Origin of the sequence: Herbaspirillum sp. C9C3, from assembly GCF_013359625.1 — a bacterium.
Lineage (GTDB): Bacteria > Pseudomonadota > Gammaproteobacteria > Burkholderiales > Burkholderiaceae_D > Herbaspirillum.
The window spans coordinates 1-53,640 of the sequence record NZ_JABFMQ010000026.1 but is presented as its reverse complement, the minus strand read 5'-3'; the positions used below and the strand labels follow the sequence as shown (position 1 = coordinate 53,640).

Genomic DNA, 53,640 nt, shown 5'->3' with positions numbered 1-53,640 from the left:
GCCCTGCCCCGCCCCGGCCGCAGCTACCATCCAGCCTATCCGCCATCCGATGTTCAGTTTCTTCAAGAGAAAACCCAAACCGGAAGCGCAACCCGCGCTGCCGCCCGAGGCCCAGGCCGAGCCCGCACCCGCGCCGCAACCGGTCGTGCCCCCTCCCGTCACGGCTGCCCCTGTCATCCCCCCTGTCGTTACGGCCCCTGTCGTGGCGCCCGAACCCGCGCCGCAAGCGCTGGCCGCGCCAGAGCCTGTTGTGCAAGAGCAGGCCGAGGAAGTCGAGATCGTGGCCGCTCCGGAGCCTGCCCCTGAGGCCAAGCGCTCCTGGCTGTCGCGCCTCAAGGCGGGGCTATCCAAGACGTCGAGCAATCTGACCACGCTGTTCGTGGGTGCGCGCATTGATGAAGATTTGTACGAAGAGCTGGAATCGGCCCTGCTGATGTCGGACGCCGGGGTCGAGGCCACCCGCTGGCTGCTGGACGAACTGAAGAAAAAGGTCAAAAACGAGCGCCTGACCGAAGCCGCCCAGGTGCGTACCGCCTTGCGCGCCCTGCTCATCGACCTGCTGCAACCCCTGCAGCGGCCGCTGGTGCTGGGTCGCGAGAAGCCGCTGGTGATGATGATTGCCGGTGTCAACGGCGCCGGCAAGACCACCACCATCGGCAAGCTGGCGCTGCACCTGCAGGCGCATGGTCAGTCGGTATTGCTGGCCGCCGGCGACACCTTCCGCGCCGCCGCCCGCGAGCAGCTGGCGGTCTGGGGCGAGCGCAACAACGTCCAGGTGATCGCCCAGGAATCCGGCGATCCGGCCGCCGTGGCCTATGACTCGGTGCACTCGGCACAAGCGCGCGGCACCCATGTGGTGATGGTCGACACCGCTGGTCGCCTGCCCACGCAACTGCACCTGATGGATGAACTCAAGAAGATCAAACGGGTCATTGCCAAGGCGATGAGCTCGGCGCCGCACGAAGTGCTGCTGGTCATCGACGGCAATACCGGCCAGAACGCCCTGGCCCAGGTCAAGGCCTTCGATGATGCGCTGGGGCTGACCGGCCTGGTGGTGACCAAGCTGGATGGCACGGCCAAGGGCGGCATCCTGGCCGCCATCGCCAAGACCCGCCCGGTGCCGCTGTATTTCATCGGCGTGGGCGAGCAGATCGAAGATCTGCAGGCCTTCAACGCCACCGAATTCGTCGATGCCCTCCTGAGTTGAACCGATGATTGAATTTACCCGGGTTTCCAAGCAATACGCGCGCGAGGTCTATGCCCTGCGCGACATTACGTTGTCGGTGAAGAAGGGCGAATTGATCTTCCTGGCCGGCCCTTCCGGCGCCGGCAAATCCACCCTGCTGAAGATGATCGCGGCCATCGAGCGGCCCACCTCGGGCAAGCTCACCGTCAGCGGGACCGACATCGTGGGGCTCAAGCCTTCCGGGCTGCCCTATCTGCGACGCAACCTGGGCCTGATCTTCCAGCAACAGAAACTGTTGCTGGACCGCAATCTGCTGGCCAACGTGATGCTGCCGCTGATCGTGACCGGTTCTTCCCGCCCGGACGCCGAAAAGCGCGCCCGCGCCGCGCTGGACAAGGTCGATCTGCTGGAGAAGGCCCGCTGCGAACCGCTGGAGCTCTCCGGGGGCGAGCAGCAGCGGGTGGCCATTGCGCGCGCCATCGTCAACCGACCGCAGATCATCCTGGCCGACGAACCCACCGCCAACCTGGATCGCGCCAATGCCAACAAGGTGCTGGCGGCCTTGAAATCCTTCCACGGAGTGGGCGTGACCTGCCTGATTTCGACCCACGACGAGACTTTTCTCACCGGTGCCGACCGCATCGTCTATCTGGACCGTGGCCGCATCGTCGATGGCTGGCACAACGGCGTCGCCAATCCCGTGGAGGTATCGTCATGAACTGGCTCGGACAGCATCTTGCCGCCATCGCCGATGCGCTGCGCCACCTGCTGCGCTCGCCCGGCAATTTCGTGCTCAACGTGCTGGTGGTGTCGATTGCGCTGGCGCTGCCCTTTGCGGGCCTGTCGGCCCTGGAAAACGTGCGGCCGATCTCGGACCAGATGTCGGTGGAGCCGGAGATCAGCCTCTTCATGAAGCCCGATGCCAGCCGCGAGGCTGCCCTGGCGGTGGGCAAGACCATCAGTCAGGTGTTGAAGGACAGCAATACCAACGGCAAGGTCGAGTTCATCCCGCGCGAGAAGGCGTTCGATGCCTTGAAGAGCAAGACCGGGCTGGCCGACGTGCTCAACACGCTGGGCAGCAATCCGCTGCCGGACGGCTATGTGGTGCGCCTGCCGGGCTTCGAGAACGCCATGAATGCCACCCGCGTGGATGACATTGCCCAGCAGCTGAAGAAGCAGCCGGGCGTGGATACCGTGCAGATCGATTCCGAATGGGTCAAGCGGCTGGCGGCGCTGCTGCGCATCCTGCGGCTGGTACTGCTGTTCCTGGGGATGACGCTGGGTGCGGTGGTGGTGGCGGTGGTGTTCAACACCATCCGTCTGCAGGTGATGACGCAGCGCGACGAAATCGAGGTCTCGCGCTTGTTCGGGGCGACCAATTCCTTCATCTATCGTCCGTTCTACTACACCGGCGCCTTGCTGGGTCTGTGTGCGGGTCTGGTGGCGCTGGGGCTGGTGGTGGCGGCGCAGCAGCCGCTCAATGCAGCCATTCTGGACTTTGCCCACCTCTATGCCTCGGAATTCCAGCTGGCCCTGCCCAGCCCCATGGCCATCGGCCTGCTGCTGGCCGCCAGCGGCTTGCTGGGCTTGTTCGGGGCGATGCTGTCGGTACGCAGGCAGTTGGCCAGGAAGGCTTGAGGTGCAAGGGCTCTCGTTGCACCGATCAGAAGAAATAACGCGTGATGTCACGTCGGACGCGAGACAGGGTACGCTTGCCCTTGGTCATGCGATGCTTGCCATGGCCGGGCGGTGTTGCACTGTCCAGCACTAGCCGATAGGTGCCGGCACCGCCGGCGCAACGACGATAGATCGCCAGTGCCTGCCGGTCGAGCAAGGCCTGCAATGACCACCAGTGGTCGCTCTTGCGCAAGTGCAGAGAGATCACCGGGTCGATCCAGCCGGCAAACCAGAACAGGTTATCGACGAGTAGACGCAGGCTGTTGACGGTTTGCCTGGGCCGACGCGGGATAAGACCCAGGACGCCAAAACGGTCGAATTCAGGAATCGTCCAGATGGCGTCGTGGTGCCCGATGCGGTTGCGTACGTCGCGTATCCGCTTGAGCAGAGCGACCACCCGCTTCCTGAACGCAGCACTGTCATAGGGGAAAGCCTGCGTATCTGGCGCATGCGGAAAGACTGCCGCCAGGATCGCCGCCTGCAACCCTGCTGGCTGCGCGTGATGCGCGAGCGCGCCGATGAGCACCTCCCAGAATCCAAAGGGCAATGTCGCCACCACGTCATCCGGGGTGACGACATGGGCAGATGGTTTCCTGCCTTTGACTTTGTCGATCGCACAGACCACATCATCACGGGATCTCGAACTCAGTTTGTGCACCGGCGGCAGCATCGGAGGAGCGGCGGGATTGACGGCGTGCGCCGGATTCGGTCTGGGCATCATCCAGCCAAAGGAATCGCGCGCGCCGTAATGACGCGACAACGCACCGTGCACGGCATTGCGCAGCGATACCTCGACATCGGCCAGCAGCGGCAACATGCCAGCGGCAACCGCCTGGGTCCAGGCATAACATCCGAGCGTATCGCCGTGCGAAGTCGTGAGGAAGAAGCGCTGGAGAGTGGACAAGCGAGCTGCAGTGAGGTGTTTCAGCATGCCGTGAGCCGGTTGAAAGTGAAGTGCGTCGGGTGCTATACTCGCCGCCATAGAGACAGGGGTTTTCCAGGCAATTGGTCGTGCCCCTGTAAATTGAGGACAAAGCCCGCTGTTGCGGGCTTTGGACTTTCTGGCGAGAAATTCTATCGGGCCAGCCCATCGCCAACAATAAACTTGCCCTCCCCGCGTCTTCTAAACAGCAGCAAGCTCGTCAGATGACGAGCTGCCATCGGGCCAATGCCCGTTCCTGTCGTCCTGGCAGGTCTGCCGCGTCCGTTTGTCTTCATCTTGCGCGCTGCAAAAAAGTGTTACAAGTTTCTGGCCTCCTTTTGACCCCGATCGCAACTTTTGTCGCCCAAAGGCGACTAATATAAAGGGAATGGAATGCAATGATTGGCTGAAAAGCAATAGGATTGCACTATTGACCCATCACCATCATGCTATTAGCACTCCGGGGTGACGAGTGCTAGAATACCTTATCGAATTGCTCCAGTTTTCGTGGAGCACTGCATCAAACAGTACCGGCCCGCGTGGCCGCACCAGGGAAGTCGGGAACATCGCCCCTGGTCACCGAAGCCTCTGCTTCCTACCGTTTCAACCGTTTCCGCAAAGGAACCAAGGAGAATCCATGAAATCTGCGTCTGCACAAACTGCACTCATGCCTGCCGAGTCCAATGCACTCGCGCTGGGTTTTTCCGGCAGCCTGGGCAACATCGACGCGTACATCTCGGCAGTGAACCGCCTGCCCATGCTGACCCACGAGGAAGAGGTCAAGCTGGCGCGTGACCTGCGTGAAAAGAACGACCTGGGCGCGGCCCAGAAAATGGTGTTGTCACACCTGCGTCTGGTGGTGTCGATCGCCCGAGGCTATCTGGGCTACGGCCTGCCGCATGCCGACCTGATCCAGGAAGGCAACATCGGCCTGATGAAGGCCGTCAAGCGCTTCGACCCGGCCCAGAACGTGCGCCTGGTGTCCTATGCCATGCACTGGATCAAGGCCGAGATCCACGAGTACATCCTGAAGAACTGGCGTCTGGTGAAGGTCGCCACCACCAAGGCCCAGCGCAAGCTGTTCTTCAACCTGCGCAGCCACAAGGAAGGTCTGGACGCGATGACCCCGGCCCAGGTGGAGGCCCTGGCCAAGACCCTGGACGTCAAGCGCGAGGAAGTCATCGAGATGGAAACCCGTCTCTCCGGTCGCGATATCGCCTTGGAGTCGCCCACCGATGACGACGATGACAAGTTCGCGCCCATCGCCTACCTGTCCTCCGACAATTCGGAACCGACCCGCGTGATCGAGGCCAAGCAGTACGACCGCCTGCAGTCCGAAGGCCTGGAAGCCGCCCTGTCCAAGCTGGATGACCGCTCGCGCCGTATCGTCGAAGCCCGCTGGCTGGCCAATGACGATGGCTCGGGTGCGACCCTGCATGAGCTGGCCGACGAGTTCGGCGTCTCGGCCGAACGTATCCGCCAGATCGAGGCAGTGGCGCTGAAGAAGATGAAGACCGCGCTGCAGGCTTACTCCTGATCGATTCTTCGATTCTTCAGACCGGTTCAGCAGCACCAACAAGAAAGGCGCCCTCGGTTAGTCTCCCCAATTTTTCATACATAGCTGGGGAAGTTTAGCTACCCCAAAGTGAATCGCCCCGGCTGCACTAGACACTTTCCAGCCTGTGGAAATACTGCTGTTCGAACTGTCCCGGAGAAACGTTGCCGCTATAGGAATGGCGACGTTTCGGGTTGTAGAGCATCTCGATGTAATCGTACACATCCGACCGTGCTTCGTTACGGTCAGCATAGAGCCGGCTTGCCATAGCGCCCCGCACGACGGCGATAGCCAGTCTGGGACTTGAGACCTTCTGTGCGCATCAGGCGATAGACCCGATGCTTGCCACAACGCTCAGCCAAGTCGCGCAGGTCGGCCGTAATCTTGCGATAGCCATAGACCTCGCCAGATTCCAGCCACGATTGCTTGATGAGTCCTAGGAGCCGCCGGTTCTCCTTGGTCCTCTCGGATTCCGGTCGTGCCTTCCAAGCGTAGTAGCCGCTGGGATGGACGCGCATACGCGGCACATCGTGCGAACGGCATGCTGGGGTTCGTGAGCCACAATGAACGCGTACTTTACCGAGACTCGTTGGCAAAGAACGCGGCGGCCTTTTTTAGGATGTCGCGCTCCTCGGTGACGCGCTTGAGTTCAGCCTTGAGGCGACGCAGCTCTTCTTGCTGGCTCGCCTGTGCCCGACGCTCCTCAGGCGGCAATGCGTACTTCTTCATCCATTCTCATCTTGATCTACATAGATACTTGATTTCGCGTAACAGGCCCAAAACCTAAGTCGGTTAAATACAGCGGAAACCTTGCATCAAGTTCAGCATGGCATCTGTTGACCAAAAACTCTATGTCATCAATTTTTTTCTGAACCGCCGATGGTTTAATTGCCTGAATGGCGACTTTAGGTCGATCACAACAATGGATACAATCATGCCGCCTCTGAAAAATTGTCCCAAACTTGTTTTCAAAGTGTTCAAGGGCTCTTTCTTTCGCTGCATCTTGGCCTGCAACAGGAAGTGCATTAATTTCCGCAGCGGTTTTTCCAAACTGACGGCGCTTTGCCTGGGGATTTGACATCCAACCACAAACCCTATCGCGACTGAGTAGACCGTTTTTCTTAGGGAAAAATTGGTTAAATAGACCTCGAATCTGGTCAAACGAGAGAACGTTCTCTTTTTCCACGAGTTCACGTGCAGCCATGCGCCACTTCCACCCAGGCATTGTTGTCGCTCTAAGCATCGCCGTGACGGGAATTTTCAAATTATTTAGGCGGTTGGGTAACTGTACTGTGGGCTCAAGCTCTTTTGCTCGAAGTGTGCGAGAGAGTAAATCTGCATAAGAATCTGCGAAATACGCGTCGCAAGCCCCAACAGCAAACATTAACGCAGATCTCAACATATCTTCTGTACACGCTGGTACGAGAGCAGAGTTGTTCATCAGAGCACGAGCCCGCGCAAGATCCGTATTGAAATGGGATAATGCCGTTTGAAGAGTTGGCATAGAATCCTTATTAGTTATGTTATTTAGGGAACTTAATAGCTTCGCTTTAACCAGGGAAGATCCGTTATTGGCCAATCTAGGCCCAAGGCAACAGGATACCAGCTTGCCGAAATGAAAATATCACACATTCCCGCAATTCGACGAGGAGGGCAGATCTGCGCATCATTTGCTACTTGACGTTGTCCGGATAGGAGGATCTCTGTCCGGCTTGTCATGCCAACAGGTGTCCAACTTCAAGTGCCACTAGGTGTCCGGCTTGATGAGAATACTCAGTGCGCTAGAGCAGTTGATGGGTGGCGGCGCCCTATGTGAATGCGTGGCGGCTTTGATGCGAATACTCTGAACTGAAAGAAAGTGGCGCTCAACGAAGATCGCTTTGCCTAAAAGACGGGCACCGGTTTAGTATCGGTGCCCATCCAAATCTATGTATTACGATGTATTGTTAGATCGCACCAATAGTCTTGAAAAAATCCATATCTGCCAGATACTTACAACATAATGCACGGTATCTATGTAGATTTTTGGTATAAGTCCCGAGGGCGCCTTTCTTTTCATCCAAACGATTTATATCGTTTATCTCTTTTTTATCCCTTTTCCCGCAGCATCACGAGAGCAGCAGCTTGATGTCATGCGCCAGCGTCTGCGGACCCTGGCCGTGCTTGACGAACAGCCGGATATGGCCCTGCGGATCGAAGACGTAGCTGCCGGCGGTGTGGTCCATGGTATAGCTGCCCGGCTGCTTGCCCGGCACCTTCTGGTAGAACACCTTGAATTCCTTGGCCACCTTCTCGGTCTGTTGCAGGTCACCACGCAGTCCGAGGAAGCGCTTGTCGAAGGCAGGCACATATTGCGCCAGTACTTCCTGGGTATCGCGCTCGGGGTCAACGGTGACGAACAGGACCTGCACGCGGTCCGCATCCGGACCCAGCTCCTTCATCACGTTGGACATCTCCACCATGGTGGTCGGACAGACGTCCGGACATTGGGTATAGCCGAAGAACATCACCACCACCTTGCCCTTGAAATCGGCCAGGGTGCGCGGCTTGCCGGTGTGATCGGTGAGCGCGAAATCGCGCGCATAGTCCAGCCCGGTGACATCGGTATTGTTGAACTTCAGTTCAGGTTTGGAGGGCCCGCAAGCCGCCAGCAGCGTCGCGCAAGCGGCCAGCAGCAGCGCCGAGAAGAATCTTTTCATGAGGTCAGAAACTACGGAACAGGAAGTAATGATCCACCAGCAACACCGCAAACAGGATGGACAGATAGATGATGGAATAGGCAAAGGCCTTGCGCGCGATCAGGTCGGTGTAGTGACGGTAGATCTGCCACGAGTACCAGAAGAAGATCGCCCCCAGCACAATGGCCGAGCCCAGGTAGATCAGCCCGCTCATGCCGATGGCAAAGGGCAGCATGCTCACCGCCAGCAGTGCGATGGTGTACATGAGGATATGCAGCTTGGTCACCTCCATGCCATGCGTGATGGGCAGCATCGGCAGGCCGGACTTGGCGTAGTCGTCGCGGCGGTACATGGCCAGCGCCCAGAAATGCGGCGGGGTCCAGATGAAGATGATCATCACCAGCACCCAGGCCTGCATCGGCACGTCATTGGCCATGGCCGCCCAGCCCAGCGCGGGCGGCATGGCACCGGCCAGGCCGCCGATGACGATGTTCTGCGAGGTCGCCGGTTTCAAGATGATGGTGTAGATGATGGCGTAGCCGACGAAGGTGGCGAAGGTCAGCCACATGGTCAGCGGATTGACCAGGTTGTACAGCACCCACATGCCCAGGCCGCCCAGCACGCCTGAGAACACCAGGGTCTGGCCCACCGTGATCTCGCCGCGCGCCATCGGACGGCGGGCGGTGCGGGCCATGCGCGAATCGATCTCGCGCTCGACCAGGCAGTTGATGGCGAAGGCCGCACCGGCCAGGAGCCAGATCCCCAAGGTGCCGAAGACGACCTTGCGCCAGTCCGGCAGATCGGGCGTGGAGAGGAACATGCCGATCACGGCACAGAACACCGCCAGCTGCGTCACACGCGGCTTGGTCAGTGCCCAGTACTGGGCGATGCGGTTGGGTTGGGCGGTCAATGTGGTCATGGCGTGACGGGCCGGGCGGATGCTGGTGGAGCAGCGGCGGCCAGGCCGGAGGGTGCGTAACGGACCTTGTAGTTTAACATGACCATCAGGATGACCAGCAGCGCCGCGCCGCCGTTATGCAGCACGGCAATGGCCAGCGGCCAGTTCAGATAGATGGTCGCCAGTCCAGTACAGAGCTGCAAACCCAGCACCGTCAGCATCCAGCGGCCGGTCTTGCGCAAGCCCTCCTCGCGCAGCGCCCGGTGTGCCAGCCATACAACATACAAGATGACGACAAAGGCAAAACTGCGATGCACCCAATGGATGGCGGTCAGCGCTTCGACCGGCAGGTAATCGCCGGAGGCCGTCATGCCAAGGTGGCGCCAGAGCGTGAAGCCATGTTCGAAATCCATGTCCGGCACCAGCTTGCCATTGCACAGCGGGAAGTCGGAGCAGGCCAGCGCCGCGTAATTGGTGCTGACCCAGCCGCCCAGCGCGATCTGCAAGCCCAGCAGCGCGGCCCCCACGGTGGCCGGCACGATCAGTGCGCGTCCGCCCGCCGAGACCGCTGCATGCGGCTCCTGCCGCGCTGCCAGCCAGGTCAGCATGGCCAGCAGAGTCAGTCCGAGCAGCAGATGCGTGGTGACGATGATCGGCTGCAGCTTCATGGTCACGGTCCAGGCACCGAAGGCCCCCTGCAGGCAGACGAAGCCCAGCAGCGCCGTCGGGAACCACGGACGGAACTGCAGTTCGGTCTTGCCCGAGCGCATCCAGCGCCGCCACGCCACCACCATCAGCACGATGATGAGGAAACCCACGGCCATGGCGAAATAGCGATGGATCATCTCGATCCAGGCCTTGGCCCAGGTCACCGGACCAAAGGGCATGGCCTCTTCTGCGGCATTGATGTGTTCATGCGCCAGGAGCGGATTGGCGTGGCTGTAGCAGCCCGGCCAGTCAGGGCAGCCCAGGCCCGAATCGGTCAGGCGCGTGAAGGCGCCGAACATGATCAGGTCGAAGGTAAAGAACAGCGTCACCCACACCAGCTTGCGGTATTTGTTGACCACACCCTGGGCGCGCCACACCAGCGCCAGCGGAATCAGGGCCACCACGAGCCCGGTCAGGCCCAGTTGTATCAGCGTCGTTGCATTCATCTTGAGTCAAACTTGCGTCACGAAACACTCGCCTCCACGCGGCATCAGCCGATGGAGGAAGCGCGCAACAACTTGGAAATGTCCTTCTTCATCTTGCCGGGGTCGGGGTCCTTGGGGAAGCGCATCATCAGGTTGCCCAGCGGGTCGATCAGATAGATGTGGTCGCGCGCCGAGGTCCCGGCATCGACCGGCAACCAGGACTGCAATTTGCCGGCGTCAACCCGAAGGATATCGGTTCCGTCGAATTCGCGCAGGAGCAGGGTCGCAATCGGTACGCGGTCGGTCACCAGCCACACCCGTTCGATGCGGTCCATTTCCTTGCCTTGCATGAGCCGCAGCTGGCGCATGGTCAGCAGTTTGTTCTGGCAGGGCTCGCCGCAGTCGCCGCCATCGACCTGCAGCATCACCCACTTGCCCTTGTAATCCAGCAGCCGGGCCGGGCCGCCATCGATGGCGCTGCTGCCGAGATCGGGGATGGGATACTGGCGTGGATCGATCAGCGCGCCATAGTTGTTGCGGCTCTGCGGCTTGATCACGTAATAGGTCAGATAGGAAGCGATCAGCGGTGCGGCGCACACGGCCAGCACCGCCAGCATCTTCCAGCGGCCGCTGCGGCGACGACGCGCCTCGTCCTGGGCGGTGGCTGGAGGCGATTGCGAAATATCAGGCTTTGTCATGACGACCACGTTTGAATCCTGTCACGATGAAAAAAAGAAGGGCCATCCCCGCCAGCGCATACCACTGCACGGCATAGCCACGATGACGCTCGATGCCCAGCGAAGGGGCCGGCCAGTCGCGTACCAGGGTGTCGCCTGCCGCCCCGCCCTGCTCGATCACCAGCGGTGCCAGCGGCAGGCCGCTGGCCTTGGCCAGGGCCGGCAGATCCAGATTTTGCAGGATGGCTTGAGGACGCGGTGCATCGGCTGTTCCCAGTTGCAGGACATGCCCGGCATCCCGGCGCAGGATGCCGTCCACCTCGATCACGCCCGACGGCGGCGGCACCTGCGGCACACGGGTGCGCTCGGCCGCATCACGCGGCGCCCAGCCACGCACCACGACCACGGCTTGCGCACCGTGCTCGGGCTGGAACAGCGTGAGCACATGGAAGCCCACGGCGCCGTTGTAGGGGCGGTTCTCCAGGTAGAGCGTCCACTGCGGGAGGAAGCGACCGCGCAGGCGGATGTGGCGGAACTCCGCATCGCCTGCATCGGCAGGCAGCGCCACCAGGGGCGCCTGGCTGCCACGCGCCTGCATGCGCTGCTGCAGCGCCAGTTTTTCTTCGGCACGATGGGTCTGCCACTGGCCCAGTGCAAACCCGGCGGCAGCCACGATCAGCGTGGCGCAAAACGGAATGAGGCGAAAAACGAATCGGGTCGGCATCGATGAAGTTTGGCCTTACAATGAAGCGCACACGGGACAAGAAAAATCACATACACACCAGCGTCGCAGCATACCGCATGCACGCCTTCGGAGACAGGATTGCATCCTCATGAAAATCGTCGTCGCCATCGCCTTCATCCTGATCCTGGCCAGCCTGGCCTCGGCACTGATCTTTCTCATGCGCGACAAGGGCCGCAGCAACCGCACCGTCCAGGCGCTCACCTTGCGGGTCGGCTTCTCGGTGGCGCTGTTCCTCTTCATCCTGCTGAGCTACAAGCTGGGCTGGATACAGCCGACCGGCATCCGCTGAGCTCCTCCCCACGCATCGTACGCATCGCATAAAAAAGCCGCACCGAGGTGCGGCTTTGTCATTGCAGAAGGCGTGCCCGCCTTACAACCAGTACACCACCACATACAGCCCCAGCCACACCACGTCCACGAAGTGCCAGTACCAGGCCGCACCTTCGAAGGCGAAGTGATGGGTGGGCGTGAAGTGCCCGCGCAGCACGCGATAGAGCACCACCGACAGCATGATCGCACCCATGGTCACGTGGAAACCGTGGAAGCCGGTCAGCATGAAGAAGGTCGATCCATAGATGCCCGAGCTGAGCTTGAGATTCAGCTCGCTGTAGGCGTGGATGTATTCATAGGCCTGGAAGCCCATGAACACCGCGCCCAGCAGGATGGTCAGGAACAGCCACACCGCCGTCCGGGTACGATGTCCGGCGCGCATGGCGTGGTGCGAGATGGTCAGCGTCACACCCGAGCTCAGCAGCAGCAGGGTGTTGATGGTCGGGATGGGGAACGGCCCCATGGTGGTGAAATTCTCCACCGTACCGGCCGGGCCGACATTGCCCCACTGGCCGGTGAAGTCGGGCCAGATCATCTTGTGGTCGAGATCGGCCAGCCACGGCATGGTGATGCTGCGCGCATAGAACAGGGCACCGAAGAAGGCGGCGAAGAACATCACCTCCGAGAAGATGAACCAGCTCATGCTCCAGCGATAGGACAGGTCGATGCGCTCGCTGTAGAGCCCGGACTCGGACTCGCCGATGGCATCGCCAAACCAGTAGTACAGCACCACCAGCACCATCAGGATGCCGAGGATGTTGACGTACGGTGCCCATGCCAGACCATTGACCCAACCCGAGGCCCCGATCATGGTGATGAGCATGGAAATGCCGGCCATCATCGGCCAGCGCGACGGGCCTGGAACGAAGTAATGGGGCGCCTTGGCTTGTTGAGAACTCATGTTCTTCTCCCGGTACGAAATCCGATTGTTCTGGCCTGGAGCAAGAGCAGCAAACACGAGCATTAAGCTGTATTAAATACTCTTGCGATCCAGGGTTCACTTTTCCTTAATGCTCTTTTTCGGTCACGCTCACCCACCTGCGGCGCCGCGCACCACCAGCTTGACGATGCTCACCAGCACGGCGACGAAGATCGCCGCACCGAGAATGCCGGCGATGATGACGTGGACCGGATTCAGGCGTGCCGCATCCGACTCGTAATCCTTGCGCTTGCGCACGCCGAAGAAGGACCAGAACACCGCCTTCATCGTCGCGCCGAACGACGCCTTGCGCTGCGCAGCCTGTTTCAGCTCATCGTTCACACCAGCTCCTCCGGGCCTCTCAACCCGCCGTCTTGTTCTTGCCGTTGATCTCGAAGAAGGTATAGGACAGCGTGATCGTGGTCACCTCCTTGGGCAGCTTGGGATCGATGTAGAACACCACCGGCATCTGCTTGGCCTGATTCGGCCCCAGCGTCTGCTGCGTAAAGCAGAAGCACTCCACCTTCTTGAAGAAAGCCGCCGACTGCAGCGGCGCATAGCTGGGGATGGCCTGGGCATCCACATTGCGCGGCTGGGTGTTGACCACTTCATAGGTGACCTGGGTCATCTCGCCCGGATGCACCTGCAGGCTGGACACGGTCGGACGAAAACGCCACGGACCCTGGGCATTGCCGTCGAACTCCACGGTGATGGTGCGCGACTTGTCGATCTGCGTATTGGCCGGCGCTTCCACGCTTGCATCCTTGGGCGTGAGGAAGTTCACGCCCGTGACCTCGCAAATCTTGCGATAGACCGGAATGAGCGCGTAGCCGAAGCCGAACATCAGCACCGCCACCACCAGGAGCTTCTTGAGCATCACACGGTTCAGGCCGGGTGCTGCGCCCTCCTCCGCCGGATCGTCGTCTCTGCTCATCGGGCGAACCAGATGCGGTTGACGAAGATGCCGACGAAGAAGGCCAGCGCCACCAGCCCCAGCAGCAGGGCGGTGCGCAGGTTGTTGGGTTTCTTGCGTTCGGTCATGAGGCTTGCCTTTGCATTAGCTGCGATGACTTGTGTTATCCACTGGCGCTCACTTCACCACCGGCGGTTCCTCGAAGGTGTGGAAGGGCGCCGGGCTGGGCACGGTCCATTCCAGACCTTCCGCGCCTTCCCAGGGCTTGGCCTCGGCCTTCTTGCCCCCCTTGATCGAGGGGATCACCACGAAGAACAGGAAGTACACCTGCGACAGCCCGAAACCGAAGGCACCGATGGAGGCGATCATGTTGAAGTCGGTGAACTGCGCCGGATAATCGGCATAACGACGCGGCATGCCTGCCAGCCCCAGGAAGTGCATGGGGAAGAAGGTGATGTTGAAGGTGATCAGCGAGGCCCAGAAATGGAACTTGCCGCGCCATTCGTTGTACATGAAGCCGGTCCACTTGGGGCCCCAGTAGTAGTAACCGGCGAAGAGCGCGAACAGCGAACCGGCCACCAGCACATAGTGGAAGTGCGCCACCACGTAGTAGGTATCCTGCATCTGGATGTCGATGGGGGTGACCGCCAGGATCAGCCCGGTGAAGCCACCCATGGTGAAGACGAAGATGAAGCCCACCGAGAACAGCATCGGCGTCTCGAAGGTCATGGAGCCGCGCCACATGGTGGCGATCCAGTTGAAGATCTTCACGCCGGTGGGCACGGCGATCAACATGGTGGCGTACATGAAGAACAGCTGCGCGGTCACCGGCATGCCGGTGGTAAACATGTGGTGGGCCCAGACGATGAAGGACAGGATTGCAATCGATGCCGTCGCATACACCATCGAGGCATAGCCGAACAGCGGCTTGCGGGCGAAGGCCGGGATGATCTGCGAGACGATGCCGAAGGCCGGCAGGATCATGATGTAGACCTCGGGGTGACCGAAGAACCAGAAGATGTGCTGGTACATCACCGGGTCACCGCCACCGGCGGCATTGAAGAAGGAGGTACCGAAATGACGGTCGGTGAGCGTCATGGTGATGGCGCCGGCCAGCACCGGCATGACCGCGATGAGCAGATAGGCGGTGATGAGCCAGGTCCAGCAGAACATGGGCATCTTCATCAGCGTCATGCCGGGCGCGCGCATGTTGAGGATGGTGACGATGATGTTGATCGAGCCCATGATGGAGGAGGCGCCCATGATGTGCATGGCGAAGATGGCCATGTCCATACCGGGTCCCATCTGGGTCGACAGCGGGGCATACAGCGTCCAGCCGGCTGCGGTGGCACCGCCCGGCACCAGGAAGGAACCGGCCAGCAGCAGCGCGGCCGGCGGCAGCAGCCAGAACGAGAAGTTGTTCATGCGCGCAAAGGCCATGTCGGAGGCGCCGATCTGCAGCGGAATCATCCAGTTGGCAAAGCCCACGAAGGCCGGCATGATCGCGCCGAACACCATCACCAGGCCGTGCATGGTGGTGAGCTGGTTGAAGAACTCCGGCCGGAAGAACTGCAGGCCCGGATGGAACAGCTCGGCCCGGATCAACAACGCCAGCACCCCGCCCGAGAGCAGCATGGTGAACGAGAACCACAGGTAGAGCGTGCCGATGTCCTTGTGGTTGGTGGCGAAGAGCCAGCGGCGCCAGCCGTGCGGGTGGTCGTGTGCGTGCTCATCGTGAGCGTGCCCATGCCCGTGATCGTGGGAATGATCGGGGGCGTGATCGACGGTGGTAGTCATGTCCGGTTCTCCAAACGATTACTTGCGGGCGGCCAGGACTTCAGCCGGCTGCACGATGTTTTCCTGGGCCTTGTTGGACCAGTTGTTGCGCGTGTAGGTGATCACGGCGGCGATTTCGGTGTCGTTCAACACACCCTTCCAGGCCGGCATGGCGTTCTTGCCGTTGAGCACGAGGTGGATCTGGTCCGCCTTGGGACCGTTGACCACGGCACTGCCATCGAGCGCCGGGAAGGCACCCGGCACGCCCTTGCCGTTGGCCTGGTGGCAGGCCACGCAGTTGGCGGCATAGACCTTCTCGCCGCGCTGCTTCAATTCGTCCACCGTCCAGACCTTGTTGGGATCATCGGCCTTGGCGGCCATTTCCTTCTTCTTGCCGTCCACCCATTTCTTGTAGTCGTCTTCGCTGACCACGTTGACCACGATGGGCATGAAGGCGTGATCCTTGCCGCACAGCTCCACGCACTGGCCGCGATAGGTGCCGATCTTCTCGGCGCGGAACCAGGTGTCGCGCACGAAGCCGGGAATCGCATCCTGCTTCACGCCGAAGGCGGGGACGGTCCAGGAGTGGATCACGTCATTGGCGGTAGTGACGATGCGCACCTTCTTGTTGACCGGCACCACGACCGGGTTGTCGACTTCGATGAGGTAATTGTCGTTTTTCTTCAGACTGGGATCGGTGACCTGCTCGCGCGGCGTGGCCAGGTTGGAGAGGAAGGAGATTCCTTCACCTTCGCCTTTGAGGTAGTCATATCCCCATTTCCACTGCATGCCGGTGACCTTGATGGTGAGGTCGGCATTGGAGGTATCCTTCATCGCCACCACCGTCTTGGTGGCCGGCAGGGCCATGCCGATGACGATCAGGAAGGGCACCACGGTCCAGGCGATTTCCACGGTCGTGCTTTCGTGGAAGCTGGCGGCCTTGTGGCCGACCGACTTGCGGTGCTTGATGATGGAATAAAACATCACGCCGAACACGGCCACGAAGATGACCAGGCAGATGATGAGCATCAGGATGTGCAGGTCATAGATCTGCTCGGCGATCTTGGTCACCGGCGGCTGGAAATTCATCTGCAGCACGGCCGGTCCGCCCGGACTATCCACCACTGCCCAGGCCGGCAAGCCGGCCGCCAGCAGCGAGGCACCGAGGGTCAAGGATTGAAGGCGCTTCGCAAGTTTCATGGATTTCCTCAAAAGCCCAAAATTATAAGAATGAGAGTGCTGCCATCCCGCCACCCCTGGCGGCCAGCTCACGTTGCAGCTCCTGCGCGAAGGCGCGCCGTTGCCACAAGCTCATGAACCGGCCTACTTCCACACGCTGCCCCCGGCTTTCCAGCGCCACCAGCGATTGGCGACCGACCGGAAACGCGATGCGCATGCCCTGCAGCTGCAAGCTGCTGCGGTGCGAGCGACTGCCCTGGATCACGTCAACCTCCAGGCCATGATCGGCCAGCACCACTACTTCGCGATCTGTGGCGTGGCGGGCGTAGACCAGCAAGGCCGCGCCCACCGCCACCAGTTCAATGAATGAAAAAATCAGGATGATCCATGCACCGCGCAGCGTGAAGCCCAGCGCGACCGTCAGTGAAACCGTACAAAGGATTGCGAAGACCCACGCCAGTTGGCGTGGCGCAATCGAACAATTGCGCTTCAATATCCATTCCCGCGTCTCCATGGCACCTCGCCAGCATGATTGTCGGTCGAGCGTGTCTCTGTCTCTGCTTCTAGTTCTATTTCTCACCGCAGGGAACACGCACTGGATGCGGACTGGTCCGGTCTTGCCGGGTCGTCTTGCGATGAACGCTATCCGTGGCTATCCGTTCTGCGGTCTTTATTTATTCTTGCTATTCGTTCGTACTGGAATTTCTTTGTGTGAATTTTTTTACCCATTTGAGTATAAGGGCTAACGTCGCCATGGATCAAGCACGCACCGCCGCATTGACAACGGTGGTGCTCCCGGCCTCTCCGGGACGCCCTGACACTGCCCGGACAACGGCCAGGGACGTGGCTTTTCGGCGAAATGAAGGATTCTTCCGGGAGCGGCAGGGCGTAACGATACAGCAACTATCCGGCAGGCCGGATAGGGCTGGACGACTAAGCCTTATATGAAGAAACGACTATCGCGACGGGCGTTCGAAGCGAATGATGCTCTCGCCGGCCGCGGTGGTCTTGGGCACGGGGCGGAAGGCGTGGCCGTAGACGATCTCGAAGCTCAGCGGGATCTTGCCGTCGGGCTTGCGCATGGCCTCGAAGGCCGCCAGCAGGCACTGGTACTGGCTGCGGCTCATCATGCTGCGGCGCCGCGATTCGAGTGGATTGCCGCCCCAGGCGCGCACGTCTTCCAGCAGGCGCTGGGGGGTCTGGTAGGTCACGGTGATGGTTTCCATGTCCATCACCGGTGTGGAAAAACCGGCATTGACCAGCATGTCGCCGAAGTCGTGCATGTCGACGAAGGGCAAGGTGTGCGGTGCAAGATCGATTTGTTCGAAAGCGCTGCGCACTTCGCGCAGGGTATCGGGGCCGAAGCAGGAAAACATCAGCAGGCCCTCCACCCGCAACACGCGACGCCATTCGGCAAACACGCGGTCGGGCTGGGGATGCCAGTGCAGGGCCAGGTTGGACCAGACCAGGTCCAGCGCATTGGCCGCCAACGGCAGGCGGGCGAAGTCGGCGCAGACCAGTTCCGGCCCGCCGGCATTCGGACCGGAGCCTAGCCACTTGTTGATGGAACCGAACAGGCGGTTCATGGCCGTCTGCGCACCGCGCTGGTGGTCGGCGGCCTTGGCCAGCATGCCATAGGCGCCGTCCAGGCCGATCACCTGCGCCTCGGGGTAGCGCTTCTGCAACACCGGCAGGTCGGCCCCTTCGCCGCATCCGGCGTCCAGCACTTCGCGCGGGGCGATTTTCACCAGGGCCAGGCGCTCCTGCATGCGGGCCGAGACTTCGCGGCGCAGGAAATCGGATTCGGCCACTCGCCGGGGTTCGCCGAAACGGCGGCGTACCAGGGGCAGATCGATGGGAGCGCTCAGCTTGGCGCTGGCAGAAGGCGGCGGCAGGGACATGGGCAATGGAACACAGGAAGATGGACTGCGCAGCAGCGTGGCAAGCTCGGGCGGCCAGCAGAGGGCCGCCGATCCACGGGGCTGATGCGATAATGCGCGTAGTTTAGTCGAAATCCATTTTCCCCGGGCGCCACTCACATGGATCTCAAATCCTCCAAACCCGCTGCTGCATCGCCCCAGGCCAAGCCTGGCACCGCCTATCGCGCCGTCGGCGGCAAGCCGGCACGACAGGGCAAGCCCGCCGGCCCCGGCTGGCTGCAGCGTTTGCTGGCGCAGGTGCCGCAATTGTTGCCGTCCTCCTGCGCGCTGTGTGGTGCTGCCGGGCGCGAGACCCTGTGCGCGCCCTGCCACAAGCGCTTCTACACCCGCCAGCACCGCCGCTGCATCCAGTGCGCGCTGCCCATGCCGGTGACCGGCAAGGAGTTGCGTTGCGGCGCCTGTCTCAAGGATCGCCCGGCTTTCGATGCCACCATCGTGGCCACCGATTATTTCGCCCCGTCCGACCAGCTGGCGCTGGCCCTGAAGTTCGGCGGCGACCTGCGGCTGGCCCCGCTGCTGGCGCGCCTGATCTTCGATGCCACCCGTCGCAATCCGGTACCCGGCAGTGATGTGCAACTGCCCATGCCGACCCTGCTGGCCCCGGTGCCGCTGGGCCTGGCGCGGCTGCAGGAGCGCGGCTTCAACCAGGCACTGGAGATCGCCCGTCCGCTGGGCAAGCTCATGGACATCCCGGTACATCCACGCCTGCTGGAGCGCAAGAAGGAAACCGAAGCGCAATCGGCCCTGCCGGTGGGCGCCCGGGTGCGCAACGTGCGCTCGGCCTTCGCCCTGCCCTTCGCCGCCATGGACCAGGTGCGCGGACTGCATGTGGGCATCGTCGACGATGTCATGACCACCGGGGCCACCTTGAATGAAGTAGCGATCGTGCTCAAGCGGCACGGCGCCCGGCGCGTGACCAACCTGGTCTTTGCGCGCACCCTGCCGGTCTGAAGCCGGCCATCCATTTTTCAGCAGGAGAAGTTTTTTGTTCCACGTCGTCCTGGTCGAGCCGGAGATCCCTCCCAATACCGGCAACATCATCCGCCTGTGCGCCAATACCGGTGCGCAACTGCATCTGGTGGAGCCGCTCGGCTTCCCGCTCGATGACGCCAAGATGCGGCGTGCCGGGCTGGATTATCACGAGTACGCCAACATGCAGGTGCACAAGGATTGGGACAGCTTCCTGGCCCATCGCCGCGCGGATCCGCAATTTGACGAGGCACGCATGTTCGCCATGACCACGCATGGCTCCACGCCCTTTGCGGGCCTGGCTTTCCGTCCGGGCGACAGCTTCGTGTTCGGCTCCGAAACCCGCGGCCTGGCACCGGAGCGCCGCGAATCCTTCCCCACCGCACAGCGCATCCGCCTGCCGATGCGGCCGGGCAATCGCAGCATCAATCTCTCCAATACGGTGGCGGTGGTGGTGTATGAAGCGTGGCGGCAGAATGGCTATGACGGCGGCAGCTGAAAGCCGGTCACCGGCATGAAAAAACGGCTCCCGAGGGAGCCGTTTTCGTTGGCAGGCGGTCAGCCCAGCAGCAGTGCGTCGTCCGCCAGTTTCTCGCCACGCGTCTGCTCGAACATCTTCAGCAGATCCGGGACATCCAGACCGGCGCGTTCCGGCCCGGACACATCCAGCACCACGCGCCCCTGGTGCAGCATCACGGTGCGGTCACCGTAGTCCAGCGCCTGGCGCATGCTGTGGGTCACCATCATGGTGGTCAGCTTGCTTTCGGACACGATCTTGGCTGTCAGTTCCAGCACGAAGGCCGCCGTCTTGGGGTCCAGTGCCGCCGTATGCTCATCCAGCAGCAGGATGCGCGACGGTTGCAGCGAGGCCATCAACAGGCTCACCGCCTGACGCTGCCCCCCCGAGAGCAGGCCGATGCGGTCGGTGAGGCGGTTTTCCAGCCCCAGGTTCAGGATCGCCAGCTTCTCGCGGAACAACTCGCGCATCTTGCCGCGAATGGCGAAGTTGAAGCCGCGACGACGCCCACGCGCCATCGCCAGGGCCATGTTCTCCTCGATGGTCAGGGCCTCGCAGGTACCGGCCATCGGGTCCTGGAACACGCGCGCCACCAGGCCGGCGCGATCCCACGCCTGCTTGCGGGAGACGTCGGTGCCGTCGATTTCGATCTTGCCGGTATCGACCAGCAGGTCACCGGAGATGGCATTGAGGAAGGTGGACTTGCCGGCGCCGTTGGAACCGATCACGGCCACGAACTGGCCCGTCGGAATTTCCAGCGAGAGGCCGCGCAGGGCCGGGTTCTCGATGGGGGTGCCGGGATTGAAGGTGATCTTGAGATCGGTGGCTTTCAACATCTCAGGTTCTCTTTCTCAGCAGTTTCAATTTGCGCTTGCCCATGGGCAGCACCAGCGCCAGCATCACCAGCACGGCGGTGACCAGGTTCAGGTCCTGCGCCTGCAGGCCGATGAAATCGCTGTTGAGTGCCAGCGCAATGAAGAAGCGATACAGGATCGCGCCCAGGATCACTGCCAGCGTGGTCCACACCAGGCGACGCGCCGGCAGGATGTTCTCGCCGATGATGACGGCGGCCAGGCCGATGACGATGGTGCCGATACCCATGGAGATATCGGAGCCGCCCTGAGTCTGCGCAAAGAGCGCCCCGGCCAGCGCCACCAGCGAGTTGGCCAGGGCCATGCCGGCCAGCGTGGCGCGGCCGGTCGCGATGCCCTGGGCGCGTGCCATGCGGGCATTGGCGCCGGTGGCGCGCATGGCCAGGCCGATCTCGGAAGAGAAGAACCAGTCCAGCAGCAGCTTGGCGGCAGTCACCACCACCAGCAGGATCAGCGGACGCCCCACGTAGTCGGGGATCCAGTCCGGTTGCAGGATGGTGAAGATGGTCGGTTCGGAAATGAGCGGCACGTTGGGCTTGCCCATCACGCGCAGGTTGATCGAGTACAGCGCGATCATCATCAGGATACTGGCCAGCAGGTCCATGATCTTCAGGCGCACATTGAGCCAGGCGGTGATGAAACCAGCCAGTGCCCCGGCCAGCAGGGCCACGAAGGTGGCGAGGAAGGGATTGTAGCCCGCTGCGATCATGGTGGCGGCAACCGCGCCGCCCAGCGGGAAGCTGCCATCGACGGTAAGGTCAGGGAACACCAGGATGCGGAAGGAAATCAGCACGCCGAGGGCCACCAGACTGAAGATCAGACCGATCTCCAGCGCGCCCAGGAGGGTATACAGCGACATAAAAGGACTTTCTTAAAAAAACACATTCGGCACGGCGCGGTACGCCCTGCCGAATGTCTTCTGCATGGCGCCGGCGCAGCACGGGTGGTGCGGCGCCGGCGGTGCATGGCCGGCGGATCAGGCTGCGGTCATGCTTAGTTGAGCACCTTGGTGGCCGACTTCAGGAACTCCGGCGACAGGGTCACGCCCTGCTTCTGGGCAGCGGAGGTGTTGACGTACAGCTCCAGGTTCTTGACCGGCGACGAGGCAATATCACCGGCCTTCTCCCCCTTGAGGATACGGGCCACGACCTTGCCGGTCTGGCGGCCCATGTCGTAGAAGTTCACGCCCAGGGCTGCGATCGCACCGCGCTTGACGCTGCCGGTGTCCGACGCGATCAGCGGGATCTTGGCATCGTTGCAGACCTTGGCCAGCGATTCGAAGACCGAGACCACGTTGTTGTCGGTGGTGGTGTACATCACGTCGATCTTGCCGATGAGGCTCTTGGCGGCCGGGGCGACGTCCACCGAACGCGGGGCGGCGGCTTCCACCAGGGTCAGACCGGCCTTCTGCAGCTCGCCCTTGAGGTTGTTCAAGGCCGACACGGAATTGGCTTCGCCCGGATTGTAGACCACGCCCACGCGCTTGGCCTCGGGTACCACGCGCTTGATGATCTCGACCTGCTTGACCGGGTCCAGCATGTGCGACAGGCCGGTCACGTTGGTGCCGGAGGGCTTCCAGTCCTTGACCAGCTGGGCGGCCATCGGGTCGGCGATGGCCGAGTAGACGATGGGGATGGTCTTGGTGGCGGCCACCATCGGCTGTGCCGAGGGGGTGCCGATGGCCACGATCACGTCCGGATTGTCGCCCACGAACTTCCTGGCGATCTGGCCGGCGGTGCCGGCATTGGCCTGGGCGCTCTGGAACTCCCACTTCAGGTTCTTGCCGGGCTCGAAGCCTTCGGCGATCAGTTCGTCCTTGGTGCCGTCACGCACGGCGTCGAGCGCCGGGTGTTCGACGAAGGACGTGACGGCCACCACCTTCTCGGCCGCCAGCGCCGAAGCGCAGATGGCGCTCAGCGCCAGGGCGCCGGCGATGGCGCGCAGTGACTTGGAAACTGCAAACATGGTCCTCTCCTCTTTCATGGTAATCAGGCCTCGACGTTCCTCTCGTGCGGGCCCGTTATGCGCTTATGGGGTAAATCGGTGTGCTGTGTCGTACTGATCCTGCCCCAGCCCGATACAGCAGATCCCGCATGGCAGCGGGATCTTCAGGCCGGGTCCTGCTTATTGCTTGATGACGGTCTTGGCCGAACTCACCAGTTCCGGCGACAGGGTCACGCCCTGCTTCTGCGCGGCGGCGGTGTTGACGAACAGTTCCAGCTTGCTGCTGGTGGCCGAGGGGATGTCGCCGGGCTTGTCGCCCTTGAGGATGCGGCCGACCACCTTGCCGGTCTGGCGGCCCAGATCGTAGTAGTTCACGCCCAGGGCGGCGATGGCGCCACGCTTGACGCTGTCGGTGTCGGACGCCACCAGCGGGATCTTGGCGTCGTTGCCGACCTTGACCAGTGCTTCATAGGCCGAGACCACGTTGTTGTCGGTATTGGTGTAGATCACGTCGACCTTGCCGATCAGGCTCTTGGCAGCCGAACCGACGTCCACCGAACGGGGGGCGGCGGCTTCCACCAGGGTCATGTTGGACTTGGCCAGCAGTTCCTTCAAGGCCTTGACCACCACGGCGGAGTTGGCTTCACCCGGGTTGTAGACCATGCCCACGCGCTTGGCCTTGGGCACCACGCGCTTGATCAGGTCCACCTGCTTGTCCAGTTCCAGCAGGTCGGACACGCCGGTGACATTGGTGCCCGAAGCCTTCCAGTCCTTCACCAGCTGGGCCGCGACCGGATCGGTCACGCCGGAATAGACCACCGGGATGCTCTTGGTGGCGGCCACCACGGCCTGGGCCGAGGGTGTGGCGATGGCGACGATGACGTCAGGCTTGTCGCCGATGAACTTGCGGGCGATCTGGGCGGCGGTGCCGGTATTGCCCTGGGCGCTCTGGTATTCCCATTTCAGGTTCTTGCCGGCGTCGAAGCCTTCTTCCTTCAGCTCGTCCTTCACGCCGTCACGCACGGCGTCCAGGGCCGGATGCTCGACGATGGCGGTCACCGCGACAAACTTGTCGGCAGCCATGGCCGGGGCTGCGCACACGGCAGCCAGGGACAGGGCTGCGACCATCGCGCGCAGTGTCAGCTTGTGGTTGTAGGACATGCAGTCTCCCTTGGAAAAATATGAATGATTAGCCAAAAACCCGAAAAGACGACAAGTCTAGCCTAGCGCCTGTGAACAATCAATTTGCATGAGGACGCGCTGCCAGCCCCGATGGCAGGCCGCTCGGATGACTCGCATTGTGCGGTCGGCATGATCGGTATGCGTTGCACTGCACTGCACGGCACAAGGCCGCCCCGTTGCTATAATCAGGCCCCATGTCTTCCCGCCTGCGTCCCTCCCCCATGCGACTTGCGCCGCGCCGCCCCTGGCTGCGTCGGCAGGGCTGGGTCAGTCTGGCGCTGGTTCTGGCGATGGTGGCCGCGCCATGGTGGCAACAGGCGCTCGCCCGCACGCTGCGGGACGTCCCTGCCATGGCCATCTGCAGCGTGGGCGGTGGTGCTTCCGGCAATGCACCGACCCATCTGGCGGCCGGCCACTGTCCGCTGTGTTGCGGCAGCCAGGCGGCCTGGCCGGCACCGGACTGCTCATTGGATACGACGGTCGTGCCCGGCGTCAGCTATCCACTGGTCCGCACCGCTGCGCGCGTGCGTTCGGCCAGCCTGGCACCAGGTTCAGCCCAGGCGCGCGCACCGCCGGTCTGAAGCCGCCGTCCCTGGCGCCTTTGCGCCACCCCTGGCGGGCCGCGCGCCCGCATTCCAGACATGAACGAGACAATCAGGACTTATCGATATGAAGCATTTCTTCCAAAACCTGGCCGCCCTGGCCATCACTTCCACCCTGCTGGCTGCCGCCCCGCTGTCCCAGGCCCATGAATACAAGCTGGGCCAGCTGGAAATCGGCCATCCCTACGCCCGCGCGACGGTCCCGGGCCAACCGGCCGCCGGCGCCTACCTGAGCATCGAGAACAAGGGCAGCGCGCCGGATCGCCTGGTGGGCGTGTCCTCGCCGGTGGCCAAGTCGGGTGAAATCCACACCATGGCCATGGAAGGCAACGTCATGAAGATGCGCGAGCTCGATGGCGGCCTGGAAGTCAAACCCGGCCAGAAGATCACCATGCAGCCGGGCAATGGCTACCACCTCATGTTGATGGGCCTGTCCAAGCCGCTGCAGGCGGGCGAAAAGGTCCCGGCCACGCTGACCTTCGAGAAGGCCGGCAAGGTCGAGGTGACCTTCAACGTCGAAGACCGCAATGCGGCAGCGGCGGGCAAGGATGACATGAAGGACATGAAGGGTCACATGCACCACTGACCCACCGCGTAGCCTGAAACGGCAAGGCCGGCAGCGAGCGATGCTCCTGCCGGCCTTGTCGTTTGCAGCGTACCGCGATCAGCCGGCCAGCTTGCGCACCTTTGCCAGCAGCTTGGTGGTGGAGCGGTCATGCTCGAAGGCGATGGCCAGCACCTGGCCGCCATAGGCCGCCACAGCCTGCCCTTCGGGGATGGCGTGCATGTCGTAGTCGCCGCCCTTGACGTAGATCTCCGGACGCGCCTGCTGCACGGCTTCCAGCGCCGTGTCTTCATCGAAGGGGACCACCAGCGACACCGATTCCAGCGCCGCCAGCACCGCCATGCGGTCTTCGCAGGTGTTGATGGGACGGTCATCGCCCTTGCCCAGGCGCTTGACGGACGCATCGGTATTGGCCGCCACCACCAGCGAGGCGCCCTGGGCGCGGGCCTGCGCCAGGTAGGTCACGTGGCCGCGATGCAGGATGTCGAAGACGCCATTGGTCATCACCACCGGCTTGGGCAATTGCGCTACGCGCTGCTGGAGTTCGTCGCGGGTGCAGAGTTTGGATTCGAAGTCGGCCATCTTGAGGAGAATCGTTGCAGGATGAAAAAAGCCGCAACCCGAGGTTGCGGCTTTGCCATTGTACTGCCCGTGAAGGATTTTTCCCGATCAGGCTGCGGCCGCGCCGGCCGGCATGATCCGCTGGGTCACTTCCTTGCGGTAGCGGTTCAGCTCCTGGACGTTGCTGAAGGTACGTTCGAACAGCAGCGACATGTTGTGCAGGATGCGGTCCACGACCTTCTTCTCCCACTCGCCGTCGAACTTGATCTGGTTGTCCAGCCAGCGTTCCAGCCATTCCGGATCCGGCAGGCGGCTCTGGACGGTGTCGTTGGGGAACAGCGCCTGGTTCACGTGCAGGTTGGTCGGGTGCAGCGGCTTTTCGGTGCGGCGCGCCGAGGCCATCAACACGCCAATCTTGGCGAAGGCGGCACGGGCCTTGTCGCCCACTTCGTTCAGGGCCTTCTTCATGTAGCGCAGGTAGGCGCCGCCGTGGCGGGCTTCGTCCTGGCTGATGATCTTGTAGATCTGCTTGATGACCGGCTCGGTGTGCCAGTCGGCGGCACAGCGGTACCAGTGGTTCAGGCGGATCTCGCCGCAGAAGTGCAGCATCAGGGTTTCCAGCGGCGGGGCTGGATCGAACTCGAAGCGCACGTTGTGCAGTTCTTCTTCGGTCGGGCACAGGTCCGGACGGAAGCGGCGCAGGTATTCCATCAGCACCAGCGAGTGCTTCTGTTCCTCGAAGAACCATACCGACATGAATGCCGAGAAATCGCTGTCCCCGCGATTGTCGCGCAGGAACATCTCGGTGGCCGGCAGGGCCGACCATTCCGTGATGGCGTTCATGCGGATGGTCTGCGCCTGTTCGTCGGTGAGCAAGGAAGCGTCGAACTTGTCCCAGGGAATATCCTTATCCATATTCCAACGGACCTGCTCTAGCGATTTGAACAATTCTGGGTACAGCATCTCAGTATGTGCCTATATGCGTTAAGTGTTTGATTTTAACAAGATTTTCCCGATCCATACTAAAACGGTCAGGTTTCAGCAATATGACAGAGGCCCGGCGCGGCGGCGCCCAGGGCCAGGCTCTGCCATGGCGAGGATCAGGGGGAATTTGGCTTGCGGGAGGCTGGCTTCTTGTTTTGCCGGGATTGTACAACAGCGGTGCCAACCGGCGCGCTCGTATTTTCCGCACGCTGGGGCGCTTTCCGGGCCGGTGGCTTGCTGGCTGCCGCCTTGGCCCCCTTGGCTGGCTTGGAAGCACCCACAGGCTTGGCTTTCAGGCCGGTCTTGGGCTTTGGGGCAACTGTCTTATTTTCGCGACGTTTGGGCGTCTTCGCGGGCTTGGGCGGCTTGGCGGGCTTCAACAGCGGCGCCTGCTCGGGCAGTCCGCCGGCCAGGGCATTGCCGACGGCGTGGTTGAATTGCTCCTGCAACACATTCCACCAGGCATTGGGATTGGCGATGGCAGACTGGAAATCCGGCGGCGCGGTATCGGCCTCGCCGGCAGCAGCCGGCGGGGGCTCGGCGTGTGCTACAGTCGTTTGCTCTTCAGCAACATCGGGGGCGGATGCTTCTTCCGTTGCTTGCTCCGGTTCGGCAGCCGCGCCCGGCCACATCGGGAAGCCGAAGGGGAAGCCCGGTGCCGGGCTGGCCGCGTCATCGGCAGCGGCCTCGGCCTGCGGCGTACCACGCGAGGCCATGATCTCGCTCATGGCCTGCAGGGTGGAGAGGGTCGCGCTCTGCACCTCCAGGGTCTGGATGGTGGCCTTCAACATGTTCAGGTTCAGCTCCAGCCAGGAGGCCACGGTCTTGAGGTCGCCGATCTTCTTGTTGATGTCCTCCACCGACAGCGAGGGCGTGGCCATGGCGGGGGCGCCCATGCTGCTCCACATCTTCTTCATGAAATCGATGGTGTCGGCTACCGAGCCTGCGCCCGGCATCTGGTCCTGGTTCAGCATTGATCGCTCCTGTTGTTGTGGTGTCGCTCTCAGCGTGGCGGACGCTGCATCCGGCAACTGCTCGGCAGAGCGGTCTGCTCGGCCGGGATGTAGCGCTCGGTACGGAATCCGAAGCCGCTGCCCTCGTTGTCGAAGCGGATGCCGCCGCTGTCGGCGCGCTGCATCTGCATCAGGTAAAGCGGCTGGATCAGTTGGTGATCCTCGGCCCGCATGGTCGCCTCGTGGAAGGCGTTCTGATAATGCGCGCCTTCCAGGGCATATGCAACCGCCTTGGGGTCGGTGCTCCTGGCCTTTTCGATGGCCTTGACCAGCATGTCGATCATCACCTGCATGCGCAGGTAAAGGTAATCATCCTTGGGCTGCGGGTAGCGCTTGCGGAATTGCTGGTAGTAGGCATCGCTGGGTGAACCGGGATTGCCACCCGCGTTGGGATGCCACTCGGCTACCGCGCGCACCACGCCCACACCCGCATCACCAATGGCCGCAGGTGCGCCCAGGCTGTTGGCATAGAAGGTGTAGAACTTGGCCTTGAAGCCGGCATCGCGTGCGGCCTTCACCAAGAGCGTCAGATCGTTGCCCCAGTTGCCGGTGATGACGGCATCGGCCCCGGCGCTGCGCATCTTGGCGATGTAGGGCGAGAAATCCTTGATCTTGCCGATGGGATGCAGCTCGTCGCCGACAATGGCGATGTCGGGTCGCTTGGCCGCGAGCTGCTCGCGCGCGGCCTTGGCGACCTGGCGGCCGAAGCTGTAGTCCTGGCCGATCAGGTAGACCTTCTTGGTGGAGGGATCGGCCTTGATGGCTTCAGTCAGGGCCTGCATGCGCATGTCGGCGCTGGCATCGAAACGGAAATGCCAGAAGCTGCATTTCTCATTGGTCAGCGCCGGATCGACGGCGGAGTAATTGAGGAACAGGACACGATGATCCGGCTCGCGCTGGTTGTGCTTGTTGACCGCATCGATGAGCGCGGCCGCCACCGCCGAGCTGTTGCCCTCGATCAGAAAGGGGATACGTTCGTCGGTGAGCTGGCGGAACTGTATCAGCGAGTCTTCCACACCCAGTTTGTTGTCGAAGGTGGAGAGTTGCAGCAAATGCTTGCCATCGGGCAGGCTCACGCCGCCGCGCGCATTGACGCGCTCGATGGCGTAGTTGATGTTGCGCACCACCGCCTCGCCGGCATTGGCGAAGGGACCGGAGAGCCCGTCGATCATGCCGATGCGCACCGGTGGCAAGGGTGCAGCGAAGGTGGAGGCGGTGACCAGCGCCATCAGGGCGGCGACCGGGAACACACGCAGAAGCAAGCGGGAGGACAGGGACAGGTTCATCGGTGAGCAAAGGACAGCAAAAAAAACGCATTGTACGTGGTTTGAAATGCCCCTCTCCGGCCAGTTGCCCCCACGACGCCCTGCAACTGATCCGATACACTGGCGGTCATGAGCGAAGTTTCCCGTCCCGCCCGGCGCTGGCCGCGCCTGCTGATCCTGATCGCATCGAGCCTGGCACTGCATGTCGCGCTGGTGGACTGGGGGCGGCGTCACATCATCGTACCGGGCCAGACTCAGGCACCGACCATGACGGTGGAACTGCGCCCGGTCCCACCGCCCGCGCAGCCGGTGGCACTGCCGGCGGCCAAGCCAACACGGCCGAGCTCGGCCAGACCCGCGAACGCTGTCAGGCGCCCGGCTCCCCGCCGCGTACCGGAACCCTCCATCGACCCGCCCGACGAACCCATCCGCGAGACCGTCGAACGCATCCCCATGCCCGCACCACAAGACCCGCCAGCGGCCTCCCTCCCCACTTCCGCCAGTGGAGCAGGCCAGGCAGGTCGAGGGGAGGGAGAGGGAAGCGCAAGCGCCGACCACGGCAACAACGGCAGCGGCGAAGCCCCTGATGCCGCCCCCGGCAAGGTCTACCAGACCAGCGCCCCGCCCAGCGCACTGCTGGAGTACGACGTCACCGGCACCAAGGACCAGCAGCCGGCTTACGGTCGCGGCAGCATCGCCTGGCACAACGAGGGCGACCACTACAAGGTGGAAGGCAAGGCCAAGGCGCTGTTCTTCACACTGCTCAATTTCACCAGCGTAGGCGCACTCGATGCCTGGGGCGTCTCGCCGGAGCTCTACACCGAACAGAAGGGCTTCAAATCGGCCACCAACACCCATTTCAACCGCGAGCGCAACGTGGTCAGCTTTTCCGCGTCCACCACGAGTTATCCGCGCCGTGGCGGCGAGCAGGATCGTGCCAGCCTGATCTGGCAGCTGGCCGCCATCGGCCGGGGTGATGCCGGGCAGATGCAGGCTGGTGCGGTGATCGACCTGTTCGTGGCCGGCGTGCGCGACGGCGAAATCTGGCGCGTGCAGGTATTGGGCCAGGAACGCCTCACCCTGCCTGTGGGCGCGCTACAGACCTGGCACCTGGTGCGCATGCCCAAGCCCGGTTCCTATGATGACCGCGTCGATATCTGGCTGGCGCCGCAGCACGAATGGTATCCGGTGCGGGTGCGCTATACCGACCTGCGGCCCAACGGTGACTATACCCAGTTGGACTTGTCTGGCCTCAAACCCGCGGGTCAGTGAGACCAGATCCTGCAAGCCCTGTCAAAATCGGAAACAATTGCGCACAATTACGCGCCCGGACGGCAGAACCGTGCCCCAGCATTCTGGTCGTATTCCTTCATATGGCTCGGCCTTGCCTCATCGCCAAGCCCCACAGAGACCAACACGAAGAGCTCGCCATGAAAAAACTTTCACATCGCCTCCAAACCACCCTGGTTGCACTGCCGCTGGCCGCGCTGCTGGCCAGCGGCCCCGTCCTGGCCGCCGACGGTCCGCATCCGGTGGAAAAACGTCCCTACAACCTGCCGCCCTCGGCCGAGCTGCATTACACCATCAGCGCCAAGCAGAGCGGGCTCGACCTCAAGGGCGAGGGGCTGGTGAAGTGGACGCAGAGCAAGACTGCCTACAGCGTCAACACCGAAACCCGCGCCATGCTGCTGGGCAAGATCCTGGAAACCAGCAGTGAGGGCAGTATCGACGCCTACGGCCTGGCGCCGGCGCGCTTCGTGGAGAAGCGTCTGCGCCGCGAACCGACCACCACCACCTTCAACCGTGAGCAGAACAAGATCACTTTCACCGAGTCTGCGGAAAGCTTCCCGCTGCAAGGCGGCGAGCAGGACCGCACTGGTATCACCTGGCAGTTCGTGGCCATCGCGCGGGCCAATGCCGCCAGGATGAAGCCGGGCTCGGAATGGAATTTCTTCGTGGCTGGTCCGCGCGATGCCGAGCAATGGACCTTCAAGGTGATCGGCCGCGAGAAGATCAAGACCGCCCAGGGCGAGACCGAAGCCCTGCACCTGTTCCGCAATCCTCCGCCGAATGACCAGGCCCAGAAGCTCGACATCTGGCTGGCGCCCAAGATGGAGTGGTATCCGGTACGCCTGAAGTTCACCGATCCCAATGGGGACTATATCGAGCAGGTGCTGGATTCGGTCAGGAAAACCAACTAAGCTAGCCGCTGTTGAACGCGCGGGGCCTGGGCTGGCAGCGATGCCGCCAGGCCCCGCGTTGATTCTTGTCAGTCAATTCCCCCTTACGTGTTGAGCCCGCCCATGTCCGCTGCCCCCGCCATCGCCCCGACCCTGAACACTCAGAGCGCCCTGGTGCTCTTCTCCGGCGGCCAGGATTCCACCACCTGCCTGGCCTGGGCGCTGTCGCGCTATCAGCGGGTGGAAACCATTGGCTTCGACTACGGCCAGCGCCATGCCATCGAACTGGAAGTACGCCCGGCCCTGCTGGAGAAGATGAAAGGTTTCTCGCCTCAATGGCAGACGCGCCTGGGGGAGGATCACATGATCGACCTGTCGCTCATCGGCAAGATCTCTGACACGGCATTGACGCGCGATGTCGAAATCGCCATGCAGGACAATGGCCTGCCCAATACCTTCGTCCCCGGACGCAACCTGCTGTTCATGACCGTGGCCGCCACGCTGGCCTATCGCCGGGGCCTGAACGTACTGGTCGGCGGCATGTGCGAGACCGATTTCTCCGGCTATCCCGATTGCCGCGACGACACCATGAAAGCACTGCAGGTGGCGCTGAATCTGGGCATGGCCACGCAATTGAAGGTGGAAACACCGCTGATGTGGATCGACAAGGCCCAGACCTGGGCCCTGGCCGAATCGCTGGGCGGTGTGCCGCTGGTGGATCTGATCCGGGCCGATACCCACACCTGCTACCTGGGCGAACGCGGCCAGCTGCATGACTGGGGCCATGGCTGCGGCAAGTGCCCGGCGTGCGAACTGCGGGCGCGCGGCTATCAACAGTACGCGGCCAGCCAAAGCCCGGGCTGATCGGGCACAATAGGCTCACCACTCCAGGAACGAGCCCCATGCCCCGCACCCGCACCACCACCCTGCTCGCCCGCGGCGCCGCCGCGCTGCTGCTATTGCTGGCCGGCGCCGAGATCGGCCGGCGCATTGCCGACCTGCCCGGCCTGCCAACCCTGATCGATCTGCAGTTCGACCTGACCCCGCACAGCCAGAGCTACAAGGTGTTCGAGGCCAATCCGATTGCGCGCTCCAGCCATCCGCAAGCGCTACCCACGGCGCTGCGCACGCTCGATCTGGAGCTGCCCTGGAAGGACGGCAAGCGACTGCCGTTGATCGACTTCATCAAGGGCACGGCCACCCAGGCCTTCGTGGTGATCCAGGATGGCAGTGTGATTTACGAGCACTACCTCGATGGCTATGATGCCAAATCGCGCTTTGCCTCGTTCTCGGTGGCCAAGTCCTTCGTCTCGGCGCTGACCGGCGTGGCCCTGAAGCAGGGCAGGATCAAGTCCCTGAACGAACCGATCGGTCGCTATCTCAAGCCCGACGAGATTGCGCCGGCCTACGCCAACATCACCATCGCTCAGTTGCTGGACATGCGCTCGGGCATCGATGTCGAAGAGAACTACGGTGGCTCGCTCGCTTCGCCGGTGGTGCGCATGTACGTCAGTACCGACCTGCAACGATTCATCGCCCGCCGCGACGGCCTGCGCTTTGCGCCCGGCTCACGCTTCGAATACCGCAGCATTGATACGCTGGTGCTCTCGCGCGTACTGGCGCGCGCTACCGGCATGCGGCTGTCCGACTTCGCCCGGCAGGCGCTGTGGGAACCGCTGGGCATGGAACAGGATGCCAGCTGGAGCGTCGACAGCGCCCGCCATGGCGTGGAGAAGGCCTTTTGCTGTCTCAATACCACGGCGCGCGACTTCGCCCGTCTTGGCTTGCTGTACCTGGATGGCGGACGCATCGGTGAACAACAGATCGTCAGCCCCGCCTGGGCTGCCGAACCGCGCCAGCCGGTCAACAACGGCAATGCCCTGGACTACCGCGATGGATGGTGGATCCCGCCGGGCAACGCCGATGATCGCGACTTCTCGGCCATAGGCGTCTTCGGCCAGTACATCTACGTCAACCCGGCCACGCGCACGGTGATCGTCAAACTCAGCGACTACGGCACCGAGCAGGATGAAGTGCTGACCCTGCTGGCCATGCGCAGCATCAGCCATGCGGTGTCCGGCAAGGATTGATCCTGCCGGCACAATATTGATGCCCATGAAAAAACCGCCTGTCTTGCAACAGGCGGTTTTCATTTGGAGCGACGATCAGCGGAAAAATTTTAAATGATATAAATCGTTTGTATTTTTTATCCGAACATCGGAAATCAAAAACCGGAAATCAGACATCAGAACAGCTCGTTCTTCATCTGCGTCTTGGCCTTTTCTTCTTCCGGCGTCATGCCACCGCGATCGCCCATGCCCAGATCACGCACCATGGCGCTGGGCGGGAACTCCGCATAGTAGTACTCGCCGCCCGATTCGATCACGCCATCCGGCACCTTGCGGTCCACATTGGGCACGTCCTTGAGGGCCTTGGACATGTAGCTGATCCATACCGGCAGAGCCAGGCCGCCACCGGTTTCGCGGTCGCCCAGGCTCTTGGGCTGGTCGTAGCCGATCCAGGCAATGGCGGTCAGGCCGGGTTGATAGCCGGCGAACCAGGCATCCATGGAATCGTTGGTGGTACCGGTCTTGCCGGCCAGATCGGTGCGCTTCAACGACAGTGCCTTGACCGCCGTGCCATGACGGACCACGTCGCGCAACATGCTGTCCATGATGAAGGCATTGCGGGCATCGATGACGCGGTTGGATTCATCGTCGGCAGTGGCCGGCTTGGCCTGGGAGAGCACCTCGCCGTTGTTGTCGGTGACCTTGGTGATCAGGTAGGGATTGATCTTGTAGCCGCCGTTGGCAAACACCGAGTACGCGCCCACCATCTGCAAGGGCGTGACGTTGCCCGCCCCCAGCGCCAGGGTCAGGTAGGGCGGATTCTTGTCGGCATCGAAACCAAAGCGGGTGATGTATTCCTGCGCATACTTCACGCCCACCCGCTCGAGGATGCGGATGGAGACCAGGTTGATCGACTTCTGCAAGGCGCGGCGCATGGAGATCGGACCTTCGAACTTGCCACCGTAGTTCTTCGGTTGCCATACCTGGCCGCCGGTCTGGGTGAAGGTCAGCGGCGCATCATTGATGATGGTGGCCGGCGACAAGCCCTTTTCCAGCGAGGAGGAATAGATGAATGGCTTGAAGGACGAACCCGGCTGGCGCCAGGCCTGCGTGACGTGGTTGAACTTGTTGCGGTTGAAGTCGAAGCCGCCCACCAGCGAACGGATCGCACCATCATGCGAATTCACCGAGACGAAGGCCGATTCCACTTCCGGCATCTGGGTGATGATCCAGTTGCTGCCATCCTGGAACACCCGGATGATGGCGCCACGACGAATCTTCTTCTGCGGCGGTGCCTTGTCCGACAGCAGGTTGGCGCCAAAGCCCAGACCGGCGCCGGAGATGCTGATCTCCTCGCCGGTGGCCAGCATGGCGGTGATTTCCTTGGGCTTGGCTTCCAGCACCACGGCCGAGACCATGTCGTCACTGTCGGGGTGATCGGCAAGTTCCACGGCCACCGCATCTTCCACGACCTCCTTGGTGGCCTTCTCGGGCAGGTCCATGTAGCCTTCCGGACCCCGATAGCCATGGCGGCGCTCGTAGTCGATGATGCCACGGCGCAGGGCGATGTAGGCGGCGTCCTGGTCGGCCTTGGTGATGGTGGTGAAGACGTTCAGGCCGCGCGTGTAGGTCTCGTCCTTGTACTGCGCGTAGACCAGCTGGCGCGCCATTTCGGCCACGTATTCGGCGTGCATGCCGAAGGCCGAGCTATCGCCCTTGACGTGCAACTCCTCATCCTTGGCTTGCTGGTATTGCGCATCGGTGATGTAACCCAGCTGGCGCATGCGCAAGAGGATGTACTGCTGGCGCGCATGTGCGCGCTTGGGATTGACCACCGGATTGTAGGCCGAGGGCGCCTTGGGCAGGCCGGCCAGCATGGCCGCCTCGGCGATGGTGAGATCCTTGAGCTGCTTGCCGAAATAGATCTGGGCGGCCGAGGCGAAGCCGTAGGCGCGCTGGCCCAGATAGATCTGGTTCATGTAGACCTCGAGGATCTGGTCCTTGGTGAGGTTGTTCTCGATCTTCCAGGCCAGCGGGATCTCGTAGAAGAACTTGCGCACCGCCTTCTGCAGGAAGGTCGGCTCGTTGCTGGTCAGGAAGAAGTTGCGTGCCACCTGCTGGGTAATGGTGGAAGCACCGCCACCGCCGCCGGAGAGGTTGGAGAAGGTGGCGCGCACAATGCCCTGGTAGTCGACACCACCGTGCTCGTAGAAACGGTCATCCTCGATGGCCAGCACGGCCTTCTTCATGATGTCCGGAATGTCCTTGAAGTGGACCAGGTTGCGGCGTTCCTCGCCGAATTCGCCGATCAGCACGCCATCGGCGGAGAAGATGCGCAGCGGGATCTTGGGACGATAGTCGGTCAGCGTATCGAGGTCGGGCAGCTTGGGATAGGTCAGGGCGACGACGAAGGTCGCGCCCAGGATCACCATCACCACCAGACCCAGCACGGTACCGAACAAACCCAGGATGATGCGCAGCGACCAGTGCAGGCGCTTGCGGGGCGCCTTTTCTGCGGGGGCATCCGCCGATGCCGGTTTGCGTTGATCGCCGCCGTTGGAAGAGGAAGACATTCGAATTAAGCGTTAAAGCAGGCCGAAGCTGCGGGCCGGAGCCGGGTGAAAGAAACAAGCCCGCATTATAGCGGCTCGCCCTGACGGGCCGCGTGGCGAGGTGTTGCAAATAGACCAAAGGACAACGGGCCGGTTCCGGGCAGGATGCGGGGAAGTGCGGCATTGGGGGCAAATTGCTGAAAATTGGCGGGCATTCCTCAAGTTTTCGCTATTCCCACCCTGCCGAACAGGCCGGAGAATCCGAAGCTTCCCTTTGCATGAGAATGGCATATGGCAGGCTTCTCCCTCTTCTTTGGTCGCAGCAACCCACGCCTGTGCGCTGGCCTCGACATCGCGCCCGACCGTGTGCGACTGGCGCTGCTGCGCCGCATCGGCCAGCGCGCGCAACTGCTCAAGCTCACCCAGCTGCTGACCGGCGGGGTGATCTGCCAGGACGGGCAGATCACCGATTTCGAGGCGCTGACGCTGATCTGTCGCTCCCTGCTGGACGAACCGGGTTGCGAGGGCGCTGCCGTCGCGCTGGCGGTACCGGCGCGCTGCCTCACCGGCCAGCGCCTGGTGCTGCCGGCCGACGCCCATCCACTGCAACGGCAGCAGCAGGTCCACGCCGAGATGGCCGCCTACGGCATCAGTGCCGAGGACCATGCACTGGATTACCGCGAGCTCGGCCCGCAGCCGGGCTCGCCGCTGGACCGGCAGGTACTGGCGGTGGCCGCTTCGCGCCTGGCCATCGAGGACCGCCTGTCGCTGGCCGCGGCCATCGCCCGCCCGCTGGCCACGCTGGCGCCGGAAGACCTGTGTCTGGCGGCCTGGCTGCGTGAGGACAGACGTACCGACCAGACCGCCATACTGCGACTGGATCGCGGCGCGCGCTGGCTGCTGCATGGTGATGGGCCCAGCCATGCCCTGCCCGAGGTCAGCGCGCGTGGCGCTCACCTGGCGCTGCTGGCCTGCGCTGCGCCCCTGCTGAAGCCCTTGCCACGCCGGCTGCTGTTGAGCGGCGACCATCCCGCCCTGGGGCCGATCGCCCGCGCCTTCGCCAAATACGGCGGGCTCGATGCCCAGATAGCCGCCCCGCCTTCCGCGTTGATGCTGGCTCCGCAGATCGCCGCGCAGATGCCGCCCGATTATCAGCTTGCCCTGGCCCTGGCGTGGGAGGGACTGGCATGAGATGCGGAATGGATTTTTCGCGCTCCCCGGCGCAGCGGCGGCGCGCGCGCGAGCGCGGCTTTTATCGGATGCTCGCCTGCGCCCTGCTGCTGGGCGCTGCGCTGGCAGCCCTGCCCGGCTGGCGCGTTCGCCTGCACACGGCGTCGCTGCAAGAGGCCAATGCGCTGCTGACCGGACAGTTGCACACCCTGACTCCCCAGGCCCGGCAAAGCGCCGCGTTGCGCAACCAGATTGCGGCGCTGGAAAAGCAGGTCACCGCGCACCAGCAGTTGACCCGACGTCGTCAGCAGGCTCCCCACCTGATGCGAATCGCGGCGCAGGCGGCCCAGTCCACCCCCGGGCAAATCCGGCTGCACCGGCTTTTGTTGCAAGGGGAGCGCGGCGAGTTGCGCGGGCAGGCCGCCAGCGCCCAGGCGGTACGCGACTTTGTCGTCGCCCTCGACGCCGCCGGACTGGCCGGCACCGCCCTGCATGACCTGCAGGCTGAGGACGGTGCCTATGCCTTCACCCTGGCCATCCCCTTGCAGCCCTCCCCGCCGCCCGCGCAAGGAGCTGTCCGGTGAGCCAGGTCCGCTGGCGCACGCATCCGGCGCACTGGCCCCGGTTGGCGCGCCTGGCCCTGTGCTTGCTGGTGGCGCTGTCATGCGCCGGCAGTGGACTGCTGCTGGCCGTGAGCGATCTGGAAGACAGCCGCCAGGCAGCGCGCCAGCGCCAGCAGGATTTGCGTGCGCAGTATCAGGCGGCACTGACGCAGCGGGCGCAACAGCCAGCACTGCGATCACGTGAAAGCGCGCTGCTCATGCAGCTGACCGCACAACAGGCGCAATTATGGTCGGCCGACCAGTTGCAGCCGGATCTGCTGCACACCAAGCTGGCCCGTCGCGCCAGTGAATGCGGACTGACACTGGAATCCTTCAAACCGCTCAGCGGCAAGCTGGCCGCCGCCATCGCGCTGCGCGGCAGCCACGCCGGCCTGCTGCGTTTCGTCGAACTGGTCAGCAGCCTCCCCCTCCCGGTGCTGTTCGAGCGGCTCGACATCAACGTGAGCGAACAGGGCGACCAGGCAATACTGCAGCTACATGCCACCGTGAGCGCCCCCGGGGCTGCTCTCGTTTCCGGAGGTGACACGAAGGAGTCCGCACCATGAGCCTGCCCTGGCTGGTCTTGCTGCCGCTGTCGCTGGCGGGGATCGTGGGGGGCGTGTTGCTGACCATCGACCCTCCCGATGAAGTGCAGGCCACGCGGGCCTGGATCGCGCAGCTGCAGGCGCGGCCCGCGTCCCCCCTGCCCCTTCCGGCTGCTGCCGGACTGTCCGGACCGGCGACGGATGAAGCACAGCCTGCCGAGCATGCGGACTTGCCCGATCCCTTTGCGCTGAGGGAAGCCCCACCGGCCAGCCCGCACCGGCAGACCTTCTCCCATGTTGACGCCCGCGACGATGAAGATGAGGAGCAACACAGCGGGCACCAGGCCGCGGCCGGCACCGCCACTCCACCCGTCCCGACGCCGGCACCCGAGCTGCGACTGCTGGGCACGCTGCGGCGCGACCAGCAATGGATCGCCATCGTCGAACTGCAGGGGAGCACCCGGCAGTTGCAAACCGGCGACGAGCTGCCCGGCAGCCTGGGCCGGGTGCTGGCGGTGCGTGAAGAGGAAGTCGATATGGGCCGGGAAGACGGTGCCCGCCAGACCATGACCATGGCCAGCCTGCCGACGGCCAGTGCGCCAACGATGGCGGCGACGCGCCTGGCCCCGACCCGCGCGCCGATGCGCAGCGTCCGGCGCCGCCTGATCCGACCCGGAGTATCCCCATGAAGATGATCCTGCTCCTGCTCGCCCTGCTGGTGAGCCAGCTTGCGAGCGCAGAGAACCGACTGCTGTCCCTGCACCTGCATCCGGGTGCCGACGGCACGATGCTGGAACTGCGGCTGCAGGCACCGATGGACCCGGCACAAATCGGGACCTTCCATCTGATCAATCCACCGCAACTGGTGCTGGACCTGCCACGGACCAGCGCCGTCGACACGCTTGCCCGCACTGTGGCCGGCAGCGGTCTGGTCAGGCGCATCCAGCTCGCCGCCGATGATGAGCGGCTGCGCCTTCAGGTTTCGCTCAAGCAGGTCGTCACCTATCAACTGCGCGCCGATGGGGATCGTCTGATGGTGGAACTGGCGCAGCGTCCTGCGGCGGACCCGGTCGCGCTGCAATCGATTGAGCTGCGCCGTGGCCCACTGGGCGAGGCGCGCATGACAGTGGAACTGGGCGGCAACGAACACACCGTGCAGGTACGCCAGCTGGGCTCACGCCTGATCGTCGACATCGCCGGAGCCAAGGTACCGCTGGCCTTGCGGCGGCAGGTGGAGACCGGCCAGTTGGGTACGCCGGTCCAGCAATACCGGGTACTTGGCCATCAGGACGGCGCCCGCCTGGTGCTGGAGATGCAGGGCGCGTGGCGCTACCAGGCTTACCAGACCCGGCGGCAGCTGATGATCGATGTCCTGCCGGTCAGTCCGGGCGCTGGCGGCAGGAGCGCGGAGACGGGCTTGCAGGAGGGCAAGACCTATGGCGGGCAGCGGCTCTCGTTGAACTTCCAGAACATTGACGTGCGCACCGCCCTGCAAGTGCTGGCCGAGCAGGGCGGTGTGAACATCATGGCCAGTGACACGGTCACGGGACAGTTGAGCCTGCGCCTCAAGGATCTGCCCTGGGACCAGGTGCTGGATCTGATCCTGCAGGCCAGAGGGCTGGAAATGCGACGCCACGGCGAGGTCCTCTGGGTTGCGCCACGCGACGAGATGCTCGCGCGCGAACGCCTGGAGCTGGAGCAGAAGGCCAGCATCGCCGACCTCGAACCACTGCACGCCGAAAGCTTCCAGCTCAATTACCAGCGCGCCGATACCTTGCGCAAGGCGCTGGGCATCGGCGAAGACGGCAGCACCCAGGCCAATCGCCGCAACGCCCTGCTCTCGCGACGGGGCAGCGCCATGATCGACGGCCATACCAACCAGTTGCTGGTCACCGATACCCTGGCCGTGCTGGCCAACGTACGCAAGCTGATCGAGCGCATCGACGTGGCCTCCCGCCAGGTCCTGATCGAAGCCCGCATCGTGGAAGCCGATGACAGTTTCTCGCGCAACCTGGGCGTCAAGCTCGGGCTGGCCGCTACCACTCGTGGGGCCGCCGTGGGCAATGGCTACGCCGCCATCGGCGAGCGCAGCGGCCAGACACCCGCCACACCTGATCTGTACCTGCGCGAACCGGCCCTGAACTTGCCGGCCGATGGACTCAGCGGTGCCGCCCCCGGCAGCTTCGCCTTCACCCTCTTCAATGCCGCCGCGCAGCGCTTTCTCAACATCGAATTGTCGGCGCTGGAGGCCGAAGGCCGCGGCAAGATCGTCTCCAGCCCGCGCCTGGTCACCGCCGACCAGCAGGCCGCGCTGATCGAACAGGGCGAAGAAATTCCCTACCAGCAAGCCGCCGGTAACGGCAGCACCGCCACCGCCTTCAAGAAAGCCAACCTGAAGCTGGAGGTCACCCCCCAGATTACGCCGGATGGCAACGTCATCCTCGATGTGGACGTCAACAAGGACAGCCGGGGCAGCGTCACGCCCGGCGGACTGGCCATCAACACCAAGCACATCAAGACCAAGGTCCAGGTGGAGGATGGCGGCACGGTCGTCATCGGCGGCATCTATACCCAGACCGACAATGACCATGAGACGCGGGTGCCGCTGCTGGGCGACATCCCGGTGCTGGGGGCGCTGTTTCGCAGCCAGAGCAAGGTGCGGGACAAGACTGAACTGCTGATCTTCCTGACCCCACGCATCGTCGCCGCGCCGCGCCCGTATTGAGCCGCAAGGCCCTGACCACGGGATTTTTCCCCGGTGGCGGGGCAAAGAACGGTAAAATCGCTGTTCCAGGCCCGTGGCGCCGGGCGCGAGCCCGCCAGCAGCGGGCAACACAGCCGTCCACCGGGCGGCAGGCGACCGTGCCGGCAGACGTGCGGCGCCATGACATTGGCCAGTAGCGCAAAGCGCAGAATTCTTAGATATGACGGGAAGCATCTTCCTTGTCGGCCTGATGGGAGCCGGCAAGACCACCATAGGCCGGGCCCTGGCCAAAAAGCTGAACAAGCGTTTCGTCGATTCGGACCACGAGATCGAAGCGCGGACCGGCGCCACCATCCCGGTGATCTTCGAGATCGAGGGCGAGGAGAACTTCCGTCGCCGCGAAGCCGAGGTCATCCGCGAGCTCGCAGCCCAGCCCGACATCGTGCTGGCCACGGGCGGCGGTGCGATCCTGCGTGCCGAGAATCGCGAGAATCTCAAGAAAGGCGGCACCGTCGTCTACCTGCGTGCCAGCATCAACCAGATCCTGCAACGCACCGGGCGCGACAAGAACCGTCCGCTGCTGCAAACCGCCGACCCGCGCCGCAAGCTCGAAGAGCTTTCGCGCCAGCGCGATCCGCTGTATCGCGAAGTGGCCGACTTCGTGGTCGAGACCAACCGGCCCAATGTGCAGTTCCTGGTACAGACCATCATCAGCCACCTGGAACTCTCGCCCAAGGAAGGTGCCTGGCAAGCGGTACCGGCACCTGAGGAAACCATCGTCCTGGAAACCGCCAGCGCAGTCCTGACCCAGGCTGCCGATGGCACCACCACGCTCTCGCGCAGTCATTCCACCCAGATCCTTCATGGCGCTGTCAGCGCCGAACCCAGCCTTCGCAGCATGAACCAGCACATCGCCTCCGCCGCCACCACGATCGCCTCCCTGACCCTCAACGTCGACCTGGGCGAGCGCAGCTATCCCATCCACATCGGCCGCGGGCTGCTGGACGACCCCACCCTGCTGCCGCAATACGTCAAGGGCAAGCGCGTGGCCATCGTTACCAATGACAAGGTCGGCCCGCTCTACCTGGACAAGGTAGCGCAGGCCCTGCGCGCAGCCGGCAAGCAGGTCACCGAGATCGTGCTGCCCGATGGCGAAGAGGAGAAGAACTGGGCCAGCCTGATGAAGATCTTTGATCGTCTGCTGGCCGACAAGTGTGATCGCAAGACCACTCTGGTCGCACTGGGTGGCGGCGTGATCGGCGACCTCACCGGCTTTGCCGCGGCCTCCTACATGCGCGGCGTGCCCTTCGTGCAAGTGCCCACGACCTTGCTCTCGCAGGTGGATTCGTCGGTCGGCGGCAAGACCGGCATCAATCATCCGCTGGGCAAGAACATGATCGGGGCCTTCTACCAGCCGCAGGCCGTCATCGCCGATACCGCCACCCTGCACACCCTGCCTCCGCGCGAGCTGGCGGCCGGCATTGCCGAAGTCATCAAGCACGGCGCCATCATCGATGCGCCCTTCTTCGACTGGATCGAAACCAATATGGCGCGCCTGGTCTCCAAGGATGACGCCGCCCTGGCCTATGCCATCCAGCGCTCCTGCGAGATCAAGGCCGAGGTGGTGCGCCAGGACGAGCGCGAAGGTGGCCTGCGCGCCATCCTCAACTTCGGCCACACCTTCGGCCACGCCATCGAGAATGGCCTTGGTTATGGTCAATGGCTGCATGGTGAAGCGGTGGGCTGTGGCATGGTGATGGCGGCGGACCTGTCGCAGCGCCTGGGCTACATCGATGCCGCCACGTGCGAACGCATCCGAGCCGTGACCGCCGCCGCCGGCCTGCCCACCGTGGCTCCCGACCTGGGCACGGAACGCTGGCTGGACCTCATGGAAGTGGACAAGAAGAATGAAGGTGGCGCGATCAAGTTCATCCTGATCAAGCCGCTGGGCAGTCCTCTGATTACCAACGCGCCGCAGGAGTTGCTCTTGCAAACCCTGGCGGCCTGCACCGGAGCATGAACATGCACACTGAAGCGCCTGACCATCTCGCCCCCTATGCCGCCCACTCGGCAAGTTCGCGAGGTCGGCGCTACAGTGAAACCCCGCCCGGATCGCGCAGCGAGTTCCAGCGCGACCGTGACCGCATCGTCCACTCCACCGCCTTCCGCCGTCTCGAATACAAGACGCAGGTCTTCGTCAATCATGAGGGCGACCTGTTCCGTACGCGCCTGACCCACAGCATCGAAGTCGCACAGATCGCCCGTTCGTGCGCGCGCAACCTGCAACTGAACGAAGACCTGGTGGAAGCCATCTCGCTGGCACACGACCTGGGCCACACTCCCTTCGGTCATGCCGGGCAGGACGAGCTGAACCACTGCATGAAGCATCACGGCGGCTTCGAGCACAACCTGCAGAGCCTGCGCGTGGTCGATGAACTGGAGCAGCACTACGCTGCCTTCGATGGCCTGAACCTCACCTTCGAGACGCGCGAGGGCATCCTCAAGCACTGCTCCCTGCACAATGCCCGGCAGCTGGGCGAGATCGGCGTGCGTTTCCTGGAAAAGAAACAGCCTTCGCTGGAAGCGCAACTGGCCAACCTGGCCGACGAGATCGCCTACAACAATCACGACATCGACGATGGCCTGCGTTCCGGACTGCTGACCATGGAACTGATGAGCGAAGTCGATTTCTTCGCGCGCCATCTGCGCGAGGTCGAACAGACCTACCCCGGCATCACTGGCCGTCGCGTCATTCATGAGACGGTGCGTCGCATGATCAATGCACTCATCATCGATCTGAACCAGACCTCGCGCAGCCGCATCGCCGAGATCGCACCCCGCGACATCGAAGATGTACGCAATGCACCGCAGTTGATCGCCTTCTCCGATGCCATGGCTGCCGAAGCCGCCATCCTGAAGAAATTCCTGCGCGAGAAGCTCTACCGCCATTACCAGGTCAACCGCATGACCGCCAAGGCACGCCGCATCATCGCCGAGATGTTCGACACCTTCATCGGCCAGCCCAACCTGCTGCCGCCGGATTATCAGGTCAAGGGCATCGTCGATGAAACCCAACGGCTGGACAAGCAGGCGCGCAAGGTGGCCGACTACATCGCGGGCATGACGGATCGCTATGCCATCCGCGAACATCGACGCCTGTTCGTGATGGAGTGAGGCGTGAGCGAGTGGGTGCAAAGCCCACGTTGAACGCAGTGTCTCGAGACGTTGCGTTTTCATTCAGCTCATCCGTGCGCGCTCATTGTCTTGCTGCCAGCACGATTTCATTACCTCACTGCAATTGAAATCCCGCTGCCAGCAACGTGCGCACATTTCGTTACATTTTTTCTTGATTGCCTGTGCCCATCGCAGGCCGCCCGACGGCACGCACGGTATCGCCGCAAATCCTTTTCCAGCAAGGCTCTTCGAAAGATTGCGCGAATGCAATGCAGACTTGTCAACGAACTGCCCCAGAAACTGAAGGATGTAAATTTCTGTCAACATCAAGTCCGCTTTGAACGGGCCGTTATGCAGCAATGGAGTGGATGCGCATGGTGCGCAGTTTCGCTTCCGTGGATCCGTCTCCCCCTTGATGCCCGGATCCCCTTTCTTTTTCAGGAGACCGTCATGGCAATCGGCAACACCACCGGCTTGGACACCAAGTCCCTGCTGCCCACCACCTCCGCTTCCCCCTCGTCGAGCTCTGCAGGGGGGTCTGGCAACGACCAACTGTCCGCGACCTCGGACGACAGCGCCAGCAGCGACAAGATCGCCCAGGCCAAGCAAGCCAACCTGCTCACCGTGAGTGGTGCCAAGGCCCAGTTCAACCTGTCCATCGTGCAATCATCGCTGGAGGTGTCGCTACAGACTCAGAGCGATCCGCTGTCATTGGTCTACAAGACGGCCATCGAGAACATCAACGACATCCTGCGCCCGCAGCTGGGCGACAACGCAATCCAGACGGCGGCAACGCAAGACAATTCGCCCGAGGCTACGGCCGGGCGTATCGTTTCCTTCATCACCAACATGTTCGACCTCTTCAAGCAGAACAACCCGGACAAGGAAGACGCCAGCAACATCGATGACTACATGAATCTCATCTTCAAGGGCGTCGACCAGGGCTTCAAGGAAGCCCGCGGCATTCTCGATAGTCTCAACGTGCTGCAGGGTGACATCGCCGGCAACATCGACAAGACCTACGACCTGGTTCAAAAGGCGCTGGGCGACTTCATCAACAAGGTCAAGGGCGGCAAGCAGGAGGGTGAGGATGGCACCGGCAGCGATGGCAATGCGGATGGCCAGAGCGGCACGCTGGTGGCCAGCGAGACGACGGTAAGCATTTCCGTCTCGGTGAGCCAGACGCGGATCAGTACCAGCGCGTGATGCGATCCGGCGCCAAGCTGGACATCACCCTGCTGACGGTCGCCAACGGGCGGCCGTTTTTTTATCGGTCTTTGGAAAGGCCATCGAGCCATTCGACTGTCTCGTCAAAGCCGCTGTTCTGCGCATGGACGTTGACGGCCCTGAACAACAGACAGTGAAAGACCAGGGAGAGAATCTGGGCCGCGAAGAAGAACAACCATTTTCCGGGGCCACCGGAAAATTGGAATTCCGGCTCGAAGATGAGAAAGAGCTCAATCGCGCTGGCCACGGCCTGGATCACGCACAGTATCTTCATCACCACGGCGCCGATCCGGCTGGGATGGAGGTAATGAATCCACGGTATGGCGGCGATCACAAGGAGCAGCAGAACATCGAAACCGATCGGCGGACCGAACCGCCTCATGATCAGGCGCAAGATGGTATTGAAAGTACCGAAGGCGATGAAGGCAAGCAAGGCCTTCAGCAGACGGGGATGATCGAGTTGATACACGGACCTTGATTCCAAATCACGCTCCTTGACATATTGAAGCGCATGGTCTGGATGAGAGGATGCAACGCTGTGTCATCTCATCGACAGACTGCGCATAGGCGGGCAGCCATAGTAATGAAAGAGGAGATGAGCCCTCGCAGAAGCGATGCTTTACCTTCCAAAACTAAAAATAGTTGGAGAAGATGAACACGCTGAAGTGCACATGGTGAACAGCCGCAAAAAAAATGGCTGCTCCCGTCAGGAGCAGCCATCTTCCCTACCTAGCAGCACGGTACGGCAGGTATGGGCATGAACATCCACAAACGCGGAGGCCGATCACACGCCCATCAATCGATCACATCACCCACGCAACTTGGCAAACGCCGCCGCCATCGCATTGTTGGCCGGTGCCTGCTCACGCCCGCGCTGGTTCTGGTGTTGCGACAGACGGCGCGAATCGGTGCGATCACCGCGCTGTTCGTTGCGCGCGCCCGGGGCAGGCGCGGTGTCGTTCAGGCGCATGGTCAGGGCGATGCGCTTGCGCTTCTCATCCACTTCCAGCACCTTGACCTTGACCACCTGGCCCGCCTTGACCACGGTGTGCGGGTCCTTCACGTAGCTGTTGGACAGCGCCGAGATGTGGACCAGGCCATCCTGATGCACGCCGATGTCGACGAAGGCACCGAAGGCCGCCACGTTGGTGACCACGCCTTCCAGGATCATGTCCACGCGCAGGTCCTTGATCTCTTCCACGCCTTCCTTGAAGGTCGCGGTGGTGAATTCAGGACGCGGGTCGCGGCCCGGCTTGTCGAGTTCCTTCAGGATGTCGGTGACGGTGGGCACACCGAACTTCTCATCGGCATACTTGGCCGGCGACAGGCCCTTCAACAGCGAGGTCTGGCCCAACACGCTCTTCACATCCTTCTTGATGTCGGCCAGGATCTTTTCCACCAGCGGATAGGATTCCGGGTGCACTGCCGAGGCATCCAGCGGGTTCTCGCCATTCATCACGCGCAGGAAGCCGGCGGCTTGCTCGAAGGTCTTGTCGCCCAGGCGCGGCACCTCGCGCAGCGCGGCGCGGGAATTGAACATCCCCTTCATGTCCCGGTAAGACACGATGCTCTGCGCCACGCTGGCGTTGAGCCCGGAGACGCGCGCCAGCAGCGGTGCGGAAGCGGTGTTCACGTCGACGCCCACCGCGTTGACGCAGTCCTCAACCACGGCATCCAGCGAGCGCGCCAATTGCGACTGGCTCACGTCGTGCTGGTACTGGCCCACGCCGATGGACTTGGGATCGATCTTGACCAGCTCGGCCAGCGGATCCTGCAGGCGGCGCGCAATCGAGACCGCGCCACGCAGCGACACGTCCAGGTCAGGCAATTCCTTGGAGGCGAATTCGGAGGCCGAATACACCGATGCGCCCGCTTCGGATACCACGATCTTGGTGAGCTTGAGCTCCGGGCGGAGTTTGATGAGGTCCTGGGCCAGCTTGTCGGTTTCACGCGAGGCGGTGCCGTTGCCGATCGAGATCAGCGAGACATTGTGCTTCTCGGCCAGTTGCGACAGGGTATGCAGCGAACCGTTCCAGTCATTGCGCGGCTGGTGCGGATAGATGGTGTCGGTGGCCACGACCTTGCCGGTGGCGTCCACGATGGCGACCTTCACGCCGGTACGCAGGCCGGGGTCCAGACCCATGGTCGAACGCGGGCCGGCCGGTGCAGCCAGCAGCAGATCCTTCAGGTTGCGGGCGAAGACGTTGATGGCTTCGGCCTCGGCCTTCTCGCGCAGATTGGTCATCAGCTCGGTTTCGAGGTGCATGAAGACTTTCACGCGCCAGGCCCAGCGCACCGTGTCGGAGAGCCACTTGTCGGCCGGACGGCCCTTGTTGGACACACCGAAACGTGAAGCAATGCGACCTTCGCAGGGATTGTGCGGCGCATCCCACTTCGGCTTCTCTTCTTCGGTATCCAGGCGCAGGATGACGTTCAACATCTCTTCGCGGCGGCCACGGAACAGCGCCAGCGCACGGTGCGAGGGGATGGTGGAATAGGTCTCGGAGTAATCGAAATAGTCGGCGAATTTTTCACCGGCATCCTGCTTGCCTTCAATCACCTTGGATTCGACCACGCCATGCTCGGTGATGTATTCGCGCAGGCTTTGCAGCAGCTCGGCATCTTCCGAGAAGCGCTCCATGAGGATCTGGCGCGCGCCATCCAGGGCAGCCTTGGTATCAGGCACGCCGGGGTTGTCGCCGTTGTCGGTGGTGAAGGCGGGCTTGATGAACTTGGCCGCTTCTTCTTCCGGATTCAGGGTCGGGTCATTCAGGAGCGCATCGGCCAGGTCGGTCAGGCCGGCTTCGGCGGCGATCTGGGCCTTGGTGCGGCGCTTGGGCTTGTAGGGCAGATAGAGGTCTTCCAGGCGGGTCTTGTCTTCCGCGTGGGTGATGGCGTCCAGCAGCACGGGCGTCATCTTGCCCTGCTCTTCGATGGAGGCGATGATCGCGGCGCGGCGGCTTTCCAGCTCGCGCAGATAACGCAGACGTTCTTCCAGCAGACGCAGTTGGACATCGTCCAGTCCGCCGGTGACTTCCTTGCGATAGCGGGCGATGAAGGGAACGGTGGCACCTTCGTCCAGCAAGGCGATGGCGGCAGCGACCTGAACCGGCTTGGCGGCGAGTTCAAGGGCGAGTCGTTGTTCGATAGAAGGCAGCATGGTGAAACCCAGTCAACAGTTGAGCAATTAAGCAGTTAAGCGTTTATGCAGTAAGGAAAAACAAGCGTTGGATGATACGCAATTCGGCCAGCCAAGCCAATCTTGACATTGCCCGATGGCACTCCGAAGCGAGGCCGCATGGGCTTCATGGGGTCATACCCGGCCACGCGCGGATTGGACGCGCGGCCGCAAAGCCGGGATAATCGACGCTTTCGCACTGCGCGTCCTCGTCTTTTTGCACCATGTCCATCCGCCTCATCGTCGGTCTCGGCAACCCCGGCCCGGAATACGAACAAACCCGCCACAATGCCGGCTTCTGGCTGGTCGACAACCTCGCCGGCCCGGTGCGCCTGGCGCGCGAGCAGCGCTTCAACGCGCTGGCGGGCAAGACCAGCATCGCCGGCAACGAAGTCTGGCTGCTGGAACCACAGACCTACATGAACCGATCGGGCCAGTCGGTGGGCGCACTGGCGCGTTTCTACAAGATCAATCCGGACGAAGTGCTGGTGGTGCATGATGAACTGGACCTGCCACCGGGCGTGGCCAAGATCAAGAAAGGCGGTTCCTCGGGCGGGCACAATGGCTTGAAGGACATCACCGCCGCCCTCGGCACCCAGGACTACTGGCGGCTGCGCCTGGGCATCGGTCACCCGCGTACGCTGGGGCTGCAACAACCGGTGGCCGACTTCGTGCTGCATCGGCCGCGCAAGGAAGAACAGGCGCTGATCAACGAGGCGCTGGACAAGAGCCTGAACGTCATCCCCCTGCTGGTGCAGGGCAAGTTCGAACAGGCCATGATGGAACTGCATACCGGGAAGTAAGCCCCTGCAGAGCAAAGCACGGATGAACGAAGGGCGCCCGCCATGCGAGCGCCCTTTGCTTTATCTGCTTACTTCAGCGAGGACAGCTTCTGTTCCAGTCCCTTGGCATCGACCGCACCCGGGATGCGCGAGCCATCGGTGAAGAAGATGGTCGGTGTACCGGTGACCTTGAGCTTCTTGCCCAGCGCCAGCACTTCTTCATGCGGTGCATTGCAGGAGGCCGGGGCCGCCGGAACTTCCTTGCCGTTGAGCATCCATTCGTTCCATGCCTTGCTCGGATTGGGCGCGCACCAGATGTTGCGCGACTTCACGATGGAGTCCGGCGAGAGGATGTTGTACTGGAAGGTGTAGTAGGTGATGTTGTCCACTTCCTGCAGGGTCTTGTGCAGGCGCTTGCAGTAGATGCAGTTGGGATCTTCGAAGATGGCGATGACGCGCTTGCCATTGCCCTTGACGGTCTTGATGGCCTTGTCCAGCGGCAGCGCCGAGAACGGCACCTGGTTCAGCGAATCGATCTTTTCCTTGGTGTAGTCGCGATAGGTCTGCGAATCGACCACGCGGCCGATGAAGAGGTACTGGGCCTTGGCATCGGTATAGATGACGTCGCCGTCGACCTGGATTTCATACAGGCCGGCGTAGGGGGTCTTGGTGACGGACTCGACCTTGGCATCCTTGCCCAGGCGCGGTTCAATCAGTTTCTTGATGGTGGCCTCGGTGCTGTCGGCGGCCCCGGTTTGCGCATGGGCGGTCACGCCCACGAGGGTGGATGCCAGCAGACATGCTGCCATGCTCAGATGGCGCAAGGAGCTCGCACCTGCGGTCAAAAAATTTTTCATACTCATCCTGATTCAAATCAAACGCGCTTCCAATCTTCTGAACATCGGCCGCAAAGCCGCGCCGGAACTGGGGTTGCACATGTCTATCAACAAAGTCGGGGGAAGCTGTCTTGCTGGCAAAGACGCGCATCGATGCTGTCGTGCTTCACCAGAGGCCCTACCTTACCTGAAATCGCCCTCTCTTACTGCCCCAGCGCGTGGGCAATCAGGCGGCGTTTCAGGAGGGGCAGATGGTTGACCAGGCTCATGCCGATGTTGCGCACCAGGCGCACCGGCTCGGCCTCGGTGGAGAAGAGGCGATGCAGGCCGTCGGTAGCGATCTGCATGAGCAGCACTTCTTCCTTGCGGGCGCGGGCATAGCGTCGCAATACGCGCTCGTGGCCACAGTCGTACTGCGGCTCGCGCTTGAGCAGGATATCGATCAGTGCGGCCACATCGCCGAAGCCCAGGTTCATGCCATGGCCGGCCATGGGGTGCACCACATGGGCGGCGTCGCCGATCAAGGCGACGCGCGGGGCGATCATCGCGTGCGGCTTGATCAGGCGCAGCGGGAAGGCCTTGGCCACTTCCGGCTGTAGCGGGGCAAGCGCCCCCAGCACCGGTGCGGCCCACTGGGCCAGGCGTTCGGCCAGGGCCGACAGCGGCAGCTGCAACAGCTGGTCAGCCAGCGCCTGCGGTGCGGACCAGACCAGCGAGACGCGTTGGCCGGGAAGTGGCAACAGTGCGATCACGCCGTCGGTAGGGCTGAACCATTGATAGGCCACGCCGCGATGGGGCAGTTCGCAGGAGAAGTTGGTGACGATGGCGTTCTGTCCGTAGGCGCGGTAATCGAGTCCGATATCGCACTGGCCGCGCACCCAGGAGTTGGCGCCATCGGCGCCGACCACCAGCGCGGCCGACAGGGGCTGACCAGACTCCAGCGTCAGGGTGGCGGACTGCTCGGACACGGTCAGCGCGGTGGCGCGGCCTTGCACCAAGCGCACATTGGGAGCGAAGCGCAGGGCCGCGTCCAGCGCCTGGTCCAGATTGCGATCCTCGACGATCCAGGCCAGGGCATCGGTGCGGGCCGCGTAGGCATCGAAGGAGAGCAGGCCGGGACTGGCCTTTTCGGGCAGGCCGTCGCCTTGCACGGTCATGTTGTCCACGGGCGCGATGCGTGCGCCATCCATGGCATCCCAGACGCGCAGGGAAGACAGCAGGCGGTGCGCGGTATGGTTGAGCGCGTAGACACGCACGTCCCAGCTGGCTGGATCGGGGGCAGCGGACTTGGCCGGAGGGGCGAGCAGGGTCACCTTGAAGCCCGCCTGGGCCAGCCCCAGCGCCGCCGTCTTGCCGACCGCGCCGTCGCCGACGATGCAGATGTCAGTGCCAGCCGCGGCCGGCGAAGAGGAATGGGTGTGTGCTTGGGTAGTCATGCTGGCGATTATAAACGGGGTGGCGAAAACTATTTTTCAAAAAGGACTTGCATAATTTCTTAAAGTGTCTATACTTGTCCGTCTTGGCCTGGTAGCTCAGTTGGTAGAGCAGAGGATTGAAAATCCTTGTGTCGGTGGTTCGATTCCGCCCCGGGCCACCAAGATTAAACAAGACGCCAACCCTCGGGTTGGCGTTTTTGTTTGTACTCGCATATCTCAACTTCGGTCGATTCCCGGTAGACAGCAGGCTCCTCCTCTCCCCCCCCCCCCGATCCCAACTGGCATTCATCAGCAATTGGGGAAACGCTTAGTCCTTCGTGAAAACCTGAATTCGCTCTACCTGCTCGACTTTGAGCGTCTTTCATATGGGCACGCAGGGATTGTTTTTGTACCGCGCTCTCTTTGCTTGGAAGGACGGTATCTATCCGCAATTGATTGTAGCGGCCACGATATCGTTCACCCATCTTTCTGTTGGCCATCTAGCAATATACGCTCAGAGTCTTAGCCCTTTGGTTCTGCCACCGCCGCTTAATGATGACTCTAGAAGCAGCTCTACTGCATGGGATTAGTAGGGACAAAGGAAATTCTCTTCAGGCAACAATGTTATGTAACTGTCGAATAAATGTGAAAAAATCACACTGCTTTGGGAATTCATATAGTTTAATAGCCACTAAAGTATAGTATCCGTGAATTTTTCACGAATCGTAATGTAAGAGGCTTGTATGTTTATTGAATTCTCGGTAGAAAACTACCTTTCTTTTAAAGATCGCGTAACGCTCTCATTGCTGGCGAGTAAACTGAAGTCCCGCAATCGTGCGCTTGATAGTGCCTCTACCTTTACGGCTAGCGGTACCTCCCTTACTTTATTGAAATGTGCCGCCATTTATGGAGCGAATGCTAGCGGGAAAAGTAACTTGTTCTCTGCAATGCGCTTCATGCGTAAGTTTGTCTTAGAGTCTTCTAAAGAATCTCGCGCCAAAGATGCTATCCCTGTCACTCCTTTCTTGTTATCAACCGGCTCTCGAGACGAGCCGTCGTTCTTTGAGATCGCGTTTGTCGCCAACGGGGAAATGTATGTTTATTCGTTTTCCCTCGACAGCGAAAAGATCTACTCAGAAAAGCTGACACAAATCTGTGGCAACAAGGAAGTTGAGTTGTTTGTGCGTGAAGAACAGGAAATAAAGTTAGACCCATCCTTCACCGAAGGTAGCTCACTCATAGAAAAAACCCGTAGCAACGCGCTGTTTTTATCGGTATGCGAGAATTTTGCGGGGGATGTATCAAGCAAGGTTATTGATTGGTTTCGACGGCTCCGGCATGTGTCTGGGCTCCGCGACGATACAATGAGAAACTATACGGTCCAATGCTTGGATGAAAAAAACGACGATAAGAAATACGTCGACGCCTTATTGCAAAGCTTCGACCTCGGAATTGAAAAGGCTTGCGCCGGCGCACATAAGGATTTAGAGATTCCGGCGGCTGACGGCTTTCCTTTACCCCTCAAGGAGGCGATGGCGGCTCTTCAAAGATATACGAAGGATAAGAATTTAGGTCAACGACGGATCGAGACTTATCACAATGTTTTCGACCAAGATGGGAACATAGTTAGCCAAATTCCATTTGATTTGGATAGCGACGAGTCCCAAGGGACACGGAAAATTGTGGCACTTTCTGCACCACTCGTAGATACTCTGACCAACGCCTATGTGCTTTTCATCGACGAGTTTGATGCCCGCTTACACCCAATTCTTACCAAAAATATTCTGAAATTATTTAACTCCGAGAGCGGAAACCCTAATAACGCCCAGCTGGTGGTGGCCACGCACGATACGAATCTATTGGATCGCCATTTGCTTCGGAGAGATCAGGTTTGGTTTTGCGAAAAGGACAGTTTTGGAGGAAGTCATTTAACTTCGCTAGTCGAATATAAAGTCCGCAACGACGCGTCTTTCGAGAAGGATTACATCATGGGGAAATATGGTGCAATCCCGATGCTCGGCAATTTAAATAACGTATTTTCCTCCTCTGCTAAACAACTTAAGGAAAAGGCAGATGTCCGGGATTGACCGATTCAAGCGCAAGACTGGGCATATCAATCCTGTCCGAGTAGTGCTAATTGTGTGCGAAGGTGACCTGCTCCCCAATTTAGTACGAGAACGACTTGGAGTCTGCGGTTAAAAAAG

52 protein-coding genes, 1 tRNA gene and 1 pseudogene are annotated in these 53,640 nt (G+C 62.1%); 24 read left to right on the top strand and 30 right to left on the bottom strand.

Annotation, left to right across the window (positions count from 1 at the left end; all coding sequences use genetic code 11):
• Positions 1 to 49: 49 nt before the first annotated feature.
• Genes ftsY through ftsX form a run of 3 tightly spaced genes read left to right on the top strand, consistent with a single transcriptional unit; the run spans position 50 to position 2,824 of the window.
• Complete coding sequence (ftsY, locus tag HNO82_RS19115; RefSeq protein WP_175344768.1) at positions 50 to 1,207, top strand: signal recognition particle-docking protein FtsY; 1,158 nt, start codon at positions 50 to 52, stop codon at positions 1,205 to 1,207.
• Positions 1,208 to 1,211: 4 nt separating this feature from the next.
• A complete protein-coding gene (locus HNO82_RS19110) occupies positions 1,212 to 1,904 on the top strand; it encodes a cell division ATP-binding protein FtsE (RefSeq protein WP_175344766.1) in 693 nt (230 codons plus the stop codon).
• On the top strand, positions 1,901 to 2,824 hold the full coding sequence (gene ftsX / locus HNO82_RS19105; protein WP_175344765.1) for a permease-like cell division protein FtsX: 924 nt from the start codon (positions 1,901 to 1,903) through the stop codon (positions 2,822 to 2,824). The genes HNO82_RS19110 and ftsX overlap by 4 nt, the downstream gene beginning before the upstream one ends.
• A gap of 25 nt (positions 2,825 to 2,849) precedes the next feature.
• Here the strand turns inward: ftsX and HNO82_RS19100 are convergent, their stop codons facing one another.
• Complete coding sequence (locus HNO82_RS19100; RefSeq protein WP_249777047.1) at positions 2,850 to 3,794, bottom strand: hypothetical protein; 945 nt, start codon at positions 3,792 to 3,794, stop codon at positions 2,850 to 2,852.
• Positions 3,795 to 4,422: 628 nt separating this feature from the next.
• On the opposite strand from HNO82_RS19100, the gene rpoH reads away from it, so the two are divergent.
• Positions 4,423 to 5,322, top strand: coding sequence for an RNA polymerase sigma factor RpoH (gene rpoH, locus HNO82_RS19095; protein ID WP_175344764.1), 900 nt, complete (start codon positions 4,423 to 4,425; stop codon positions 5,320 to 5,322).
• Between the two features lie 127 nt (positions 5,323 to 5,449).
• Here the strand turns inward: rpoH and HNO82_RS22480 are convergent, their stop codons facing one another.
• The 8 genes and pseudogenes from HNO82_RS22480 to HNO82_RS19050 all read right to left on the bottom strand — a co-directional run bounded on the left by HNO82_RS22480 (position 5,450) and on the right by HNO82_RS19050 (position 11,450).
• Positions 5,450 to 5,545, bottom strand: coding sequence for a hypothetical protein (locus HNO82_RS22480; RefSeq protein WP_502709280.1), 96 nt, complete (start codon positions 5,543 to 5,545; stop codon positions 5,450 to 5,452).
• A 46-nt stretch (positions 5,546 to 5,591) separates the two neighbouring features.
• Positions 5,592 to 6,072, bottom strand: a pseudogene (locus HNO82_RS22295) (IS3 family transposase); the annotation flags it as partial.
• Positions 6,073 to 6,085: 13 nt separating this feature from the next.
• On the bottom strand, positions 6,086 to 6,844 hold the full coding sequence (locus HNO82_RS19075; protein ID WP_175344760.1) for a hypothetical protein: 759 nt from the start codon (positions 6,842 to 6,844) through the stop codon (positions 6,086 to 6,088).
• 604 nt (positions 6,845 to 7,448) lie between these two features.
• Complete coding sequence (locus tag HNO82_RS19070) at positions 7,449 to 8,039, bottom strand: SCO family protein (RefSeq protein ID WP_008332611.1); 591 nt, start codon at positions 8,037 to 8,039, stop codon at positions 7,449 to 7,451.
• A 4-nt stretch (positions 8,040 to 8,043) separates the two neighbouring features.
• Positions 8,044 to 8,937, bottom strand: coding sequence for a heme o synthase (cyoE, locus tag HNO82_RS19065; RefSeq protein WP_034351333.1), 894 nt, complete (start codon positions 8,935 to 8,937; stop codon positions 8,044 to 8,046).
• Positions 8,934 to 10,070 (bottom strand): COX15/CtaA family protein, encoded by a 1,137-nt coding sequence (locus HNO82_RS19060; protein WP_008332613.1) that lies wholly within the window; start codon positions 10,068 to 10,070, stop codon positions 8,934 to 8,936. Before HNO82_RS19060 ends, cyoE begins: the two co-directional genes overlap by 4 nt.
• A gap of 44 nt (positions 10,071 to 10,114) precedes the next feature.
• A complete protein-coding gene (locus HNO82_RS19055) occupies positions 10,115 to 10,747 on the bottom strand; it encodes an SCO family protein (protein ID WP_175344759.1) in 633 nt (210 codons plus the stop codon).
• On the bottom strand, positions 10,734 to 11,450 hold the full coding sequence (locus HNO82_RS19050) for an SURF1 family protein (RefSeq protein WP_175344758.1): 717 nt from the start codon (positions 11,448 to 11,450) through the stop codon (positions 10,734 to 10,736). The genes HNO82_RS19055 and HNO82_RS19050 overlap by 14 nt, the downstream gene beginning before the upstream one ends.
• Positions 11,451 to 11,559: 109 nt before the next feature.
• Between HNO82_RS19050 and HNO82_RS19045 the strand changes: the two genes are divergently transcribed.
• The gene (locus HNO82_RS19045; RefSeq protein ID WP_008332618.1) at positions 11,560 to 11,760 is read left to right on the top strand and encodes a twin transmembrane helix small protein; all 201 of its coding nucleotides are present in this window, start codon (positions 11,560 to 11,562) and stop codon (positions 11,758 to 11,760) included.
• Between the two features lie 81 nt (positions 11,761 to 11,841).
• Here the strand turns inward: HNO82_RS19045 and HNO82_RS19040 are convergent, their stop codons facing one another.
• The 8 genes from HNO82_RS19040 to HNO82_RS19010 form a co-directional block, all read right to left on the bottom strand.
• Positions 11,842 to 12,702 carry a cytochrome c oxidase subunit 3 gene (locus HNO82_RS19040; RefSeq protein WP_008332619.1) on the bottom strand — a complete coding sequence of 287 codons (861 nt, stop codon included), beginning with the start codon at positions 12,700 to 12,702 and terminating at the stop codon, positions 11,842 to 11,844.
• A 129-nt stretch (positions 12,703 to 12,831) separates the two neighbouring features.
• Positions 12,832 to 13,062 (bottom strand): DUF2970 domain-containing protein, encoded by a 231-nt coding sequence (locus HNO82_RS19035; RefSeq protein WP_008332621.1) that lies wholly within the window; start codon positions 13,060 to 13,062, stop codon positions 12,832 to 12,834.
• 19 nt (positions 13,063 to 13,081) lie between these two features.
• Complete coding sequence (locus HNO82_RS19030) at positions 13,082 to 13,654, bottom strand: cytochrome c oxidase assembly protein (RefSeq protein ID WP_008332623.1); 573 nt, start codon at positions 13,652 to 13,654, stop codon at positions 13,082 to 13,084.
• On the bottom strand, positions 13,651 to 13,761 hold the full coding sequence (locus HNO82_RS22130; RefSeq protein ID WP_217509972.1) for a cytochrome oxidase small assembly protein: 111 nt from the start codon (positions 13,759 to 13,761) through the stop codon (positions 13,651 to 13,653). Before HNO82_RS22130 ends, HNO82_RS19030 begins: the two co-directional genes overlap by 4 nt.
• A 49-nt stretch (positions 13,762 to 13,810) precedes the next feature.
• On the bottom strand, positions 13,811 to 15,430 hold the full coding sequence (gene ctaD / locus HNO82_RS19025; protein ID WP_008332625.1) for a cytochrome c oxidase subunit I: 1,620 nt from the start codon (positions 15,428 to 15,430) through the stop codon (positions 13,811 to 13,813).
• A gap of 18 nt (positions 15,431 to 15,448) precedes the next feature.
• On the bottom strand, positions 15,449 to 16,609 hold the full coding sequence (coxB, locus tag HNO82_RS19020) for a cytochrome c oxidase subunit II (protein ID WP_175344757.1): 1,161 nt from the start codon (positions 16,607 to 16,609) through the stop codon (positions 15,449 to 15,451).
• Between the two features lie 22 nt (positions 16,610 to 16,631).
• On the bottom strand, positions 16,632 to 17,102 hold the full coding sequence (locus HNO82_RS19015) for a DUF2244 domain-containing protein (RefSeq protein ID WP_175344756.1): 471 nt from the start codon (positions 17,100 to 17,102) through the stop codon (positions 16,632 to 16,634).
• A 442-nt stretch (positions 17,103 to 17,544) separates the two neighbouring features.
• Positions 17,545 to 18,489 carry a methyltransferase domain-containing protein gene (locus tag HNO82_RS19010; RefSeq protein ID WP_175344755.1) on the bottom strand — a complete coding sequence of 315 codons (945 nt, stop codon included), beginning with the start codon at positions 18,487 to 18,489 and terminating at the stop codon, positions 17,545 to 17,547.
• 138 nt (positions 18,490 to 18,627) lie between these two features.
• Here HNO82_RS19010 and HNO82_RS19005 point away from each other — a divergent pair, with 138 nt between their 5' ends.
• Positions 18,628 to 19,479: a ComF family protein gene (locus tag HNO82_RS19005; protein WP_175344754.1), complete on the top strand. Its 852-nt coding sequence runs from the start codon at positions 18,628 to 18,630 to the stop codon at positions 19,477 to 19,479.
• Positions 19,480 to 19,513: 34 nt separating this feature from the next.
• Positions 19,514 to 19,996, top strand: a complete 483-nt coding sequence (locus HNO82_RS19000) for a tRNA (cytidine(34)-2'-O)-methyltransferase (RefSeq protein WP_008332632.1) — start codon at positions 19,514 to 19,516, stop codon at positions 19,994 to 19,996.
• A gap of 59 nt (positions 19,997 to 20,055) precedes the next feature.
• Here the strand turns inward: HNO82_RS19000 and HNO82_RS18995 are convergent, their stop codons facing one another.
• The 4 genes from HNO82_RS18995 to HNO82_RS18980 form a co-directional block, all read right to left on the bottom strand.
• Positions 20,056 to 20,850 (bottom strand): ABC transporter ATP-binding protein, encoded by a 795-nt coding sequence (locus HNO82_RS18995; protein ID WP_008332633.1) that lies wholly within the window; start codon positions 20,848 to 20,850, stop codon positions 20,056 to 20,058.
• 1 nt (position 20,851) lies between these two features.
• Positions 20,852 to 21,745 carry an ABC transporter permease gene (locus HNO82_RS18990; protein WP_175344753.1) on the bottom strand — a complete coding sequence of 298 codons (894 nt, stop codon included), beginning with the start codon at positions 21,743 to 21,745 and terminating at the stop codon, positions 20,852 to 20,854.
• 134 nt (positions 21,746 to 21,879) lie between these two features.
• Positions 21,880 to 22,851 carry an ABC transporter substrate-binding protein gene (locus HNO82_RS18985; RefSeq protein ID WP_175344752.1) on the bottom strand — a complete coding sequence of 324 codons (972 nt, stop codon included), beginning with the start codon at positions 22,849 to 22,851 and terminating at the stop codon, positions 21,880 to 21,882.
• A 159-nt stretch (positions 22,852 to 23,010) separates the two neighbouring features.
• A complete protein-coding gene (locus HNO82_RS18980) occupies positions 23,011 to 23,991 on the bottom strand; it encodes an ABC transporter substrate-binding protein (RefSeq protein WP_175344751.1) in 981 nt (326 codons plus the stop codon).
• A gap of 215 nt (positions 23,992 to 24,206) precedes the next feature.
• Here HNO82_RS18980 and HNO82_RS18975 point away from each other — a divergent pair, with 215 nt between their 5' ends.
• Together HNO82_RS18975 and HNO82_RS18970 are read left to right on the top strand one after the other, a co-directional pair.
• Positions 24,207 to 24,593, top strand: coding sequence for a DUF2946 family protein (locus HNO82_RS18975; RefSeq protein WP_175344750.1), 387 nt, complete (start codon positions 24,207 to 24,209; stop codon positions 24,591 to 24,593).
• A gap of 88 nt (positions 24,594 to 24,681) precedes the next feature.
• Entirely contained in the window at positions 24,682 to 25,200 is a 519-nt protein-coding gene (locus HNO82_RS18970) for a copper chaperone PCu(A)C (RefSeq protein ID WP_175344749.1), read from the top strand.
• Between the two features lie 78 nt (positions 25,201 to 25,278).
• On the opposite strand, the gene rfaE2 is transcribed toward HNO82_RS18970, so the two are convergent.
• The 4 genes from rfaE2 to HNO82_RS18950 form a co-directional block, all read right to left on the bottom strand.
• The gene (gene rfaE2 / locus HNO82_RS18965; RefSeq protein ID WP_088756812.1) at positions 25,279 to 25,761 is read right to left on the bottom strand and encodes a D-glycero-beta-D-manno-heptose 1-phosphate adenylyltransferase; all 483 of its coding nucleotides are present in this window, start codon (positions 25,759 to 25,761) and stop codon (positions 25,279 to 25,281) included.
• A gap of 87 nt (positions 25,762 to 25,848) precedes the next feature.
• Positions 25,849 to 26,703, bottom strand: a complete 855-nt coding sequence (locus HNO82_RS18960) for a ferritin family protein (protein ID WP_088756811.1) — start codon at positions 26,701 to 26,703, stop codon at positions 25,849 to 25,851.
• A 137-nt stretch (positions 26,704 to 26,840) separates the two neighbouring features.
• The gene (locus tag HNO82_RS18955; RefSeq protein WP_175344748.1) at positions 26,841 to 27,698 is read right to left on the bottom strand and encodes a PhaM family polyhydroxyalkanoate granule multifunctional regulatory protein; all 858 of its coding nucleotides are present in this window, start codon (positions 27,696 to 27,698) and stop codon (positions 26,841 to 26,843) included.
• A gap of 29 nt (positions 27,699 to 27,727) precedes the next feature.
• Positions 27,728 to 29,023, bottom strand: a complete 1,296-nt coding sequence (locus tag HNO82_RS18950; protein ID WP_175344747.1) for a branched-chain amino acid ABC transporter substrate-binding protein — start codon at positions 29,021 to 29,023, stop codon at positions 27,728 to 27,730.
• 108 nt (positions 29,024 to 29,131) lie between these two features.
• Between HNO82_RS18950 and HNO82_RS18945 the strand changes: the two genes are divergently transcribed.
• From HNO82_RS18945 to HNO82_RS18930, 4 genes are all read left to right on the top strand, one after another.
• Positions 29,132 to 30,274, top strand: a complete 1,143-nt coding sequence (locus HNO82_RS18945) for a DUF3108 domain-containing protein (RefSeq protein ID WP_175344746.1) — start codon at positions 29,132 to 29,134, stop codon at positions 30,272 to 30,274.
• Between the two features lie 158 nt (positions 30,275 to 30,432).
• Positions 30,433 to 31,203, top strand: a complete 771-nt coding sequence (locus tag HNO82_RS18940) for a DUF3108 domain-containing protein (RefSeq protein WP_008332658.1) — start codon at positions 30,433 to 30,435, stop codon at positions 31,201 to 31,203.
• Positions 31,204 to 31,305: 102 nt separating this feature from the next.
• Complete coding sequence (gene queC / locus HNO82_RS18935) at positions 31,306 to 32,046, top strand: 7-cyano-7-deazaguanine synthase QueC (RefSeq protein ID WP_008332659.1); 741 nt, start codon at positions 31,306 to 31,308, stop codon at positions 32,044 to 32,046.
• A gap of 38 nt (positions 32,047 to 32,084) precedes the next feature.
• The gene (locus tag HNO82_RS18930; protein ID WP_175344745.1) at positions 32,085 to 33,272 is read left to right on the top strand and encodes a serine hydrolase domain-containing protein; all 1,188 of its coding nucleotides are present in this window, start codon (positions 32,085 to 32,087) and stop codon (positions 33,270 to 33,272) included.
• Positions 33,273 to 33,427: 155 nt separating this feature from the next.
• Here the strand turns inward: HNO82_RS18930 and HNO82_RS18925 are convergent, their stop codons facing one another.
• A complete protein-coding gene (locus HNO82_RS18925) occupies positions 33,428 to 35,743 on the bottom strand; it encodes a penicillin-binding protein 1A (RefSeq protein ID WP_081486099.1) in 2,316 nt (771 codons plus the stop codon).
• Positions 35,744 to 36,094: 351 nt separating this feature from the next.
• Here HNO82_RS18925 and pilM point away from each other — a divergent pair, with 351 nt between their 5' ends.
• From pilM to HNO82_RS18885, 8 genes are all read left to right on the top strand, one after another.
• Positions 36,095 to 36,994, top strand: a complete 900-nt coding sequence (gene pilM, locus HNO82_RS18920) for a pilus assembly protein PilM (RefSeq protein ID WP_175344744.1) — start codon at positions 36,095 to 36,097, stop codon at positions 36,992 to 36,994.
• An 8-nt stretch (positions 36,995 to 37,002) separates the two neighbouring features.
• The gene (locus HNO82_RS18915) at positions 37,003 to 37,557 is read left to right on the top strand and encodes a PilN family protein (protein WP_175344743.1); all 555 of its coding nucleotides are present in this window, start codon (positions 37,003 to 37,005) and stop codon (positions 37,555 to 37,557) included.
• Positions 37,554 to 38,141, top strand: a complete 588-nt coding sequence (locus HNO82_RS18910; protein WP_175344742.1) for a type 4a pilus biogenesis protein PilO — start codon at positions 37,554 to 37,556, stop codon at positions 38,139 to 38,141. Before HNO82_RS18915 ends, HNO82_RS18910 begins: the two co-directional genes overlap by 4 nt.
• Positions 38,138 to 38,809, top strand: coding sequence for a hypothetical protein (locus tag HNO82_RS18905; RefSeq protein ID WP_175344741.1), 672 nt, complete (start codon positions 38,138 to 38,140; stop codon positions 38,807 to 38,809). Before HNO82_RS18910 ends, HNO82_RS18905 begins: the two co-directional genes overlap by 4 nt.
• The gene (locus HNO82_RS18900; protein ID WP_175344740.1) at positions 38,806 to 40,845 is read left to right on the top strand and encodes a type IV pilus secretin PilQ; all 2,040 of its coding nucleotides are present in this window, start codon (positions 38,806 to 38,808) and stop codon (positions 40,843 to 40,845) included. Before HNO82_RS18905 ends, HNO82_RS18900 begins: the two co-directional genes overlap by 4 nt.
• Positions 40,846 to 41,044: 199 nt before the next feature.
• The gene (gene aroKB, locus HNO82_RS18895) at positions 41,045 to 42,844 is read left to right on the top strand and encodes a bifunctional shikimate kinase/3-dehydroquinate synthase AroKB (protein ID WP_175344739.1); all 1,800 of its coding nucleotides are present in this window, start codon (positions 41,045 to 41,047) and stop codon (positions 42,842 to 42,844) included.
• Between the two features lie 2 nt (positions 42,845 to 42,846).
• Positions 42,847 to 43,998, top strand: coding sequence for a deoxyguanosinetriphosphate triphosphohydrolase (locus HNO82_RS18890; RefSeq protein ID WP_034351432.1), 1,152 nt, complete (start codon positions 42,847 to 42,849; stop codon positions 43,996 to 43,998).
• Between the two features lie 450 nt (positions 43,999 to 44,448).
• Positions 44,449 to 45,204 (top strand): DUF5610 domain-containing protein, encoded by a 756-nt coding sequence (locus HNO82_RS18885; RefSeq protein ID WP_175344738.1) that lies wholly within the window; start codon positions 44,449 to 44,451, stop codon positions 45,202 to 45,204.
• A gap of 61 nt (positions 45,205 to 45,265) precedes the next feature.
• Here HNO82_RS18885 and HNO82_RS18880 read toward each other — a convergent pair whose 3' ends face one another.
• Positions 45,266 to 45,694 carry a hypothetical protein gene (locus tag HNO82_RS18880; RefSeq protein ID WP_175344737.1) on the bottom strand — a complete coding sequence of 143 codons (429 nt, stop codon included), beginning with the start codon at positions 45,692 to 45,694 and terminating at the stop codon, positions 45,266 to 45,268.
• A 339-nt stretch (positions 45,695 to 46,033) separates the two neighbouring features.
• Positions 46,034 to 48,385, bottom strand: a complete 2,352-nt coding sequence (locus tag HNO82_RS18875; RefSeq protein ID WP_175344736.1) for a Tex family protein — start codon at positions 48,383 to 48,385, stop codon at positions 46,034 to 46,036.
• 242 nt (positions 48,386 to 48,627) lie between these two features.
• Here HNO82_RS18875 and pth point away from each other — a divergent pair, with 242 nt between their 5' ends.
• On the top strand, positions 48,628 to 49,206 hold the full coding sequence (gene pth, locus HNO82_RS18870; RefSeq protein ID WP_008332680.1) for an aminoacyl-tRNA hydrolase: 579 nt from the start codon (positions 48,628 to 48,630) through the stop codon (positions 49,204 to 49,206).
• Positions 49,207 to 49,274: 68 nt separating this feature from the next.
• Here the strand turns inward: pth and HNO82_RS18865 are convergent, their stop codons facing one another.
• Both HNO82_RS18865 and HNO82_RS18860 read right to left on the bottom strand, forming a co-directional pair.
• Positions 49,275 to 50,042 (bottom strand): DsbC family protein, encoded by a 768-nt coding sequence (locus tag HNO82_RS18865; RefSeq protein ID WP_008332681.1) that lies wholly within the window; start codon positions 50,040 to 50,042, stop codon positions 49,275 to 49,277.
• Between the two features lie 182 nt (positions 50,043 to 50,224).
• Positions 50,225 to 51,457, bottom strand: coding sequence for a UbiH/UbiF family hydroxylase (locus HNO82_RS18860; RefSeq protein WP_175344735.1), 1,233 nt, complete (start codon positions 51,455 to 51,457; stop codon positions 50,225 to 50,227).
• Between the two features lie 85 nt (positions 51,458 to 51,542).
• Here HNO82_RS18860 and HNO82_RS18855 point away from each other — a divergent pair.
• Positions 51,543 to 51,618, top strand: a tRNA-Phe gene (locus HNO82_RS18855).
• Positions 51,619 to 52,179: 561 nt separating this feature from the next.
• Positions 52,180 to 53,523 (top strand): AAA family ATPase, encoded by a 1,344-nt coding sequence (locus tag HNO82_RS18850; protein ID WP_175344734.1) that lies wholly within the window; start codon positions 52,180 to 52,182, stop codon positions 53,521 to 53,523.
• The last annotated feature ends 117 nt before the right edge of the window (positions 53,524 to 53,640 follow it).

Bases quoted from the DNA above. Each gene is read 5' to 3' on its own strand.
- ftsY (WP_175344768.1), top strand. From the start codon at position 50: ATGTTCAGTTTCTTCAAGAGAAAACCCAAACCGGAAGCGCAACCCGCG.
- HNO82_RS19110 (WP_175344766.1), top strand. From the start codon at position 1,212: ATGATTGAATTTACCCGGGTTTCCAAGCAATACGCGCGCGAGGTCTAT.
- ftsX (WP_175344765.1), top strand. From the start codon at position 1,901: ATGAACTGGCTCGGACAGCATCTTGCCGCCATCGCCGATGCGCTGCGC.
- HNO82_RS19100 (WP_249777047.1), bottom strand. From the start codon at position 3,794: ATGCTGAAACACCTCACTGCAGCTCGCTTGTCCACTCTCCAGCGCTTC.
- rpoH (WP_175344764.1), top strand. From the start codon at position 4,423: ATGAAATCTGCGTCTGCACAAACTGCACTCATGCCTGCCGAGTCCAAT.
- HNO82_RS22480 (WP_502709280.1), bottom strand. From the start codon at position 5,545: ATGCTCTACAACCCGAAACGTCGCCATTCCTATAGCGGCAACGTTTCT.
- HNO82_RS19075 (WP_175344760.1), bottom strand. From the start codon at position 6,844: ATGCCAACTCTTCAAACGGCATTATCCCATTTCAATACGGATCTTGCG.
- HNO82_RS19070 (WP_008332611.1), bottom strand. From the start codon at position 8,039: ATGAAAAGATTCTTCTCGGCGCTGCTGCTGGCCGCTTGCGCGACGCTG.
- cyoE (WP_034351333.1), bottom strand. From the start codon at position 8,937: ATGACCACATTGACCGCCCAACCCAACCGCATCGCCCAGTACTGGGCA.
- HNO82_RS19060 (WP_008332613.1), bottom strand. From the start codon at position 10,070: ATGAATGCAACGACGCTGATACAACTGGGCCTGACCGGGCTCGTGGTG.
- HNO82_RS19055 (WP_175344759.1), bottom strand. From the start codon at position 10,747: ATGACAAAGCCTGATATTTCGCAATCGCCTCCAGCCACCGCCCAGGAC.
- HNO82_RS19050 (WP_175344758.1), bottom strand. From the start codon at position 11,450: ATGCCGACCCGATTCGTTTTTCGCCTCATTCCGTTTTGCGCCACGCTG.
- HNO82_RS19045 (WP_008332618.1), top strand. From the start codon at position 11,560: ATGAAAATCGTCGTCGCCATCGCCTTCATCCTGATCCTGGCCAGCCTG.
- HNO82_RS19040 (WP_008332619.1), bottom strand. From the start codon at position 12,702: ATGAGTTCTCAACAAGCCAAGGCGCCCCATTACTTCGTTCCAGGCCCG.
- HNO82_RS19030 (WP_008332623.1), bottom strand. From the start codon at position 13,654: ATGAGCAGAGACGACGATCCGGCGGAGGAGGGCGCAGCACCCGGCCTG.
- HNO82_RS22130 (WP_217509972.1), bottom strand. From the start codon at position 13,761: ATGACCGAACGCAAGAAACCCAACAACCTGCGCACCGCCCTGCTGCTG.
- ctaD (WP_008332625.1), bottom strand. From the start codon at position 15,430: ATGACTACCACCGTCGATCACGCCCCCGATCATTCCCACGATCACGGG.
- coxB (WP_175344757.1), bottom strand. From the start codon at position 16,609: ATGAAACTTGCGAAGCGCCTTCAATCCTTGACCCTCGGTGCCTCGCTG.
- HNO82_RS19015 (WP_175344756.1), bottom strand. From the start codon at position 17,102: ATGGAGACGCGGGAATGGATATTGAAGCGCAATTGTTCGATTGCGCCA.
- HNO82_RS19010 (WP_175344755.1), bottom strand. From the start codon at position 18,489: ATGTCCCTGCCGCCGCCTTCTGCCAGCGCCAAGCTGAGCGCTCCCATC.
- HNO82_RS19005 (WP_175344754.1), top strand. From the start codon at position 18,628: ATGGATCTCAAATCCTCCAAACCCGCTGCTGCATCGCCCCAGGCCAAG.
- HNO82_RS18995 (WP_008332633.1), bottom strand. From the start codon at position 20,850: ATGTTGAAAGCCACCGATCTCAAGATCACCTTCAATCCCGGCACCCCC.
- HNO82_RS18990 (WP_175344753.1), bottom strand. From the start codon at position 21,745: ATGTCGCTGTATACCCTCCTGGGCGCGCTGGAGATCGGTCTGATCTTC.
- HNO82_RS18985 (WP_175344752.1), bottom strand. From the start codon at position 22,851: ATGTTTGCAGTTTCCAAGTCACTGCGCGCCATCGCCGGCGCCCTGGCG.
- HNO82_RS18980 (WP_175344751.1), bottom strand. From the start codon at position 23,991: ATGTCCTACAACCACAAGCTGACACTGCGCGCGATGGTCGCAGCCCTG.
- HNO82_RS18975 (WP_175344750.1), top strand. From the start codon at position 24,207: ATGTCTTCCCGCCTGCGTCCCTCCCCCATGCGACTTGCGCCGCGCCGC.
- HNO82_RS18970 (WP_175344749.1), top strand. From the start codon at position 24,682: ATGAAGCATTTCTTCCAAAACCTGGCCGCCCTGGCCATCACTTCCACC.
- rfaE2 (WP_088756812.1), bottom strand. From the start codon at position 25,761: ATGGCCGACTTCGAATCCAAACTCTGCACCCGCGACGAACTCCAGCAG.
- HNO82_RS18960 (WP_088756811.1), bottom strand. From the start codon at position 26,703: ATGCTGTACCCAGAATTGTTCAAATCGCTAGAGCAGGTCCGTTGGAAT.
- HNO82_RS18955 (WP_175344748.1), bottom strand. From the start codon at position 27,698: ATGCTGAACCAGGACCAGATGCCGGGCGCAGGCTCGGTAGCCGACACC.
- HNO82_RS18950 (WP_175344747.1), bottom strand. From the start codon at position 29,023: ATGAACCTGTCCCTGTCCTCCCGCTTGCTTCTGCGTGTGTTCCCGGTC.
- HNO82_RS18945 (WP_175344746.1), top strand. From the start codon at position 29,132: ATGAGCGAAGTTTCCCGTCCCGCCCGGCGCTGGCCGCGCCTGCTGATC.
- HNO82_RS18940 (WP_008332658.1), top strand. From the start codon at position 30,433: ATGAAAAAACTTTCACATCGCCTCCAAACCACCCTGGTTGCACTGCCG.
- queC (WP_008332659.1), top strand. From the start codon at position 31,306: ATGTCCGCTGCCCCCGCCATCGCCCCGACCCTGAACACTCAGAGCGCC.
- HNO82_RS18930 (WP_175344745.1), top strand. From the start codon at position 32,085: ATGCCCCGCACCCGCACCACCACCCTGCTCGCCCGCGGCGCCGCCGCG.
- pilM (WP_175344744.1), top strand. From the start codon at position 36,095: ATGGCAGGCTTCTCCCTCTTCTTTGGTCGCAGCAACCCACGCCTGTGC.
- HNO82_RS18915 (WP_175344743.1), top strand. From the start codon at position 37,003: ATGGATTTTTCGCGCTCCCCGGCGCAGCGGCGGCGCGCGCGCGAGCGC.
- HNO82_RS18905 (WP_175344741.1), top strand. From the start codon at position 38,138: ATGAGCCTGCCCTGGCTGGTCTTGCTGCCGCTGTCGCTGGCGGGGATC.
- HNO82_RS18900 (WP_175344740.1), top strand. From the start codon at position 38,806: ATGAAGATGATCCTGCTCCTGCTCGCCCTGCTGGTGAGCCAGCTTGCG.
- aroKB (WP_175344739.1), top strand. From the start codon at position 41,045: ATGACGGGAAGCATCTTCCTTGTCGGCCTGATGGGAGCCGGCAAGACC.
- HNO82_RS18890 (WP_034351432.1), top strand. From the start codon at position 42,847: ATGCACACTGAAGCGCCTGACCATCTCGCCCCCTATGCCGCCCACTCG.
- HNO82_RS18885 (WP_175344738.1), top strand. From the start codon at position 44,449: ATGGCAATCGGCAACACCACCGGCTTGGACACCAAGTCCCTGCTGCCC.
- HNO82_RS18875 (WP_175344736.1), bottom strand. From the start codon at position 48,385: ATGCTGCCTTCTATCGAACAACGACTCGCCCTTGAACTCGCCGCCAAG.
- pth (WP_008332680.1), top strand. From the start codon at position 48,628: ATGTCCATCCGCCTCATCGTCGGTCTCGGCAACCCCGGCCCGGAATAC.
- HNO82_RS18865 (WP_008332681.1), bottom strand. From the start codon at position 50,042: ATGAAAAATTTTTTGACCGCAGGTGCGAGCTCCTTGCGCCATCTGAGC.
- HNO82_RS18860 (WP_175344735.1), bottom strand. From the start codon at position 51,457: ATGACTACCCAAGCACACACCCATTCCTCTTCGCCGGCCGCGGCTGGC.
- HNO82_RS18850 (WP_175344734.1), top strand. From the start codon at position 52,180: ATGTTTATTGAATTCTCGGTAGAAAACTACCTTTCTTTTAAAGATCGC.